Below are 56,533 nucleotides of genomic sequence, written 5' to 3'. Positions count from 1 at the left end.
ACTATATGCGCGGTCCAGGGCCGGCTTGGCGCGCCAAATATGGCAGCGACGCCGCGTTCCGTCTCAAGACCGACCTCGACTGAGCTGTCGCGCCCCCGCACGAAGCGGGGCGGCGCCTTGCGCCCTCGGCGCTTTGCGCGCAAGCATGTCCATTCTGACGGCGTTCACCGATCACGCCGTTGTCCCGATGAATGGACCTGACGATGACTCGGCTGCGCTGTGCAATTCTCGACGACTATTACGACTCGGCTCTCACGCTGGCGGATTGGCCCCGGCTCGCCGACAAAGTGGACGTGACGGCCTTCACACATCCCTTCGGCAGCGAGGACGCCGCCGCCGGCGCGCTCGGGGACATCGATATCGTCTGCGCGATGCGTGAACGGACGCCGTTCCCCCGCACGCTGATCGAACGCCTGCCGAAGCTGAAGCTCCTGATCACCTCGGGCATGCGCAATGCCGCCATCGACATGGACGCCGCCAAGGGCCGCGGCATCGTGGTCTGCGGCACCCAATACGGCCGCGACCCCACGGCGCCGCTGACGATGGGCCTGATCCTGGAACTGACCCGCAAGATCGGCCAGGAAAACGCGCGCATGCATGCTGGCGCCGCGTGGCAGGCGCTCGGCGGTGTCGAGATCGAGGGCAAGACGCTGGGGATCGTCGGACTTGGCAAGCTCGGCAGCAAGGTCGCGGGGCTCGCCAAGGCGTTCGGCATGAACGTGATGGCGTGGAGCCCGAACCTGACGCCCGAACACTGCCAGGAGGCCGGCGTCGGCTACGCCACGAAGGAGGCGTTGTTCGCAACCGCCGACATCATCACCATCCACATCGTGCTCGGCGACCGCTCACGCGGACTGGTCGGCGCGGCGGACATCGCCCGGATGAAGCCGAGTGCCTATCTCGTCAACACGTCGCGCGCGCCGATCGTGGACGAGGCGGCCCTGCTCCAAGCCTTGCGCGACAAGCGCATCGCGGGTGCAGCGCTCGACGTATTCACGATGGAGCCGCTTCCGGTGCCGCACCCGCTGCGCGGGCTCGACAACGTCGTGCTCACGCCGCATCTCGGCTATGTCACGGAAGAGAGCTTTCGGGCTCATTACAGCCAGATGGTTGAATGCATCGCCGCCTGGCTCGGCGGAGGCGAGCCGCCGCGCCGGCTCGCCTGATCTCAGCCGCGCACAGCGCTCCAAAGCAAAACACCCTCCGAGCGGAGGGTGTTTTCGTCAGTTCTGGAAGCGGTCTCAGCGGATCGTCACCGGCGGCGGCAACGGCTGAACGGTAGTCGGCTGGTTGCCCGGCACGGCGGCCTGGGCCTGGACCGGAGCCTGCGCCGGACCTGCGGCCGCGGCGGCCATGTTCTTGGCCGAGCCCGGCGGCGGTCCACCGGGCATGACGACCACGCGGGTGCCAACCTTGACGCGATCGAACAGGTCGGAGACGTCATCGTTGAGCATGCCGATGCAGCCCGACGACACGAACTTGCCGATCGTCGACGGCTGGTTGGTGCCATGGATCCGGTACACGGTCGAACCGAGATACATCGCGCGGGCGCCGAGCGGATTGCCCGGGCCACCGGCCATGAAGCGCGGCAGATAAGGCTGGCGCTCGATCATCTCGCTCGGCGGATACCAGTCCGGCCACTCGGTCTTCTTGGTGATCTTCTGCACGCCGGTCCAAGTGAAGCCTTCGCGACCGACACGGACGCCGTAGCGCATCGCACGGCCGTTCCCGAGCACCAGATAGAGGTAGGTGTTGGGGGTATCGACGACGATGGTTCCCGGCGGCTCCTTGGTGACGAAGTCGACCTCCTGGCGGCGCAGATTGGCCGGCAGCGGCGCCGGCGCGGCATCCGGCTGCTCCTCGGGCGGCAGAGCCGCCACGGTGAGCGGCCGATCGCCCGTCGAAGCCTGCACGCTCCCCGTGACGGCCCCGCCCACGGCTCCTGGCGGACGCAGCGCACCGGCATCGCCCCCGGGCGCGCCATTGCCATAGGTCCCGCCATAAGCCTGCTGAGCGGACGCGGGACGATCGCTATAGATCACCGGCGGCGGGCCGGCCGGGCGGCCGTAACGCGGATCATCCGGAGACATCACCGGGCCGGTCGGAGCTGCGCTATAAACCGGCGCGCTGCCCGTCCGTCCATAGCGGGGATCGTCGGGCGACAAGATCGGACCGCTCGGGGCCGCACCATAGACCGGCGCATTGGCGGGACGACCATAGCGCGGATCATCTGGTGACAAGACCGGGCCGGGCGGCGGCAGCGCGGCCGAATTGCCGGGCATGTCCTCGTCGTCAAGTGCGTCGAAATCCGGACCACGGCCGCGGGTGTCAGCCGGGTAAGGGGTCGGCGCGGGCGAATAAGCACCAGGTGCAGTCTGATAGACCTGCTGCGCCCCAGCAAACGTCGTTGCCGTCGCGCCCGCTGCCGCGACCGCGCAAACCGTCAGGATTTGTCTGATCATCATTGCCCTTGCAGTATCCCCAAGCCGCCGATTGGGTCATCTGCCTTGCCAAATGGCCGAAGATAGCGGCGCATTCAAGACATTTTGGGCCAAGTCGGTCCCAGTTCGGCGATTTGTGATCATGTCTCCGTCGTTGCACGGAAGTCTCACGCCGCTGAAAAAGTGCAACGAAGCCGCCGCGAACCCCACAGACGCCTCGATTTGACGAGCGAGCCGGAACGCTTGCGGTATTGTGAACCTAGCCTGATTCGCGATGCACGGCAGAAGCCGGCCCCGTCGCGAACGCGGCATTCCCTGTGATCACCGCGTTCCCCACTGGCTCGAAGGTCTCGGCGGCTCCCCGCTGCCGCGGCGAGAGTTTTCGTCAATGCTTCCCGGCTTCCGTTTCCTTGTCGCCGCGATCGTCTGCTCCATCTCTCTTACCATCTTCGGCATGGGCGCGGCGGCCCTGTTGCGCGCCGCCCACGAGCAGTTTGCCAGCAACTCGTCATGGCATGCGACTCAGGCGTCGGGCTTCACGACGTTCCTGCCGCCGGCGGAACCCGCTCCCGTTCTGGCCGTGCTGCGGGTCGACTCCCTCCCACCGCAACCGCAGACGCCGCCTGCCACGGTCACCGATACGCCCGCAACGGCAGTGCTGCCGGCTGAGCCGCCGAGCGTGCCGCCGGCCGCGGAGACAGTCGAGGTGACCACGACCGCCGAATCGCCTGCATTGCCGACGCCCTCCTTGCCCGCGGAGACGGTCGATACGACCGCTGTGACGGTCCTGCCGAAGACGTTGACCGCACCAGTTGATCGCATCGAGAGCGCGGCGCCGGATCGCGGCATGGCTGACGACGCTGCGAGGACGATCGCGACCGTCGAAAAGCTCGCGGACAAGCCGCGATTGGACACGACTCCGCAAGCAGCCCCGACCGTTCAGACCGACGCCGTGGCCGCACCGACACCATCCCCCCAGGTCCTCGCCAGCGCTGACCCGGCGATGACAACGCCGGCCGTTCCCGCACCCGCGCCAGCAACGCCCCCAGATGATCCGATCGCGGCCAAGCTCGCAGCGCTCGGCGAACAGCCCACCCGCCAGGAGAGGCCAGCAGCCGGCGAGCATCGGGCCTCGGTCAAGGTCGCGAGCGTCCAGTTGCGCCGAAGCATCATGAAGAAGCGTCAGGCCCGGGAGAAGCAGATGGCCGCGCGCCGGGCCAAGCAGCGGCGCATCGCGGAGCGCGCCCGGGCGGCCCGGCAGGCCGCCGCCCAGCAGGCGCAATTCCCGGATCCGTTCCAGCAACAGCCGGGCTTCGGTCAACCGCCATTCGGTCAGCCGCAGACTTTCGGACAGCAGGCGGCAGGACAGCAGGCCGCGGGGCCGCGGACGCGATAATGGACCTCAGGCCGGGCCGGTGACAACCGGCGGGCCGTTCTCGGCGCCCCATTCAGACCAGGATCCGTCGTAGAGCGCGGTGTCGCGGATGCCCAGACGGTACAGCGCCAAGGTCAGCACGGCGGCCGACACGCCGGAGCCGCACGATGTGACGATCGGCTTCGCCAGGTCCACCCCGGCCACACCGAAAGCGCTCCGCAACTGGTCGAGCGGCTTCATCACGCCGGTGGCCGCGTCGAACAGCTCGGCAATAGGGCAGATTGCGGCTGCCCGGAATGTGGCCGGACCGCAGGCCCGGCCGCGGCTCGGCCACCGCGCCGGCAAAGCGCGGCGCCGGTCGCGCATCGATCACCTGCTCAGCGCGCTCCGCCAGATTGGCGACCATCTGCTCGATCTTCCGCACCCGCGCCGCATCGAAGTGCGCGCCGTAGGTGCCGAGCGTGGGCGTGACCTGGCCGCTGTCGATCGGCCGCCCCTCGGCGGTCCACTTCTTCAGGCCGCCATCCAGGACGCGCACATCCGCGTGGCCGAACGACAGGAACATCCACCAGGCGCGCGGCGCGGCGACCCAGCCGCCGGCGTCATAGACCACCACGATGTCGCCATTGCTGACGCCCAGCCGGGCGGCATCACGGCCGAACTGCTCGGCGCTCGGATACATATGCGGCAGCGGGTTGGCATGGTCCGAGACCTCGTCGACATCGAAGAACACGGCGCCGGGGATATGGCCCTTGAGATAGTCGTCCTTCGGCAGCGGCAGCACGCCGGGCAATTTGAAGGTCGCATCGAGCACCTTGACCCTGGGATCGCCGAGATGGGCCGCGAGCCAATCGGTCGAAACGAGAGGGTCATTGGGGATGGTCATGGCCTGGGCTCCAACGTCACTTCAATGCGGCGAAGCCGGGCTTGATCCGGCGACGCATCTTGTTCAAGCGCTTTGTTCAGGCGATGGACACACGGGTCAAGACCTCGCGCGCGTCCCTGGCGTTCAATCCTTCTTCTTCGGCGCCCACGCCTCCACCGGTCCGCCCGCCTCACGCCAGGAGGCGAAGCCGCCGCCGATGTGGGCGACCGGCTTCAGGCCCATATCCTGCGCGGTCTTGGCCGCCAGCGCCGAGCGCAGGCCGCCCGCGCAATGGAAAATGAAGGTCTTGTCCTGTTGGAAGATCGGCTTGGCGTAGGGGCTTTGCGGATCAATCCAGAATTCCAGCATGCCGCGGGTGCAGGAAAATGCGCCGGGGATCCGGCCGTCACGCTCGATCTCGCGCGGATCGCGGATGTCGACGATCACGACGTCGTCGCGCTTGGCGGCTTCGATCGCCTCGGTCGCCGAGAGCGTGGCAATCTCCGCATTGGCTTCATCGAGCAGCGCCTTGATGCCGCGGGTGATGGTCTGGGGCATGAGCTCTTCCTGAACAATCTCAAGCTTTGCGGGTTGGGCCGCTGTCGCCCGCCGGAATGCTGGCATCCTTGGGCACAGCAGAACCTGGATCTTACCGCACCAGCTCCTTCATCGCCGCTTCCAATCCCTCGATCGTGATCGGATACATCCGCTCCGAAAAGATGCGGCGAATGATGGTGGTGGATTCCGAATAGTCCCAGTGCTTCTGGGCGACCGGATTGAGCCACACCGTATGCGGATAGGTGCGGATCACGCGATCGAGCCACACCGAGCCCGGTTCCTCGTTGACGTGCTCGACCGAGCCGCCGGGGACCATGATCTCGTAAGGCGACATCGAGGCATCGCCGACGAACACCACCTTGTAGTCGTGCGGATATTTGTGCAGTACGTCCCAGGTCGGCGTGCGGTCGGTGAAACGCCGCTTGTTCTGCTTCCAAACGCCTTCATAAAGGCAATTGTGGAAGTAGAAATATTCCATGTGCTTGAATTCGCTTTTCGCCGCCGAGAACAGCTCTTCGACCTGGGCGATGTGCGAGTCCATGGAGCCGCCGATGTCGAAGAACACCAGCACCTTCACCGCATTGCGCCGCTCAGGCCGCAGATGCACGTCGAGATAGCCGTGATTGGCGGTTTCGCGGATCGTGGTGTCGAGATCGAGTTCATCTGGCGCGCCGGTTCGGGCGAATTTGCGCAGCCGGCGCAGCGCCACCTTGATGTTGCGGATGCCAAGCTCGACATTGCCGTCGAGATCCTTGAACTCGCGCCGGTCCCAGACCTTGACGGCCCGGTTGTTGCGGTTCTTCTCCTGGCCGATCCGGACACCTTCGGGATTGTAGCCGTAGGCGCCGAATGGCGAGGTCCCGGCCGTGCCGATCCACTTGTTGCCGCCCTGATGCCGCCCCTTCTGCTCTTCCAGGCGCTTCCTCAGCGTCTCCATGAGCTTGTCCCAGCCCATGGCCTCGATCTCTTTCTTCTCTTCCTCGGTCAGGTACTTCTCGGCCAGCTTCTTCAGCCACTCCTCGGGGATTTCCGCCTTCTCCATCGCGTCCAGCAGGTTCTCCAACCCCTTGAAGACGGAGCCGAACACGCGATCGAACTTGTCGAGATTGCGCTCGTCCTTCACCAGGGCGGTGCGCGACAGATAGTAGAAATTCTCGACCGAATGCTCGGCGAGATCGGCGTCGACGGCCTCCATCAGCGTGAGATACTCACGCAAGGAGACCGGGACCTGCGCGTCGCGCAGCGCTGTGAAGAATTGCAGGAACATGCCCATTAGATCGCCCGGCCGGGAGGGCGCGTCAAGGGCCGCCCCGACGCTTGCGGCCTGGACCCGCCGGGTTTTTGCTCTACAATCCGTGGAGCAACAGGTGGAATGGGGGCTTTCATGAGTATCATTGCGGCGCTGATCATCGGCGCGATCGCGGGTTGGCTGGCCGGCCTGATCGTCCGCGGTGCCGGTTTCGGCCTGATCGGCAATATCGTCATCGGCATCATCGGCGCACTGGTGGCAGGCTACGTGCTGCCAGCGCTGCATATCACGCTCGCCAGCGGCACGCTGGGGGCGATCCTGGACGCCACGATCGGTGCCGTGATCGTGCTCGTGATCCTCTCTCTGATCAGGCGCGCTTGATTATTTCCGCTTGCAATGGCAGCCATCATATCAAAGCTGCGCGGCGACAAGGCCGCGTAGCCACTCAACGCAAGTTCAACAATAAGCTTTGGATGACAAGCGAGGCGCGATGAAATTTACCGGCACTCAGGATTACGTCGCCACCGACGACCTCAAAGTAGCCGTCAACGCGGCGATCGTGCTCGAGCGCCCGCTCCTGGTGAAGGGGGAGCCGGGGACCGGCAAGACGGTGCTGGCCGAGGAAGTCGCCAAGGCGGTCAACGCGCCGCTGCTCACCTGGCATATCAAGTCGACGACGAAAGCCCAGCAGGGCCTGTATGAATACGACGCGGTGTCGCGCCTGCGCGACAGCCAGCTCGGCGACAGCCGCGTGTCGGACATCAAGAACTACATCAAGCGCGGCAAGCTGTGGGAGGCGTTCACCGCCGAGCAGCGCCCGGTGCTCTTGATCGACGAGATCGACAAGGCCGATATCGAGTTTCCGAACGACCTCTTGCTCGAGCTCGACCGGATGGAATTCCACGTCTACGAGACCGGCGAGACCATCAAGGCCAAGCTGCGTCCGATCGTGATCATCACCTCGAACAACGAGAAGGAACTGCCGGACGCGTTTCTGCGCCGCTGCTTCTTCCACTACATCAAGTTCCCGGATGCCGACACGATGGGGCGCATCGTCGATGTGCACTTCCCGAACATCAAGAAGCGGCTGGTCGAGGAAGCCTTGCGCATCTTCTTCGAGGTTCGCGACGTGCCCGGCCTGAAGAAGAAGCCGTCAACCTCCGAACTGCTCGACTGGCTCAAGCTGCTGCTGAACGAGGACATCGGGCCCGAGCAGCTGCGCGAGCGCGATCCGCGCAAGCTGATCCCGCCGCTGCACGGCGCGCTCCTGAAGAACGAGCAAGACGTGCATCTGTTCGAGCGATTGGCATTTCTGAGCCGGCGCGAGGTTTGACCTCGCGTCCGCGCAGGCGGAAGTGACACGGGCGGAGCAGATCGTCCCTCCCCGCCCGCCGTCAGGCCAAGCGTCCGAGCGCGCGAATGATGCCGTCGACCGCGATCGGCTTCTCGCAGCGGAGGATGTTTGCGAAGCGGTCGGGAATGACGGACTCGTCATATCCCGTCGTGAATATGAAGGGGACGCCGCGCTCGATCAACAGATCAGCAACCGGGAACGCCATCTCGCCGCGCAGATTCACGTCGAGCACGGCACCATCGATCCGCGCCTCGTGCTTGGCAAGCGCGAGCGCGTCCGCGACGGTTCCGACCGGCCCGAGCACCGTTGCGCCGGCATCGCCGATTTCGCAGCGCAATTCGTCAGCCAGCATATATTCATCCTCGACGACGAGGATGACGCGATCACGCAGCGGGCGTTCAAGCATGCTCATCGAGCTCCAGCGTGCTGAGCGAAACGGGGATCGAAATCGTGCAGCAGACCCCGTCGGGCGCGAATGTGTATGAGGTTTTCGCGCTGAGCTGGTAGGGCAAAGCCTGCTCGATCAGCTCGCGCCCCTGCCCCGTGCCGACGGGTCCCGCGCCAAGTGGCGGCATGTCGACGCCGCTTTCCTGCCACGCGATATTGAGCCACGGTTTTCCGTCGGCGCCGCTCCGCTCCAGCGACCATTGCACCGAGAGCCGGCCCGCAGGTTGCGCGAGCGCACCATATTTGACGGCATTGGTCGCGAGCTCATGCAGCGCCATTGCGAGCATCTGCACGGTGGATGATCGCAGCCGAACGCCAGCGGGTCCGTCGAGCACGATCCGCTCGGATCCGCCGGCAACAGCCGAGAGCTCAGTGCGGATCAGATCATCGAAGGCGACCCGGTCGTGCTCTCCGAGCCGGGACAGCAAGCCCTGGACGCGCGACAAAGCCTCGAGTCGATCGCGGAAGCGGACGCGAAAATCGGACAAATCGGTGCTGGCACGCGCCGTCTTGTCCGCCGTCGAGCGCACGACGCCCAGAAGATTGCGTGTGCGATGCTGCAGCTCGGCGACCAGCACCTTCTGCCGTTCCTCCCATTCGCGCCGCTCCGTCATGTCGACCATCGCGCCGGTCATGCGGATCGGCTGCCCGGCCTCGTCGTAGAAGAAGCGCCCGCGTCCATACAGGTAGCGAATGACTCCGTCCGGATGCACGACGCGAAACTCGCTGACAAACTCCTGGCGCGTCTGCATCGCCTGACGCAGCGCGGCCTCGGCCGCGGGGCGGTCCGCGGGATGGATCCGCGCCGTCCAGGCGTCATAGCTCGGCGTGACCTCGCCGACGCCGTAGCCTTCCATGCGGAAGTGCTCATCCGACCAGTAGACCTCGCCGGTGGTGACGTTCCAATCCCACAAGCCGAGCCGCCCGACTTCCACTGCGCTGCGCAGGCGCTCCTCGCTCTTGCGCAGCTCATGCTCGGCCTGCTTCTGCTCGGTGATCTCACGCGCGGTGCCGAACCACTCGACGATATCGCCGCTGCCGTCGAGCATCGGGATGGCGCGCGAATGCGCCCACCCCAGCGTGCCATCAGCCCGTATGATGCGATGCTCCAGCTCGAAGATGCTCTTCGCCTCGATCGCTCGTGCGATCGCCGCCATCATCTGCGCCTGATCATCGGGATGAATGTATTTCGCGAGCCAGCGTTGGCTCGGAGCCAGGGTGTGAGGAACGAAATCCTTGCCCTGCAGATAGCGCATCTCCGTCCCGTCCGGACTCATCCGATAGACGATGTCCGAGCTGGCGGTCACGAAGACACGAAAGAGCTCCGCGCTGGCACGCAGGCTCTCGGTCGCCTCGGCGCGAAGCTGCGCCATCTTGAGATGCGCCTCGACGCGGGCGAGGAGCTCGCGGGCGCTGAACGGCTTGATCAGATAATCGTCCGCGCCGGCCTGCATGCCCTCGACGCGGCTCTCCTCGCCCGCGCGCGCGGACAACAGGATGATCGGAACGGTGCTGACCTTGGGATCGGCGCGCACCCGAGCGAGCAGCTGCATGCCATCGATCCGCGGCATCATCACATCCGACAGAACGAGATCAGGCTTGGCTCGGGCCATGGCGGCGAGCGCCGCCTCGCCGTCCCCGACCGTCTCGACCTCGTAACGCGCTTCGAGCAGCCGGCGAACGTAGTCCCGCATATCGGCATTGTCGTCGGCGAGAAGAATGCGCGCGCGAGCCCCGGTGCGGTCCTGCAAGGGCACACTCTGGACGACATCGGCAACGACATGAGCCTCGAGGGGCGACGCATCCGGCAGCCAGCGCAAGGCCTCCTCGATGAATGGCTGCGCGCCGAGTCGCCCGGTGTTCGGCGCCGCCTTGATCCGTTCGGCCGGCAGATGACTCTTGCCGCAGGGGATGCGGACCGTGAACGTGCTGCCCTGCCCGAGCGAACTCGTCACATCGACCGACCCCGCATGCAGTCTTGCGAGCTGGTGCACCAGCGCGAGGCCGATCCCCGATCCTTCATGCGTGCGGCCGCGGGCATCCGCGACACGATGGAACCGCTCGAACAGCTTCGGCAGCTCATCTTGCGGAATCCCGGTCCCGGTGTCCCGGATGCTGAGCTCGAAATTGCCTTGGGAAACGATCAGCCTGACCCCGATCTCGCCTGAAAAGGTGAACTTGAACGCGTTGAAGAGCAGATTGAGGACGATCTTTTCCCACATCTCGCGATCGACATAGGCCGGCTCCGGCAATGGCGGACAATCGACGATCAGCTTCAGGCCAGCGCTCTCGACCGCCGAGCGGAACACGCCGGCCAGATCGGCAGTCAAGCGTGCGAGATCGGTCGGCGCATAGGTGCCCTGCGCCCGGCCGGCCCCGATGCGGGAGAAATCCAACAGCGTGTTGACCAGCTTGAGCAGGCGCAGCGCATTGCGCTGGGCGATCTCCAGCCGCTCTCGATCCTCCGGCGAGAGTGCCGGGGATCGCGTCAGGACATCCTCGAGCGGCCCCAGCATCAGGGTCAGCGGGGTACGAAACTCGTGGCTGACATTGGCAAAGAACTCGGTCTTCGCCGGATCGATCTCGGCGAGCGCCTTCGCGCGCCGCCGCTCCTCTTCGTAGGCGAGCGTCTCGGCAAACGAGCTGGCGAGCTGCGTGGCCATCAGCTCAAAGAAGCCCTGATGCTCGGCGTCGAGCGCACGGCGCGGATTGACGCCGCAGATCAGGACCGCGGTGGCGCGCTCGCGCCCGGTCGCGACCGGCAAGGCGAGCGCCAGTTGCGGCGGCTCTGGCCAGACGCCGGCGGGGAGAGACATGGTCGCATGGTCGAGCGCGACGCGGATCGGCGCCGCGGCTCCCAATGCGGCGCGGATCGGCCATGGCGAACCGTCTGCGACCGCGAGATCAATCTGCAGCGGAGCCATGCTGCTGCCGGGCTGCACGCCGGCGGCGCCGAGCAGCCGCGCGGAGTCTCCGTCCTCGCTCGGCTGATAGATCAGCGCAAAGGGGACATCATGCCGGTTCTCCGCAAGAACCTCGGCGACCCCTTGACCGGCCTCCTGCAGGCTGTCGGCTCGCCCGCGAGCTGCCAGGTCGCGCAAGGTCCGCATGCGGCGCTCGCCCACCACCTTCGCGGTGGTCTCGATGACTGGCGTGAAGATGCCACCGACGCCGCCGCTCTCGTCGCGAATCGGCGAATAGGAGAACGAGAAGTAGGTCTCCTCAACGTAGCCGTGGCGGTCCATGAACAGCGGCAAATCGCGCGCGCGGGTCGCCTCGCCACGTGCGATCACCTGCTGCAGCATCGGACCGATGACCTCCCAGATCTCGGGCCAGACCGCGCGGCCCGGAGCGCCGAGCGCGGCGGGATGCTTCCGCGAGCCGAGGATCGGACGGTACTCGTCATTGTAGAGCATGACGAGCTCGGGTCCCCACCAGATCAGGATCGGGAACGCACAGTCGAGGCAGGTGCTGACGGTGGTCCGGAGCGATTGGGGCCAGAACTCGGGCAGGCCGAGCGGCGTTCGGGACCAGTCATGGACGCGCATCAGCGCGCCCATCTCGCCGCCTCCCTGGAGGAAATCGGCTCCGGGCACGCTCGGCCGAAACGCGGCGCGCGCGGCGCCCGGATGCTCGTTCACGCTATGCCCCTTTCAGCTTCAGAGTAGCGCGATCCGCGGCAGCACGCCAAGCGGGCGGCTTCCGCCGCCAACAATCCGTTCATGATCGAACTCGCTCGACGTCGAGAAGTTCCCAGCTTCGGGAACCATCCACAGGCACCATCGAACACGGGACAACCCCGCTGCGGCGGCTCGACGGGCTGGCTTCGGCTTGTTATGCGGCCGGTCCGCGAGATGCGCGTTTGAGTCGGGGCACATGACCATTGCGATCGAGATGGGGCAGACGGCGGCGGGATCGCCTGCCGCCCTGGACCTCGAGGAACTCCTGGCGACCCGCCTCCTCGTGCAAGGCAATTCCGGCTCCGGCAAGTCGCACCTGCTGCGCCGGTTGCTGGAACAGAGCGCGCCCTGGGTGCAGCAGACCATCATCGATCCCGAAGGCGATTTCGTCACCTTGGCCGAGCGCTTCGGCCATCTCGTGATCGCGGCCGAGGACCACACCGAGCGCGCGCTGCAGGTGGCCGGCGAGCGGGCGCGCATTCATCGCGTCTCGACCGTGCTCAACCTCGAAGGGCTTGACGCCGAAAACCAGATGCGGCGCGCGGCGGCCTTCCTCAACGGCCTGTTCGAGATCGGCCGGGACCATTGGTACCCGATGCTGGTCGTCGTCGACGAAGCCCAGCTGTTCGCCCCCGCGGTTGCCGGCGAGGTCTCCGACGAGGCGCGCAAGGCCTCGCTCGGCGCGATGACCAACCTGATGTGCCGCGGCCGCAAGCGCGGGCTGGCCGGGGTGATCGCGACGCAGCGGCTGGCCAAGCTCGCCAAGAACGTCGCGGCCGAGGCCTCGAACTTCCTGATGGGCCGCACCTTCCTCGACATCGACATGGCCCGCGCCGCCGACCTGCTCGGCATGGAGCGGCGCCAGGCCGAGGCGTTCCGCGACCTCGAGCGCGGCCAGTTCATGGCGCTCGGCCCGGCGCTGTCGCGCCGGCCGCTCGGCCTGCGGATCGGCCCGACCGACACCAAGCCGCGCAACGCGACGCCGCGGCTGACGCCGCTGCCCGAGGCCTCGCTCGAGGACGCCCGCGCCGTCATCCTCGCCGCACCGCCGCCCGAGACCACCGCGCGTCCGCAGCGCAAGCCGCAGCCCGAGCTGCTCGACCAGCTGATCGCGGCGAAGTCCGCCGCGCTCGAGTTCCGGCCCGAGCCGCCGGCCCCCGAGGTCAGCGAGGAGGAGCTCGCCGAGCGCCGCGCCCGCGTCGAGCGCGTGCTGCGCGCGGTGCTGGCCGAGCCCGACGCCGGCTTCCGCGCCGTCGGCGTGCTCTACCAGGAGTTCGTCGTCCGCTGCCGCATCGAGGGGCTCGGCACCGCCGTGCCCGATCTCAACGACTTCCGCCGCATGCTGACCCGCGCCCGCGCCGGCCTCGGCGGCGACGCGGCGTCCGACGACGCCGGCTGGCAGGACGTCACCTTGCGCGCCTCGCTGCTGCCGGAGGACATGCAGGGCGTGTTCATGATGATCGCCCGCGCCGCCAAGGACGGCCGCCCCTGCCCGAGCGACGCGGCGATTGCCCGCGCCTACGGCTCGCATTCGCTGCGCCGGGCGCAGCGGCTGCTGACCTATATCGAGGACCAGGGCCTGATCGTCTGCCAGCTCGATGGCGCCGGCCGCCGCATCGTCACTCTGGTCGAGCTCGCCTGGGCAACGGCGCCCGGCGATCCAAATGCCGCCGACGATACGGCCGCCGAAGGCCTCGTCGCTTCATCGTGAGGATGCGCCCGGATCGCTCCGGGCGCATCCCGATGTCATCGCCGATCAGGTCGCAGCGATCCGGCCCATCGCCGGATCGCTGATGCTCGGGCGGCCATTCTCGACGTGACCCGCGAGCTGCCAGCTGAAGCTGGCATCGCTGTCGGTGGTCACCGCCAGATCGTACCAGCCATGGGTCTGATGCAGACCGATCTGCGTCTCCAGCCGCTGGCCACGCGAGAGCCGATGCCGCTCGCGGCGTCCGGTGTAGTTGTCCGTCAGCGTCACCACGCAGCTCGCGCCCTTGTTGGTCAGCGCGATCGCCAGGCTGCGGGCGCCGTCACCATACTCCCAATCGCAGAGATGAACGGTGTCGACATCGACCAGCGCGGCCGTGCTGGCAACACCGCCCTTGAAGTGGCGGAAGAAGCCGTTCGGCCCGTACACCGACAGGTCATATTGTCCGGCGCTCGCCGCGAGGTCCCAGACGCCATACAGCGACTTGCCGGCCTCGACCGTGTAGCTCCACGGACCGGTCGCGGTGTTGCCGGAGCGGACTTGGAAGCAGACGCCCGCCTGCCCCGGATTGACGAAACGGATTCCGAACTTCTTCTGCGCCGCGTCAGCATCGCCGTCGACACGGAGATCGTAAGGCAGCGGGCGCGCCGGACGAATGCCAGGCTCCTGCTGCGGCAGCGCCTGCTTGACCGGCGGCACCGGGTGATAGTCGTCGAAGCGGGTGCCCGAGGTGATGTCGGCGACCGGCGGCTTGTAGCCGGACGTGCTCGGCAGCGGCGCGAGGCCCTCATTCGGCGAGGTGAAATTGAATGCCGAGGTGAGATCGCCGCAGACGGCACGGCGCCACGCCGGGATGTTGGTCTCGAACAGATCGCGCGCCTTGTGATGGAAGCGGCGCTCGATGAAGCGGATCACCGAGGTGTGGTCGAACACCTGCGAGCACACATAGCCACCGCGCGACCACGGCGACACCACCATCATAGGCACGCGCACGCCGAGGCCGTAGGGACCCGCGACGTGACTGCCGTCACCGGCGAACAGATCGGTGCTGACATCGACGGTCGACTGTCCCCAGGCCTGCGACATCGCCGGATACGGACCGACGACGTGATCGAAGAAGCCGCCGCCCTCATCGTAGTTGATGAGCAGCACGGTCTTGCTCCACAGCTCCGGATTCGAGGTCAGGATGTCCAGCACCTTGGAAATGTACCAGGCGCCCGGACCCGGCAGCCAGTTCGGATGCTCGCTGAACGCCTCGGGGGCTGCGATCCACGACACCTGCGGCAGCGTGCCGTTGCGCACATCGTTGCGCAGCCCGTCGAACAGATTCTCGAACGTGCCGCCCTTGGCGATGTTGCTGCCGCGCAGCGCCTTCTCATACAGCGGGCTGCCCGGCTGCGAGTTCTGGTACTGGTGGAAATACAGCAGCGAATTGTCGCCGTAATTGCCGATCCACGGATTCGCCGTCCAACCCCAGGAGCCGGCGGCATCCAGCCCGGTGCCGATGTCCTGATAGACCTTCCAGGAGATGCCGGCCTTCTCGAGCCGCTCCGGGAACGTGGTCCAGTCGTAACCTGCCTCGGCATTGGTAATGACCGGGCCGCCGTTCTTGCCGTCATTGCCGTCCCAGCCGGTCCACAGGTAATAACGGTTCGGATCGGTCGGTCCCATCACCGAGCAGAAATACTGATCACAGATCGTGAATGCGTCGGCGAGTGCGTAGTGCCAGGGCAGATCCTGCCGGTTCATGCAGGTCATCGTCGTGGTGCCCTTATTGGCGATCCACTTGTCGTAATTGCCGTTGTTCCAGGACTTCTGACCGTCGTTCCAACCATGGGCGACGTCCTCGACATAGACCGAGCCGGCATTGTCGACGCGGAACGGCATCACCGATCCGGTGCCGTTCGGCTGCTGCCAGACCGGATTGCCATTCGGCAGCTTGACGGCGCGCGGATCGTTGAAGCCGCGCACGCCACGCATCGCGCCGAAATAATGGTCGAACGCGCGGTTCTCCTGCATCAGCACCACGATGTGCTTGACGTCCTCGATGCTGCCATGGCGATTGAAGGCCGGAATGGCATGGGCCCGCTCGATGCTCTGGCTGAGCGCCGCAGTGGCGGCCGACGCACCCAGCAGCCGCAAGAACTCGCGCCGGTTGTGCGCGATCGTGTTCGACATCTCGTTCACTCCCCTGGTGATGACGATGTCGAGCGACTTAGGTCGGCGCGTTAACAGCGGCGTGACCGCTTGGTTAAGGATGTATTGCAGGGTTTTGACAGTTGGTCCGGGAGCGGCGCTCGCCCTTGCCTGCCGCCGCCCGGCCGGCCGTCGTCGGCCGCCCGCCATTGCCCTTGCGCCAGAGCCGAAAAGCTGAATGATCCGTTTGGTTTGGGGCCATGACGAGCGCGGTTGGCGAGCGGCTCGGCGCCCTGCTTTGTTGAGGATGGTCTGCACATGCCGACGTTCACGCCGCTGACGGCGCGCGTACTGGGCGAACCGGGATCGATCTGGCTGCAAGCCCTCTCCCATGCGGTCATCGCCTGCACATTCTTCACCATCGCCTTCGTGATCGGCCTGTTCGTGTGGCGGCGCTGGCGCGACGTGATGTTCCGGATCGTCGTCGCCGGGCTCGCCGGCTATGCGGCGATCTGCGGTGTCGGCCGGCTGGTCGCCCTTGTCGGCCTGTGGGTCCCGGTGTCGCCCGCGGAGACTGCCGTCGATGTGCTGCAGGCGCTGATGTCGTTCGGCGTCATCGCCACGATGCTCAAGATGTTGCCGCAATTGCTGGTGCTGCCCACCCGCATCACGTTGCAGAAGGCCTATGACCAGCTCGAAGAGGAGATCCGGCAGCGCCGCGCCGCCGAGGCGATGGTGCGTCGTTTCCAGGAAATCGAGGCCAACGAGGCCCAGGTCCGCCAAGCCCAGAAGATGGAGGCGATCGGCCAGCTTACCGGGGGCGTGGCGCACGATTTCAACAACATCCTGACCGTCATCACCGGGACCATCGAGATCCTCGCCGATGCGGTCAAGGACCGGCCGCAGCTCGCCGGCATCGCCAACATGATCAGCGCCGCCGCCGAGCGCGGCGCCGACCTCACCCGGCATCTCCTGGCATTCTCGCGCCGGCAGCCGCTGCAGCCGCGGGCGACCGACATCAATGCGCTGGTGGTCGACGCGGCCCGCCTGCTGCGCCCGACCCTCGGCGAGCAGATCGAAATCGAATCCATGCTGGCGCATGACAGCGCCCCGGCGCTGATCGACCCTAGCCAGCTCTCCACCGCGATTCTCAACCTCGCGCTGAACGCGCGCGATGCCATGCCCGATGGCGGCAAGCTGACCTTGGAAACCAAGAACGTCGTCCTGGACGAGGACTATGCCCGTCTCAACAACGACGTGAAGCCCGGCAACTACGTGATGATCGCGGTCAGCGACACCGGCCAGGGCATTCCGCCGGCGCTGATGGACAAGGTGTTCGAGCCGTTCTTCACCACCAAGGACGCGGGCAAGGGATCGGGCCTCGGGCTCAGCATGGTCTACGGCTTCGTCAAACAGTCCAACGGCCACGTCAAGATCTACAGCGAGCCGGACCACGGCACGACCGTCAAGCTCTATCTGACGCGGGCGGCCGAGGCGCCCGTGCTGCCCGTGGCCGACAACGGACGGCCCGCGGTCGCGCGGGGCGACGAGACCATCCTGGTCGTCGAGGACGACGCATTGGTGCGCGACTATGTCGTCGCGCAGGTACGGCGGCTGGGCTATCGTACCCTTTCGGCCAGCAATGCCGTGGAAGGCCTTGCGCTGATCGACAATCCGGAACGCATCGATCTCTTGTTCACCGACGTGATCATCCCCGGCGGCATGAACGGCCGCCAGCTGGCGCTCGAGGCCGAAAAGCGGCGTCCCGGGCTGAAAGTGCTGTACACGTCGGGCTACACGGAGAATGCGATCGTGCATCACGGCCGCCTCGATGCCGACGTGCTGCTGCTCGCCAAGCCTTATCTCAGCGCCGATCTCGCGCGCATGATCCGCACGGCGCTGGAAGCGTAAGCCTCGATGAAGCGGACTTCGGTCTTGCACGGCAAGCGCTACAACGCTGTCGTCCCGGGCAAGTCCGGCAACGCGACAGCGTTGGCGGACGCTGACCCGGGACCCATACGCCGCGGTGGTCGTGGCTGGGCGGGATGGGGCGGACATCGTGCCTCGCACATCTCCCTGGGGTTATGGATCCCGGATCGGCGCGCGCGTTGCGCGCTTGTCCGGGACGACAGCGGAGCAAATGATCGACATCTTCCGCCTCATCATCGCGTGTGAGAGGCAAGCGTCTTCGTCCCGCGGCACTTCGTGCCCGAGTGATGCGACAATCATGTCCCTCCTGAACAATGAGAGGGCGCGGGGAAGGCCGGACCTCGGCTGAGGCCCGTGGCCCGCCTGCAACAAAGAAAGCAGGCGGCAGTCACCACAGGTACAGCCGGACAGACCCGGCCTTCCCCGCGCGACGGTTTTAACGGTGTCCTTCGTGCTCTCCCTGGGGATCGGCGTTCTTGCCCCCATTAGCGACAACGCGCCTGTGGCGCGCTCCGCAGACCTCAGCGTCGAGAGGCCAGGACCACACGACTTCGCCGTCCGTCACGCCTGCGCTCGTCCGGCGCAACCGTCACGTCCATCGCAGCCCACCTCCACGTTCGTGACGACGCGTCCGTCCCTCTGCTCGAGGAGGGTTGGGCAAGACCATCAGCCCGATTTGCCCGACGGCACAAGCGGACTCGGCTGCGGCAAACTAACTCGACGGGCATTTCGCGCATGACCCGCATGCGGAGATTGCCCGTCGGGCGCTTCACGTCCGCACACCGCGAACGTCGGGAGCAGCGACGATGGCCTGGCGCCTAGCGGCTGGGCGAAGCAGATGCGGCTTCCCCCCGCGCCGCCAGCGGCAATGACGCCCGCCGCAGACTTTCCGATGGCGTCTCACCATAGATCTTTCGATACTCCCTGGCGAAATGCCCGGGATTGCTGAAGCCACATCGCAGGGCGATCGACGTCACCGTGTCACCCGCTTTCGCGTCGTACAACATGCGGCGCGCGTGTTGGAGTCGCGTCAGCTTGATCTTCTCGGCCAACGAAATGCCGCTCTTCGCAAAGTACTGGTAGACCGTGCGAGGGCTGACGCCGTAACGAGTCGCGAGCTGCTCGATCGATATCTTCTGACTCCAGTTCGCCTCGATGTGCTCCAGGATCCTGCGAATGGGCATGGGAATGTCGCTGTCGCGCGCGAGGTGATCCGCGGTGACGTCGATGGTCGAGCCGACCAGGTGCGTTCGTCCGTCGGACGGGCTGTACACACAGGTCCCCATGCCACGGACCCAGCGCATCGTTCCGTCTTGACCAAGTACCCGGTAGTCGCGCGTGTAGCCGGTTCGCTTCAAGATGGCACGATGGATGGCCTGCTCGAGCCCGTTCCGATCCTCGGGATGCACGTGGCACAACATGTCGCGCAGCGACGATAACGACGTCGACGGAAACTCTTCCTTGTAGTCGTCTGCCTCGACGATCAGGTTGAACGTCGACAGCCCTGCCAGCTTCTCCGCGGTGGCAAGCTGCTCCTCCAGTATCCTGGTCGTCGTGATATCTTCGACCACGGCGCAGAACCATCTCACATTGTCCGCAGCGTCCCGGATGGGATTGACGATCACGCGCGCCCACACGACGCTTCCGTCCTGTCGGAGGTAGCGCTTGTCGAGCTGATAAGTCGCGGCCTCGCCTGCGAGCAGTTTTTCATGCTGCAGCCGGTTGCCCTCCCGGTCCTCCGGATGCGTCAGATCGAAGAAGGTCAGCCCGCCGGTCCTGAGCTGCTCCAGCGTGTATCCGACGATCCGGCAGCATTCGGCATTGGCAAACCGGATACGTCCCGTCGCACTGTCGACGACCGAGATGCCGATACCGAGGCTATCCAGAAACAGCCTCGGAACCGCGATGATTTCGGCAATGTCCTTCCCTGGCATATCGAAGCCGATAGCATCCAATTTTCATTGAGCCTAGCGGCGAGGACCCTCTCGATATTGATCCAAGGCAATTCGGCCCTGCGACACGTGATCACTGAGGACGGACGTGACGAGGTCATTCCTGCACAATCAGAACAGCCGCTGCAGATTGCCGCCTAACCGAATCTTACTTCCAAGCTGTTAGATTGAATCAAGCCCCGGGGTTTTACGGGGATATCGCGTTCACAAACGATCGCTGTCAGCGCACCGCCGGATCACAGCACCACCGCGTGATCCCTGGGCACCTGCACACCGCCGGACCTGATCGTTGTTACAGGAGACCACCCATGTTTGGCCGCAAGAACAACGCTGCAGCCCTGGCCGCCCTCGCCGCAAACGCGATCACCGCAAAGGTGATGGTCGCTGACGACAAGCTCAACATCGTCTACATGAACGAGGCGGTGACGGAACTGTTGCGCGAGGCCGAGGCCGATCTCAAGACGCAGCTGCCGAACTTCCGCGTCGACGGTCTCATCGGCACCAATATCGACGTGTTCCACAAGGACCCGTCGCACCAGCGGCACATGTTGCAGGCGCTTGCCTCCGAGCACCGGGCGACCATCAAGATAGGTAAGTGGACATTCGATCTGGTTGCCCAGCCCTTGAAACATCCGGATGGAACCCGCGCCGGAACCGTCGTCGAATGGTCCGACGCCAGCGTGCGGCTGCAGAACCTCGACTACAGCGCGCAGGTCGCGGCCATCGGCCGATCGCAGGCCGTGATCGAATTCAACATGGACGGGACCATCGTGACCGCCAACGACAATTTCTTGAATGCGCTGGGCTATAGCCTGCCCGAGATCCAGGGCAAGCATCACAGCATGTTCGTTGCGCCGGAGGAGCGCGACAGTGCCGCCTATCGCGAGTTCTGGACCAAGCTGAACCGCGGCGAATACCAGGCCGCGGAGTACAAGCGGATCGGCAAGGGCGGCAGGGAAGTCTGGATCCAGGCGTCCTATAATCCGGTGTTCGACCAGAGCGGAAAGCCCTTCAAGGTCGTCAAGTTCGCCACCGATGTGACCGCCCAGAAGCTACGGAATGCCGATCTCGCCGGACAGATCGCCGCCATCAGCAAATCGCAGGCCGTGATCGAATTCGAGCTGGACGGCACCATCGTCAATGCCAACGACAATTTCCTGCAGGCGCTCGGCTACACGCTGTCCGAGATCAAGGGCCGCCATCATTCGATGTTCGTCGATCCGTCGGAGCGGGACAGCCAAGCCTATCGCAATTTCTGGGCCGCCCTGAACCGCGGAGAATATCAAGCGGCGGAATACAAGCGGATCGGCAAAGGCGGTCGCGAGGTCTGGATTCAGGCCTCCTACAATCCCATCCTCGACCTCAATGGCAGGCCGTTCAAGGTCGTTAAATACGCCACCGATGTCACCCGGCAAGTGCTGGTGCGGATGGGCAATGAGCGTGTCCGCGGTATGATGGAGTCGGTCGCCGCCGGTGCCGAGGAGCTGAATGCCTCTGTGCGCGAAATCTCGGAAGCCATGACGAAATCGCGCGAGACCGCGATTGGAGCGGCTGACCGGGTCGCCTCCGCCGACTCGCAGGCCAAACGCCTGAGCGAGGCGACACAGGCGATGAGCGGAATCGTCGAACTGATCGGCAACATCACCGGGCAAATCAATCTGCTGGCGCTCAATGCCACGATCGAATCGGCGCGCGCCGGCGATGCCGGCCGCGGCTTCGCCGTGGTCGCGTCGGAGGTCAAGAATCTCGCCACGCAGGCCAAGGCCGCCACCGACAAGATCGGCGCGGAGATCGCCGGGCTGAACGGCATCTCGAGCGAGGTCGTGAATGCGCTGAACGCGATCAAGGCCGAGATCCAGAACGTCAGCGAATACGTCACCTCGACCGCCGCCGCCGTCGAAGAGCAGAGCACGGTGACCGGCGAGATGTCCTCCAGCATGCAGCGCGCCGCCGCCGAGGCGCAGGCGATCGCCGCAGGCCGGGCGTAAGGAAGCCAGACCATTGCGCTCCCCGGCCGGGACGGCGACGAGGATCAATCCTGCGTCGCCTCCCACGTCACCGGCAGATTGAGCAGGCCGCGGAAGGCCCAGCCGCCGATGCGCACGGGCTCGTCGTCGCGGAGCCGCAGGTTGTTCAGCCGCCTGAACAGGGTCGGCAAGGCCACATCGGCGATCATCGCCCGCGACGCCCAGGCGCCGGCGCAGAAATGCGGGCCGGCACCGAAGGCGATGCTCTTGGAGACGTCGCGGCGGATGTCGAAGCGATCGGGGTCGGTGAAATGCGCCTCGTCGCGGTTGGCCGAGCCGAACATCAGGAACACCCGCTCCTCCGGCGCGAACGCGACATCGCGGATGGTCCACGGTTTGGCGATGCGCCGCGGCGACATGCCGATCGGCGAGATCCAGCGCGCATATTCCTCGAACACCTGCAGCCAGCGCACCTCGCCACGGACTGCGAGCGCCAGTTGCTCGAGATGCGTCAGCAGCGCCCAGACCGTGCCGGCGATCGCGTCGCGCGGCTCATTCTGGCCGCCTGAAATGGCGAGCTTGATGTTGGCGCGAATGCTGTCCATCGGCATGCCCGCAGCGAGCATCACGCCGAGCAAGCTCTGGTTGGGGGTCTTCTCCAGCACCGGCAGCATGTCGTCGATCGCGGCATCGATGCCGGCCGTGGCGGCATTGCAGCGCGCCTCGACCGCGGGATCGCCGGTGTAGTTGGCGATGCCGTCGATCATGGCCTGCGACCAGGCGTTCATGTCCTCGAAGCGCATGTTGGTGAGGCCGGTGATCAGCTTCAGGCACTCGGCCGAGAACGGCAGCGCAAAGTCGCGGACGAGGTCGATGTCGGCAGCGGGGTCGAGCGCATCGATCAGCCGGTCGGCATGCGCCTGGAACTGTGTCATCCAGTGCACGCGCACGGCGCGTGGCGACACCGCGGGCGCGATCGCCTGACGCTCGGCCAAATGCGCGGCGCCATCCTTGCGCATCATGTTGTGGCCCATCAGCCGGTTCATCAGCCCCTGCGGCTGATGTGAGCTGAAAACCTCGATCTGCTTTTCCGAGACGAAGATGTCGTCGCGCCGGCACAGCAATGTGCTGCCGAGCTGCGGCACGAAGGCGATCGGCGCCTCCTGGCGCATCCGCGCCAGGGCCGGATAGGGGTCGGCCCAGAACGCTACGGGATCGATGTCGAAATGCGGTGCGGTGCTCACGCTCGGCCTCCGGTCAGACGACGCAAGCTAGCGGCACGCGCAGGCGGCGTCTGTCCTGGCGATGGGTGACAGCCTGCAGCCGCGTTCAGTTCAGCGGCCGTGACGCGGTCATCAGCCGCAGCGCAATCGCGAACAGCTCGTTCTGCGAGGCGATGCCGAGCTTCTCGTAGGCGCGCTTGCGGTAGGTGAAGACCGAGTTCAGGGCGATGCCCAGGTCTCCTGCGATCGCCTCCGAGCTGAAGCCGTCCAGGATGCGGCGGCAGACGTCCTTCTCGCGCGCCGTCAGCACCGATAGCGGCCCGCCGGCAGCAAAGAGCGAGGCAAGCTTGTCGGCCGGGTCCGCGACGGTGGCGTGCTCCTGGCAATGGCGCGCGACGATGGCGGCGACGACCGGGGCGACCGCCGTGATGCGCTGCCGCTCGTCGGCGGCAAATCCGCCCTGCTCCGCCGTACGGTAGAAGTTCACATAGGTGCAGTGATCGCCGATCCAGATCGCGGTGGCCGCCTTGTCGACGATCTCGGAATCCTCGAAGAACAGCTTGCGATAGCCGCGCGGATACATCCGGCGCGCAAAGTTCGGCAGCAGGATGTGTTGAGCTTTCGCGCGCTGGAAGATCGCCTCGCGGTTCGGATCGGCGGTGTGGAAATGCTCCGAATAGGCGGCGCCGAGGTCGGGTCCGATCGCGATGTTGCCGGTGCTGAGCAGGCAGCGGGCCGAGCGCTGGTCGGCGAAGGTGAACACCATGCAATGGCCGACGCCGGCGATGGCGCGCAGGCTGTCGATCAGGACGTCTGGAAACGATGGCTGGCCGATGGCGAGCACCATGGCGCTGACGGCGCCCGTCGTATCGACACCGGGCCTGATGGCCTCCATGGTGGTCCTCCCGGATGTTCTGTTTGTTCGAGCCTAGCAGCAACCCGCCGCGCCGGGAAGCGCCGGCGGCCGTCACCAACCATGGGGACAGACGCGGGACGGCCCCGCGGCTAGGCTGCGCCGCTCGAAGTCCCGGCCAAGCAACGTGCCGGACACGCCGAACGGGGAGGACACAGGATGAGAGCCGCGGTTGCTGTGCTGGGCATGGCCTTGACGATGATGCTCGCCGCGACGGCGCGGGCCGACATCAAGGTCGGTATCGTGGTGTCCGCGACCGGGCCAGGCTCGGCGCTGGGACAGCCGCAGATCAAGGCGGTCGCCGCGCTGCCGAAGGAGATCGGCGGCGAGAAGATCGTCTACATCGCGCTCGACGACGAATCCGACAGCGTCAAGGGCCTGCAGAATGCGCGACGCCTGGTCATCCAGGACGGCGTCGACGTCATCATCGGCTCGTCGCTGACGCCGGTCACCATGCCGATGCTCGACGTCGCGCTGGAGAGCAGGACGCCGCTGCTGTCGCTGGCGGCCTCGACCGCAATCGTGCAGCCGATGGACGACAAGCGCAAATGGGCCTTCAAGGTCGTGCCCAATGACGACATCATGGCCGCGGCGATGCTCAAATACATCGCCAAGAGCGGCGTCAAGACGCTCGGCTTCATCGGCGTCTCCGATGGCTATGGCGAGGGCTACTATCAGGAGGTGAGCAAGCTGGCGCCGCAGCTCGGCATCACCGTGACCACCCACGAGGTCTATGCGCGCGGCGACACCAGCGCGATGGGCCAGGCGCTCAAGGTGATCGCCACCAATCCGCACGCGGTGTTCATTGCCTCCGCCGGCACGCCGGCCGTGCTGCCGCAGCAGGCGCTGCGCGAACGCGGCTATGCCGGCAGGATCTTCCAGACCCATGGCGTGGCGACGCAGGAGTTCATCAAGCTCGGCAAGGAGAATGTCGAGGGCGCGATCTTCGCCGGCGAGGCGTTCTCGATCGCCGACGATCTCGCCGCCGAAGACCCGTTCCGCCGCGCCAACGATGCGTTCGTCGCCGCCTACCAGGCCGCCAATGGCGACAGGCCGAACATCTTTGCCGCGCATCTGTGGGACACGGTGACGCTGCTCAAGGGTGCCATCCCCGGCGCGCTGAAGGTGGCCAGGCCCGGCACAGCCGAATTCCGCGCCGCCCTGCGCGACGAATTGGAGCGCGGCAAGGACGTCTATCTCAACAACGGCCTCTCCAACATGAGCCCGACCGACCACAACGGCTATGACGAGCGCTCGGCGTTCCTGATCAAGGTCGAGGGCGGGAGATTCAGGCTGCTGAAGTAGGGAGAGTCTTGTCGGCCTCACACACAGCGCGTGGCAGGCTATTCGCCACGACGACAGTGCCCCCTTCGCGGAAAGGGGGGCGGCTCCAAGACCGAGGATGTCGGGCGTGCTGTTACGCCGACAGGCTTTCCGCCATCGCCGCCTTGCCCAGGATCAGATCCGCCGCCTTGTCGCCGATCATCAGCGTCGCCGCATTCAGGTTGGCGGAGATCATGCGCGGCATGATCGAGGCGTCGGCGACGCGCAGGCCCTGCAGGCCGTGGACGCGGAGCTGGTCGTCGACGGTGGCCCAGGTTGAATCAGCAGGCCCCATGCGGCAGGAGCAGCCGGGGTGGAAGGTGGTGGTGGCGCGCTGGATCGCAGCGGCAAGCAATTCGTCGTCGCTCTGCACCTTCGGCCCTGGGAAGTCCTCATAGGCGTAGTACGGCGCGAGCGGCGCTGACGCCAGCAGCCGGCGCGCCAGCTTCATGCCGGCGACGATGACGCGGCGGTCGAGCTCGGCGGTCAGATAGTTGGTCTGGATCAACGGCGGCGCGAACGGATCGGCGGAACGGATCCGCACATAGCCGCGGCTCTCCGGGCGCTGCTGCCACGAAGCGACCGTCATGCCCGGCTCGTCCTCGAGCTGGCCCTGCACTCCCTCTTTGTAGCTCGCCGGCGTGAAGGTGAGCTGCAGATCGGAGCTCTCGGCCGTCTCGCCGGAGTGCCAGAAGCAATACACCATGGTCGGCGACAGCGACAGGATGCCCCGCCGCGTCACCGCCCATTTCAGCGCCTCGCCCCACAGATTGAGGCCGCGCGCGAGCTCGTTGATGGTCTTGATGCTCTTGACCCGCGCCACGGTGCGCGGCGCATAATGATCCTGCAGGCCTTCACCGACGCTGCGCAGCGCATGGCGCACCTCGATGCCGTGCTCCTGCAACAGCTCCGGCGCGCCGATGCCGGACAACTGCAACAGCTGCGGCGAGTTGTAGGCGCCGCCGCGCACAGGATCACCTCTTTCCGCGCGCGCACCTCGACCGGCACGCCGCCGCGCCCGCCGCGGCTATAACGCACGCCGACCGCGCGCTTGCCTTCGAGCATCACACCGGTGGCATGGGCGTGGGTGCGGATCTCGACATTCGGCCGCTTGCTGGCAGGACGCAGGAACGCGGTCGCGGAGGAGACGCGGCGGCCGTTCTGGATGGTGCGCTGGACGTAGGACACGCCCTCCTGGATCGCGCCGTTATAATCGGGGTTGCGCGGGATGCCGAGGGAGACCGCGCCATCCATGAAGGCCTCGCACAGCGTGTCCTTCCACTCCATCGTGGTCACGTGCAGGCTGCCGTCGCGGCCGCGATATTGCTCGTCGCCGGCGCCGATCCGCTTCTCCATCCGCTTGAAGTGCGGCAGCACGTCGGAATAGCTCCAGCCGCGATTGCCCATCTGCGCCCAGGTGTCGAAATCCTGGCGCTGGCCGCGATTATAGACATGGCCGTTGATCGAGGACGAGCCGCCGAGCGTCTTGCCGCGCGGCGCATAGATGCTGCGGCCGTTGGTGTAGGGCCCCGGCTCCTGCTGGTAGCCCCAATTGATGCTCTTCATGTAGAAGGTCTTGATGAAGCCGGCCGGGAGATGAATGTAGGGGTGCCAGTCGCGCGGCCCCGCCTCCAGCACGCATACGGTGACCGACGGATCCTCGCTGAGGCGGCTGGCGAGCACGCAGCCGGCCGAGCCGGCGCCCACGATCACATAGTCGAAAGTATCCATCTCGTCCGTCGTCCCGGTCTCGTCATCATCAGCCGCTCAGCGCGGCAAGCGGCCATAGCGCGATCAGCGCGGCTTGTCATGCAATTGGTAGTCGAGATGTGCCCGCACCGTCGGCCATTCGGCGGCGATGATGCTGTAGACGACGGTATCCCGCAGCGTGCCGTTCGGCGCGATCTGGTGGCTGCGCAGGATGCCGTCCTGCTTGGCCCCGAGCCGCTCGATGGCGCGGCGGCTCTGATGGTTGAAGAAATGCGTCCGGAACTCGACGGCGATGCAGTCCATCGCCTCGAAGGCATGCGCCAGCAAGAGCCGCTTGCACTGGGTATTGAGCGCGCTGCGCTGCACCCGCTTCGCATACCAGGTCGAGCCGATCTCCACCCGGCGATTGGCAGCGTCGACATTCATGTAGGTGGTCATGCCGGCGACGCGGCCATCGGCATCGAGCACCGTGAACGGCAGCATGCTGCCGGCGGCAAACAGCCCGAGCCGGCGTGCGATCTCCTTGGCCATGGTCTCGGGTTTCGGAACTGCGGTGTACCACAGGTTCCACAATTCGCCGTCGCTGACGGCCTCGACCAGCTCGTCATGGTGCTCTGATGACAGCGGCACGAGGCTGGCGTGCGGGCCGCGGAGGGTGACTGGTTCGAGAAAGGGCATCAGCGGTGTCCGTCATTGCGAGGAGCGCAAGCGACGACTTGTCCGCCATAGCCCGAAGGGCGACGGCGGAAGCAACCCAGGGCCGCGCATGCCGCCCTGGATTGCTTCGCTGACGCTCGCAATGACGGAACTATCACGTGAAGCGTTACTTGTTCAGAAAATTCAGCGGCAGGCCCGGCCGTGGCCAGTCCATCGCCACCAGCTCGCCCTTTCCGGACAGCGTGATGTAGGCGGTCTTCAGCTCCGGGCCGCCGAAGGCGATGTTGGTGGTGACGCGGTCGCCGGTCGGCACCTGCTCGACCAGGGTTCCGTCCGGCGCGATCACGCTGATGCAGCCGGAGACCAGCGTCGCGACGCAGACATTGCCATTGGCTTCCACGGCGAGCGAATCGAACATCTGATAGCCGCCGAGGCCGGCGATCGGGCGGCCGCGCTCGCCGCGATAGATCACCTCGCGCGGCTTCACCGTGCCGGGCTCACCGAGATCATACGCCCAGAGCCGCGCCGTCGGGGTCTCCGCAATGTAGACGGTCTTCTCGTCCGGCGACAGGCCGATGCCGTTGGCCGGCAGGATGCCGTGCACGGCCTCGACGATCTCGCTCATGCCGGGCTTGAGATAATAGAACGCGCCGACATCCATGTCGCGCGCGCGGCGCTTGCCGAGATCGGAGAACCACAGGCCGCCGTGGCGGTCGAACACGAGGTCGTTGGGCCCGCGCAGCTCATGCTCGCCGCAGCGGCTCACCACGGTCTCGATTTTGCCGCTCTGCAGATCGACGCGCTGGATCGAACCGCCGAGATAATCCTCGGGCTGCGGGCCGGGCATGATCATCTTGCCGGTCGGGATCCAGGAGAAGCCGCCATTGTTGCAGATGTAGATCTTGCCGTCCGGCCCGAGCGCTGCGCCATTCGGCCCGCCCGGAATCTGCGCCACGACCTCCTTGCGGCCATCGGGAAACACCCGCGTCAGGCGCCGGCCGCGAATCTCGACCAGCACCACCGAGCCGTCGGGCATCACCACGGGACCTTCCGGGAATTCGAGATCGGTGGCGAGCACACGCATGTTGGACATCGGACGGCCTCCCGCTTGTCACGCCGCGCCGCGGCGCATTGTTGTTATGCAAGAAGTTATCGCAAAGCCGCCGCATCTTGCCAAGCAAGCGGCACGCTTCGTCGCCGCAGGGCAGACTTGCTCCAACGCAGGCTCGCAGCGTGTCGACGCAAGTCGGCCAGCGCGTGCGGCGCTCAGCGGATCACCGGCAGCCAGATCTCGAGGCCGCCCTCGCCGCTGCGCGGATCGAAGCGCTGATCGTAGTGCTCGAAATTCGGGGCGTCCGCGACCTGACAGCCCGACTGTGGCAGCCACCGATTCCAGATCGTGTGCACGGTGCGGCGGATGGAGGAGATATGACCGGCGTGCGTGAAGACGGCGAACGTCGCCGCCGGCACCCGCACGCGGCCGAAGCTGCGCGGCAGGTCGGAAAAATCAGCCACCTCGACACCGGCGATGTAGTCGAAATTGCCGGCATCGTCGCCATTGCAGCAGACGCCATAAGCGACTGTCCCGCGGCGCGCCGGGATATCGGCGACGAGCTGGTGAAAGCGGCGCCACAAGGCCGGAATGCCGGCGCCGTTGTCGACGCTGAAGCGATCGCCCACGCCCGCGACGAGCAGCGGCCCTGCGGTGACGAAGCGCGGCGCGGCGAGATCACTCAGCGGGGTCTGGTCCATCAAGACCGGCTCCTGCAGTGCAAGACCATCAAGGCTGGCATTGGCGCGGACTTTTTCGGGCGTCACGCCGAACTGGTCGCGGAACGCACGTGTGAAGGCTTCGTGGGAACCGTAATCGGCTTCGAGAGCGAGACCGAGAATATCAGGCGCGCCGCTGGCCAGCGCCCGCGCCGCCTCGCTGAGACGGCGGAGCCTGACGTAGCGCATCACCGACACGCCGGTCGCGGCGGCGAAGGCGCGCACGATGTGGAAGCGCGAGACACCGGCCATGGCCGCGATGTCGTCCAACGACAACGGCGCCGACAGATGGCTCTCGATGTACCACAGCGCCTTCTGGGCCGGGCTGGTGAGCACGTCCGTCCTCCTGACGAAGCGGCCGATCATGCGTGAGGACGCTTCGGCCGGCTTGATCGTACTTGCGCTGCGTGCCCAACTATTTTCCGCTCGGCTTGGCCGGCGTTGCATCCTTCGCGGCCGGCGCATCGGCCTTCTTCTTCAATTCGTCGGCAAGTTTGGCCTGCGCCGACTTCAACTCTTCAATCGCGCCCTGCTGGGAAATCAGCGCCGCCTTGAGTGCCTGGATCTGGCGATCCGCGGCGTCGAGCTTCTGTTGATGCGCGAGCGACTGCTTCGTCATCGTCTTCTGCAGGAAATCGATATTGCTCTGCAGACAGGATGTGCGGCGATCCATCGCCTTCTCCGCCGTGCAGATCTCGATGCCCGGAATATCTTGCGCATGTGCGATGCAGCCGGTGGCCCACAATGTCAGCGCAGATACGACAACGAAAACCCTCATCACAATTTCCTCATTGGCTCGCCAAACACATGATTTTGCGTGGAACTGGCGCTGATTTATCGACGATACCATACTCAGACCTCAATCGCGCATTGAGGTTCGGCGCTGGGACCCGTTTTTAGGGAGATGCACAGAATGGCTACGCGCGAAAAACGGCTGGCGCAATTTGACGGCAGCGGAGAACCGCCGCCGGGACAAAGCGTCGAGGTGCTGTGCGAAGATCACAGCGGCACCTATCAACTGCCGTTTCCCTGTTTCTACATCAATGGCAAATGGCACAATAAGGAATCGGGCGGCGCCCTCGAGGCGACCGTGATCGGCTGGCGCTTTCCACGCACGCGTTTCGACGACCGCAGCGGGCGACGCTCGCAGCCGGCCTTCGCCACCATGCGCACGTCTTCTGCTTCGTCTTATTGATCGTATCGCGCCGAATGGATCGCCCTGGGCTCGCTCAGGGCCGATCCCCCGCAAGCTTGACGGATTGAGCCTCGCAACGGGTCCGGACCCAGAGCCATCCGCAGCAGAAATGCAGCGACACATTCCTTGCACCACCGCCGCTCCGAACGGCCCTGATTCGCGATCGCGGCTGCGCTCACGCACGCCGGCCGTGTTTAAGCAAACAACAGCTGTTTCAAAATGTGACGCGGTATGCGCGAACCTTAACCTCGGGAACGTGACCGGAACAAATCGCGCCCGAATCAGCCGAATCGCCAAGTACGACTCCTGTTCACGGCAAGATGTGGACGGTATCCGATGCCACCTACCACATCCTGGACGGAGGCCCGAGCAGCGAGGCGACGCGGCGACTCAAATCTTAACAGGCGCGGCGGATGCAGGACGATGCTTCGTGCCGCCGATCACGCCCCTTGCTGATCGGCAGCTTGCTATGGGCTCAGACAGGCGCCGATCGCCCGCCTAATATTCGACCTCGAGCTCCTCGATCTCCTCGGGCTCCGCTTTCGCGGCCGCGATCCATTCGCGCATCTCGGGCATCGCCATGATGAGATCAGCATAGGCCTTCAGCTGCGGTTCGAGCTTCACGTCATATGTGACGAAGCGCGTCACCACGGGAGCATACATCGCATCGGCCATACCGCGCGCGCCGAACAGAAACGGTCCGCCCGATTTCTCCAGGCAGTCGCGCCAGATCGTCCAGATGCGGTCGATATCGGCTTGCGCCCTGGTCCAGACCTTGAAGCCTGGAAAGTGCCCCTTGAGATTGACGGGCAGCGAGGCCCGCAACGTGGTGAAGCCGGAATGGACTTCGCCTGAGATCGAGCGGCAATGCGCGCGTTGGATGCGGTCGGCCGGCAGCAGACCCGCGCCTGGGAAGGTCTCGTTGAGATATTCCCCGATCGCCAGTGTATCCCAGATGGTGGCGCCCTCGTGCCTGAGGCACGGCACCAGGATCGAGGAGGACAGCAGCAAGATCTCCGCCCGCGCCGACGCATCGTCCGGACCGACGATCACCTCATCAAAGTCGAGGCCGGCAAACTTGGCCAGCAGCCAGCCGCGCAGCGACCATGATGAATAATTCTTGCTGCTGATGGTCAATGTCGCCGTGGCCATGTCGCCCTGCCCTCTCTGTCGCGTGTCGTTCAGTCGCGCTGTGACACCGGCCCGCCCGCCGCCTTGGGCGATCAGGGCCGGAGCCCGATACTCCAGTGATTTCACACAGCAAGCGACATGCCAATTTTTGAGGCAAGACTCTCCGGCTCTGGCTCCGATATTGCATCCGATACTGCATATGTCAGCCAGAGTGACGGGTCGGAGCCGATGGCGCTGCTTTACCAAGCCTACCAGAACCACATGGACCTGACCGAACCCTGGCGCCAGGGCGCCGCGGCCGCGTTGCGCTATCTCAACCTGATCCCGTCGGGCCTATCCAGTCGCGCCATGCGGCGGCTGTCGGCTGCGCTGGAACTGATCTCCCGTTCAGCCCTGACCTACGCCCGCCCCGCCTATGGCATCGACAGCGTCATGGTCGGCAATCACGAAGTGGCCGTCACGGAGGAAGTGACGTTCAAAACCCCGTTCGGCTCGCTCTTGCACTTCAAGAAGGACGCCGCGCCGGAGCAGCCACGCGTCCTGCTGGTGGCGCCGATGTCGGGCCATTTCGCCACATTGCTGCGGGGCACCGTCAAGACCCTGCTGCAGGACCACGACGTCTACATCACCGACTGGCACAATCCGCGTGACATCCCCCGCCAACATGGCAGGTTCGGACTGGAAGACTATACCGATCATCTGATCAGCTTCCTCGGCCAACTCGGGCCCCGTCCCCACATGATCGCGATCTGCCAGCCGTCCGTCTCGGCTCTCGCGGCCACCGCCGTGATGTGCGAGGACAACCATCCTTCGCGCCCTGCGACCCTCACCTTGATGGCCGGACCGATCGACACCCGAATCCAGCCGACCAAGGTCAACGAGTTCGCCAAGAGCAAGCCGATCGGCTGGTTCGAGGACAATCTGATACACTACGTGCCCTTCCAGTGCGGGGGTGCGTTCAGGAAAGTCTATCCTGGCTTCGTGCAGCTCACCGCCTTCGTGTCGATGAATCTCGAACGCCACGTGAAGCAGCACATGGACCTCGCCAACCACCTTGCCAAGGGCGAGGTGGAAAAGGCCGAGATCATCAAGACGTTCTACGACGAATATTTTGCCGTGATGGACCTGCCGGCGGAGTTCTATATCGAGACGGTGCGTGACGTGTTCCAGGAGCATCTGTTGCCGCAGGGCAAGCTGATGCACCGCGGCCGCCCTGTCGACCCGAAGGCCGTCCGGCGCATCGGCCTGATGACGGTCGAAGGCGAGCGCGACGACATCTGTGCGATTGGCCAGACGCTGGCCGCGCAGGACATCTGCACCAATGTGCGCGCCTATCGCCGCATACATCACATGCAGGCCGGCGTCGGGCATTATGGCGTGTTCAGCGGCAAGAAATGGAATAACGAGATCTATCCGCTGCTGCGCGACTTCGTTCACGTCAATTCGTAAGCCGCCCGCGGCTGCGTTGCAGCGTCGCTGAGGGCGCTTCACCGAACTTGCTGCGATAGGCGCCGGCCATGCGGCCGAGATGGGTGAAGCCGAGCTCGAAAGCCATGTCGATGATGCGTGCGTCCGGTGCGGCTGACAGCAGCTGCGCGTTGAGCCGGGCCAGCCGGATGTCGAGCAACATGTCGGAGATCGACATGCCGAAATGGCGACGGAAGCCGCCTTGCAGCGCGCGAATGCCGAGCCCGGCAGATGCCGCCAGTTGCGCCAAATCGAGCGGCTCGGCCGCGTGCGCATCGAGCAGATCGCGGGCGGTGCGGACGGCCCGCGGCAGCGTGTCGACCTGACCCGAATGGAGCCTGATCGCCTCCGATAACCCTCCGCTCGGCTGCGCGAACAAGATGTTCAAGAGCGTTTCGCGCCAATTGGCGGCAGCGATCGCCGGCAGCTTGCGCTCAGCGCCCAGGCGTTCGGCAAGGTCGGCAAGCTCGACCATATGCGCCCGCAGCCGCGCACCGTGAGCGGCCGACAGTTCGACCGAGGGGTCGAACTCGACCGGCCGCACCGCGCGCCCGGACAGCGCCGCCGCACGCTGCTCGACCAATTGCCGGTCGAGCAGCAGGATCAGCTGGGCACAGTCGTTCCAGACCATCCGGGTCGGCAAGGTCGGCGACAACAAGGTGGCTCTGTGCGCCGGGGCGGTCGCGACCTCGCGCGCGGCGGTGAAAACCCGCGCCGCCCCCGCCAGCGGCAGTTGGACCAGGAAGAAGCGGTCGAGGCAGCCGGGATCGATGGTCACCACTCCGCCATAGGCGACGTAGTTGATGGAAAAGCCGTCGAATGCCGCGCAATTATGCAGCGCGACGAAATCGCACGCAGCATCTGCCTGCGGCTGGAGCCCGTGCGGACAAAAAATGCGACCTATTTGTTCAGCCGCTTCATCGACATCGTGCGTTGCAACACGGCCATAGGCCGCAAGCCGCGGCGGCTGCGCGGCCAAGCCCAAACTGCGATCGGAGGCGGCATCTGCAGTCATGACCTACATCGCCCGTCGAATTCATTTGAAACCTATAATAATTAGCAGGTGGCGTCGAGGGATTCGTTTTCTGGATAGACACATGGCAGCGGCCGCCGGATCCTTCATGCGTGTGCAGGAAGGAGACACAGCATGATCACACTCGAAAAGGGCATCACGCGCGCCGGCACCGGCTATGCCGGCAAAACCTGGAACATCCTCGGTCAGCTCTACTTCCCCAAAGCCGTTACCGACTCCACCTTCGCGTTCGAGACCAACAGCGAGCCCGGTCAGTTCGTGCCGGTTCACGTCCATCCGACCCAGGACGAATTCATCCTGGTGCAGGAGGGCGTGCTCGACCTCAAGCTCGACGGCGTCTGGGTCAAGGCGCAGGCTGGGGATCTGGTGCGGATGCCCCGCGGCATTCCGCATGGCTACTTCAACAAATCCGATAAGCCGGCGCGCGCGTTGTTCTGGGTGTCGCCGATGCAGAAGCTCGAGGCGCTCTTCAACATGCTGGACAATCTCGCCGATCCGGCCGAGGTGGTGCGGATTTCGGCCGAGCATGAGGTCAACTTCCTGCCGCCGGAGGCCAACGACTAATCAGCCGTGGCGGCTGCGAACGTCGCGCATGTGACACGCTCGAGCGGTTGCAACAGGCTTCATCGATCAGGCATGGCCGTTGTGGCCTGCCCGAGCTGATGATCGCAGCGGCAGTCCGCACGGCGTGTCATCGGCGAGCTCAGTCTCGCTCTCGTTTCGGCGCCGACCTCCCTGGGTGAGGCAGGCATCGGCGTCGCATGCTTGGTCGCGCCGGGCGACCAACGTCAGCTCATTCCTTTCAACGGGCGAGTCTCGCGCGGCAGACGAACGCTGCCCGCACGCGGCTGCGCTCATGCCAGCAGGAGATCTCATGATTGCTCGAAAGAATGTCTGCGTGATCGGCGCCGGCGTGTCCGGCCTCGCAGCCGCAAAGGCGTTCAAGGCGCGCGGCCACGACGTCACCATCATCGAACGAAGCGCCGATCTCGGCGGCGTCTGGGAGCCGGCCCGCTCCTATCCCGACGTCCAGACCCAGAGCCCCAAGGAGCTCTATCGCTACACCGACAAGGCGATGCCCGATGCCTATCCGGAATGGCCGAAGGGGCCGCAGGTCTACGCCTACCTGGCCGACTATGCGAGGAGCCACGACCTCACGCGCCTGACGCGGCTGAACACCATCGTCCGGTCGATGCGACGCCGCGCCGACGGCAGACCGGGCTGGACGCTCGATCTTGAGAGCGGAGATGGCGCGCGGCGCGAAGATTTCGATTTCGTGGCCGTCTGCACCGGGCAGTTCAACGAGCCGCAAACGCTGTCGCTACCGGGCGAGGATCAGTTCAAGGCCGCCGGCGGCGTGATCATGCACTCCTCGAAATACAATGACGCCACCCTTGCCAAGGGCCGCAACATCGTCGTGCTCGGCGGCTCGAAATCCGCCACTGACATCGCGGTCAACGCGGTACGCTCGGGCGCGCGCTCTGTGACGATCGTGTTTCGCGAGCCGGTCTGGCGCATTCCCTATTTCATCGGCGGTCTCATCAACTTCAAGCGCATCCTGTATATTCGCGCACAGGAGCAGATGTTCGCGAGCTGGGGCATCGGCCCGCTCTCGCGGTTCGCCCATCAGCTGGCGAAGCCATTCGTCTGGGCCAATTGGCGTGGCCTCGAGAGCCTGCTCAAGGCACAGCTGAAGCTCGGCAAATGCAACATGGTGCCGAAGGAGAGGATCGAGGACGGCGTCAACTGCTCGGTGCCGATCGCGACCCCCGACTTCTATCCGATGGTCGCCGATGGCCGCATCAAGGCGGTGCTCGGAACATTCGATCACTACGAGCCGAATGCGATCGTGGCGAGCAGCGGCGAGCGGATCGCGGCGGACGTCGCCATCCTTGCCATCGGCTACAAGCTCGGCGTTCCCTTCTTGTCGGACACTGATCGCGCCAAGCTTGTCGATCCGGACGGGCAGTATCGCCTCTATCGGCTGATCGCCAATCCCGACCTGCCCGACATGGGCTTTGTCGGCTTCAATTCGAGTTTCTGTACCGTGCTCTGCGCCGACATGGCGGCCCATTGGCTGGTGCGTTACGCCGACAAGCAATTGGCCCGGCAGCCGAGCGATCGCGAGATGCGCGACAACATCGAGATGATGCTGCGCTTCAAGCGGGTCGAACGGCCGGCGGCCGGCGTGTATGGCGGGCTATGCGTCGCGCCGTATCACTTCAAGCATTTCGACGAGCTGCTCGCCGATATCGGCGCGACGCGCAGGAAGAGAGGCGCCCTGGCCGAGATGTTCACGCCCCCCGACGCGGACGCCTATGGTGACTTCCTGGCCTCAGCCCCCGCCTACCAGGCCGGCTGAACCGCGGGATGGCGGATGACGCCCGCCACACGGCAACCACGGCGATGACACGCGCAGGACTGATTGCTGAACGACGGCCCGTCCTGCCGCCGCCTCGCGTCCGGCACGCGCCGGACGCCTGTCAGCCCGGCATCTAGCCTTCTCGCCGCAGCCGAGCTATCCAGGTCGCCCTCGGCCCCCAGCCGTCTGCCCCGGAGCCTGCCATGACCTTCTCGACCCGCCTGCGCCTGTTCGGTCTCACCCTCTCGGCCGCGCTGCTGCTGTCTACCGCGACCCAGGCTGCGGAGATCCACGTCATGATCTCCGGCGGCATGACCGCCGCCTTCAAATCGCTGGTGCCGGAGTTCGAGCGGCGCTCTGGCCACAAGGTCGAGATCGCCTATGGGCCGTCGATGGGGACGACGGCGAATGCGATACCGGTCCGCCTCGAGCGCGGCGAGCCGGCCGATGTCTTGATCATGGTCGGCTATGCGCTCAGCGACCTCACCACCAAGGGCAAGGTGATGCCCGACAGTCTTGTCGAGCTCGCCAACTCGCCGATCGGTGTCGCTGTGAAGTCGGGCACCCCGCATCCCGACATTTCGAACGCCGATGCCGTCAAGCGCATGCTGATCGCCGCCAAGACCATCGCCTATTCGGACAGCGCGAGCGGCGTCTACGTCTCCACCGAGATGTTCGACAGACTCGGCATCCGGGAGGAGATGAAGGGCAAAGCGCGGATGATACCGGCGACCCCGGTCGGCGAGATCGTGGCCCAGGGCGAAGCCGAGATCGGCTTTCAGCAGATCAGCGAGCTGAAGCCGGTGAAGGGCATCGACATCGTCGGACCGCTGCCGGCGGGCCTGCAGAAGATCACCGTGTTTTCGGCCGGCATCGCCACCAACGCCAGGGAGCCCGAGGCGGGCAAGGCGCTGATCAAGTTCCTGGGCTCACCGGATGCGCGCAAGACCATCGCGGAGAGCGGGCTCGATCCAATCGTCAGGAAGGCGCCGAACTGAGCTATCACTTGCGGTCTCTCCCTGCTGGGGTCGGCGGGGAGAGCGCAATCTGGACGATGAGCTCGATCCGGCCCGGGATGCTCACTGCGTGAACAGCGTCGATTCGCTCAGATTGTTGGCGCCGTAGGCCTTCTTGAGCAGACCATTTGCTTTTGCGTCCGTCATGAACTTGGTCACGAAGGCCTGCGATTGCGGGTGTTTGAGCGGGACCGCGACGGCCGTGTCCGTCTTCTTGAAGGTGTCGCTGAGCACCTTGGTGCCCGGGATTTGCTTGGCAAGGATCGTGAGCTGGTCGCGGGCCAGCGCCAGCGCATCGATCTCGCCGGCCGACAGCAGCGCGTGGACCTCGTCGTAGGATTTGAACCCGGTCACCGTCGCCTTTTTCATCAACCCCTTCGTCGCCCGCAGCACGGTCGTGTCGTTGATCGCGGCAACCTCATGGCCGGCCTGGTCGAGTGCAGCGATGTTCGGAATGTCGAGCCCGGCGCGGATGATGAACGTCGTATCGACTGAGTCGTAGACGGGGCCGAATGAGAGCTTGCTCTCACGCTCGGCGTCCTTGGGGATGAAGGTGACATCCCAGGCGCCCTGTGCGGCATCCTCGACGATCGCATTCGCGTTCGGATGTTCGACGAACTCGACCGGCACGCCGGCCTGGGCAGCCATCGCCTTGCCTAGTTCGACAGGCACGCCCGTATAACCACTGTCGGATTTGACGCACCAGAACGCCCCGCCCGCCGGGCCCACCGCCACGGCCACTCTCAGCTTGCCGGTCGGCGCGATCTCCTCCTTCAAACTGGCCGCATCAGCGCCGTTGCTGAACAACGCAAATACCGCAGCGATCAGCGCTGCATTGCGCAGCCAGTGCCACTTCAACATGGCCCTCTCCCATCGAATTGCATAGGTGGATCCGGGCGGCACCTTGCGGGGAGCAATGTTAAATACAGCTTACTTTGCTTGTGCAAAGCATCACGCGACGCGCAAAACTTGCGCGTCGTCATGTCCATTTCGAATTAGCCCATATCGAAAACCGATTAAACCCGGCTTAAACGCAGCGCCGAACCCTGACGCCGTTCACCACCACGGTCCGGCATGCAACGGCGGCAACCGGCGGCTTCCGCACGACAACGGCGCCGGCCGCACCGGCGCAGCCGGCACGGACGACGCCGCGCGCGCACACGACGGCATGGGCATCCGACATTGATACGAACGGCATCAATGTCAGGACGAACAGACCGCACAGACTGGAAAAAGCGATACGTGAGAAAATGGTGCGCATGTCAAACTCCCGATCGTCGTCATTGATAGGTCAAATATCCGCCGGAGATTTGCCGGGGCGGCGGAGCTTGGCAACTGTAACAAATTGGGTGGATCGAAACGGCTTCATGGTGTTGCGCATGGGTCGGCCGCGCTGCCGGCGACCTCCTCCGCTACCGGTTGGCGGCGAATTCGGCCAGCATCCCCCGGCACCCGGCTGATAGCGCGCCAGCATTGGCAGCCAGGCACCGGGCAACGCGGCCGCCGCCGGCTGCAATACCACTGCAAAGTGTGCGCGCATCCGCGCCACACGCCGCCCTCATGATCCGCAATTCCTCCAGCGGCCGCAGCGGTCGAAGCACCATGGCTGGCACGGCTGCCGCGGCGGCGGGAGCGGTCGCCGGCGGCACTGCAGCGGTCGACGCCGCCGGGCTTGCGCTCCCGGCGGTGGTGGGCTTCGCCGCCCCCGGTCCGCCCGGCTTGGTCGGCTCAGGTTTCGCGGCGGCGGGCTTCGACGGCGGCTCGGATCTGGCTGCGGTGACGGGCTGCGCGGGCACGGCCGGCGTCACCGGTTGCGTGACGGGTCTGGCCGTTTCGACAGCGGGCCTGCGTGCTTCGGTTTCCTGCGGCTTGCTCACGACCGGCGCGGACGCCGGCTTTGCCTCGGCAGCAGGCTTGACGTCGGCAGGAGGCTTTGCCTCCGCGGCGGGTTCGAGCGCCTTGACGGCGGTCTGACAAGGGCCCGACAGACCCGCGATGTTCTTCTGCAGGCATTGGAAGGCCGCGGCACCACCGGGCGGCACGCTCGCGCATTTCGCCATGTAGTCCGAGCGGCAAGCCGATTTGATCGCGTTGCGCTGCGCGTCGGTCTGCGCAAGCGCCTGCGTCGCGACGACGCCCGCTGCGGCCGCCAGGCCGAGCACGCGCATCCATCCATGGCGATTGATCATCCGTCGATCCTCAATGACATTGGGTTCAATCCTTAGGTCACGACTAAACGGGCAGGCCTGCGACTAATAATGATGTTAGTATGCGCGTCTGTTCTGACAGGTGTGCCCGCCCCACCGGCGGCGCAAGCTGCGGCGGCGACGGGCGCATGGCAATTGTGACATTTTGGGTGGATCGGCACCAGCCCTGCTTTCTCGGGCCGCGCGCGACGATGGCGGCGTGTTGCGCTGCCGTTGCTGCTTACGACCGACGCGAGGTCAAGGCGATCACCGTGCAGCCTGCGGAGTGAGCCCAGCGCCGCACCGCATCCTCATTCTGCCGGCGACACGCGCAAGGCCGGTCGCGCCGCCGGAAGCTCCGGCGGCAGGATCAGCGCGGCGACGATCGCGACCAGGGCCAGCGCGGCGAAAGCCTGCAGCATGGTGACGAAGCCGCCGCGCTCATACAGCCAGGCGACCAGACCGACCGAGGCGCCGGCCGCGGTGAAGCCGACGAAATAGCGCACAGCATAAGCGCGCGAACGCCACTCTTCCGCAGTGTATTTGCCGACCATCGCGTCGTTGACGGTGACCTGGCCGAACGCGCCCATCACGATGCCGATCGAGGCCAGGATGAGCGTCCAGTCGCGGGCATCGGCAGCGAGATAGAGCAGCGGCGCCAGCACCAGCGAGAGCGGCAGCGCGACGGCCTTCAGCGTGTGACGATCGAGCAGCCGGCCGATCGTATATTGCGTCAGCGCGCCGAACACGTAGACACCCGCCGCAATGATGCCGAGAAGCGCCGGGCTCTGCGTCAGCCCCGCCAGCCGCTCCGCAAACAGCTTTGGCAGCGCCACTGTGATCGCGTTGAAGGTCGTGGAGATCGCGATCACGACCAGCAGCAGCGCCAGCACCACGCGCCACATCTGGTCGCGCGCGACGCGGGCCTGCGCCGCCGCCTGCTTCGATCCCCTGCGGTCCTCATGCGCGACCAGCATCGCAAAGGCCACGCCGAGGGCGACCGTGACGATCCCGGGCACGATGAACGCGAAGCGCCAGCCGAGATATTGCCCGACGATGCCGGTGACCAGCGCCGACGACGCCACGCCGAGATTGCCGAACACGCCGTTCAGCCCCATGTCACGGCCGAGCCGGTCGGCATAGGACACCAGCATCGCGGTTCCCACCGGATGATAGATCGAGGCGAACAGGCCGATGGCGAACAGCGCCGCGCCGAGCTGCCAGGGCGTCTGCACCAGGCCGACCGAGATCATCGACAGGCCGATGCCGAGATAGAAGATCAGCATCATGTGCCGCCGGCTCCAGCGGTCGCCGAGCCAGCCGGTCAGAAGCGCGCCGGCGCCGAAGGCGACAAAGCCGGGCGTCGCATAGGGCAGCAGCTCCGCATAGGCCATGCCGAGCGCCGGGCCCATGATGATGACCGCGGCCGCGAAGATCAGCATCGCGTAATGGTCGACGAAATGGGCGGCGTTGACGAAGCCGATGACGCGGCGGGGGCTGTTCATGCGCAGATCCTCGATTCCCGGACAAATCGGTTATACTGGCCTGCCCCAACGAGAAGGCGCCAATGACCATCGTGGACACGCCATTGAAGGCGCTCGGCGCCGACCGGATGACGACCGAGCCCGGCGTCCATCTGATCGCACGCAGCTATCAGAAGGGCGCGCGGCTCGATCCGCACATGCACCGCGAGTCGCAGCTGATCTACGCATCGCGCGGCACGATGCAGGTGACGACGCCGCAGGGCCGCTGGCTGGTACCGCCGGATCGCGCGGTCTGGGTTCCCGCACGCCATGTCCACGCCATCGACATGCTGGCCGACAGCCAGATGCGCACGCTCTATTTCGAGCTCGACTGGCTCAAGCAGGCGGCACGCGGTTTGCAGCTCGACCGCGAATTCGTGGTGCAGGTGTCGCCGCTGCTGCATCAGACGATCCTGGCGCTGTTCGCTCCAGACGGCGGCGCCGAGCGCGCCGCTCTGCTGGTGCGGCTGGCGCTGCTCGAACTGCGCCGCGCCGAGGATTCCTCGACCTTCATCCCCCTGCCGCAGGATCCGCGCGCACGGCGCGCCGCCCTGCTCGTCCTCGCCTCGCCCGCGACTGAGGAGGATCTCGCGACCCTGGCGAGCAAGGTCGGGAGCTCCGCCCGCACGCTGTCGCGGCTGTTCGCGGCGGAGACGCGGCTGAGCTTCAAGGCGTGGTGCCAGCGCGCCCGGATCGCCGCCGCGATCGAGCGTTTGTCGACCGACCGTCATCTGTCCGTCAAGCAGCTCGCCGCCGATCTCGGCTATGCCAGCGTGCCGGCGTTTTCGCATGCGTTCCGGCAGGTGACCGGTCGGACGCCGACCGACTTCGCCGAGCAGTCCGGCGCATGACCTCCGCGTATCATGGGCGCATGCACGCGGTGACGGCGGCGTTGACGATTTGTTATGGTTGAATGTCGCCACCTTTGCCATAAATCCATGTAACATTGCCGCCATCGCTTTGCGGGGATTCGACTGAGACCAGATGGCCAACGCGTTTTTCACTGACCTGATCACCACGATTTCCGAGCGCGGCCGGACGCTGCTGCGCGGCGGCAGCGCCCCGGTCGACAAGCACGATGCGACGAGTCTCGCGGAGCTGTGCGAGGCGCTGGTGTCCGGCGCCGGCGAGGCCTCGGGCACGGCCATGGCCCGCGATGTGCTCGACGGCTATCACGATCTCGATGCCGAGGGCCGCAAGGCGTTCTTCACCGCTTTGGTGCACGATTTCGGTCCCGACAAGACCAGGCTCGCCAAGGCGATCGAGGACTGGCGCGCGGCGCCCTCGGACGAAGGCGCGAGCGCGCTGCATTTCGCCTCGGAGCCGCGGCGGCAGGAGCTGATCCGCCGCCTCAACCGCGCGCCGGGCGGCACGCCCGAGCTGGTCGCGATGCGCACCGATCTCTTGGATCTCCTGAAGGCGAATCCGGAACTCGCCGCGCTCGATCGCGACATCGTGCATCTCTTGAGTTCGTGGTTCAACAGGGGGTTTCTCGTGCTGCGCAAGATCGATTGGTCGACGCCGGCGAATATCCTGGAGCAGATCATCCGCTACGAGGCCGTGCATGAAATCCATGACTGGGATGATCTGCGCCGCCGCATCGATCCAGTCGACCGCCGCTGCTACGCGTTCTTCCATCCGGCGATGCCCGACGCGCCGCTGATCTTCGTCGAGATCGCGCTGACCGAGACCATCCCCGGCGCGATCGCGCCGCTGCTCGCGGTCGACCGCACGCCGGTGCCGGCCGATCGCGCCCGCACCGCCGTGTTCTATTCGATCTCCAACACCCAGCGCGGCCTCGGCGGCATCTCGTTCGGCAACTTCCTGATCAAGCAGGTCGTCGAGGAACTGCGGCGCGAGCTGCCCAAGCTCGACACCTTCGTCACGCTGTCGCCGGTGCCGGGCTTCATGAACTGGCTGAAATCGACGACCGATGCGACCGAAGAGGATCGCAACGTGCTGAAGCTCCTGAACGAGCCACGCTGGTTCGAGGACGCCGAGATGTCCGCCGAGCTGCGCCCCGTGATCGAGCCGCTCGCCGCGCACTACTTCCTGAAGGCGCGCACGCCGAAGGGCAAGGTGATCGATCCCGTCGCCCGCTTCCACCTCGGCAACGGCGCCCGCCTCGAGCGCATCAACTGGCTCGGCGACCTCTCCGCCAAGGGCCAGCGCGAGTCGGCGACCGTGATGGTGAACTATCTGTACCGGCTCGAGGACATCGAGAAGAACCACGAGGCCTATGCCAATGACGGCGAGGTGGTGGCCTCCAGCGCCGTGAAGAAGCTGCTGCGCGGCGAAGGCCGACGGTTGTTGGACATGAGGTTGTCGTCGTAAGAATTGCGCGGACGCGTTCGATCGCATCAGCAGCCGGCGTGCCGTCTTGAGGCGCGTTGACCTTGAGGCAAGTTGGCCTTGAGGCACGAGGCCCACCCCAAACTCCGTCATTGCGAGGCGCACTTGCGCCGAAGCAATCCAGGGCCTCGCGCGCAGCCCTAGATTGCTTCCGCCTTCGCCTATAAGGCTTCGGCGGACACGTCGCTTCGCTCGCAATGACGCCCGGTGAGATGGTGCGCCGGAGCACCAAACACCGCTGTCGTCCCGGCGAACGCCGGGACCCATACTCCCAGGGAGCAGTTTGAGGCAGCCTCGTCGTTAGACTTCCCCACGCCACATCCGCCGCGGAGTATGGGTCCCGGGTCGGTGCCGCGACGCGCTCCGCGCATCACGGCTTGCCCGGGACGACATCGTGGGAAAACCGCTTTCACATCTCAAACAGCCAGGGACGCGCGATCGCACTCTCGCGGCGCTTCACGCCCGAGTGTTCCATCATCATGTCCCTCCGATCAGTGCAGAGGGCGCAGGGAAGACCGGGTGCTGGCCACACCCATGGCCCCCGTGCGTAAGAAAGTGCACGGGGCAGGAACCACAGGTCCGACCGGTGCATTCCGGCCTTCCCTGCGCGATGGTTTGAACGGTGTCCTTCGTGCTCTCCCTGGGGATCGGGCGCTTTTGCCCCCATCGCCCGCGCGTGCCGTCAAGCAACAGCGCGAACTTGACCTCAGCGTCGAGAGGCCAGGACCACACGACTTCTCCGTCCGCAAGGACGCCGGTCGTCTGCCGACATCCTCACGGCCACCGCATCCCTGCCCCGACGTTCGTGACGACGCGTACGCCCCTCCGCGATGGGGCAGGACGCGCGCATCATTGCTGATTTTCGGAAATTGTCAAGGGGAGAGATTCGGACTCCGCTCAGGACGCCTTCTGCGTCGCCGCCACATGCCGCGCGAAGCTGTCGAGAATCGCCTGCCAGCCTTCCCGCTGCTGCTCGACCGGATGAACCGTTTCCGGATCGAAGACAACGCGGACGAGGACGCCCTTCGGGCCGGGCTCGAAGTGAACGTCGGCCTTCCGGTCACCGAACGCGTAGGCGATCAGCTCGTGCTCGACCACCTTGGTGTACGTACCCGCAAAGTCGAAGCCGAAGCTGCCGTCCTTGGCCTCCATCCGCGACGAGAACGCCCCGCCTTCCCGCAGGTCAACGCTGGCCTTGGTCGTATGCCAGTCGTCCGAGGCGGCATTCCATTTCACGATGTCGGCCGGCGTCGTATAGGCGCGCCAGACCTGATCGATCGGGGCTGCGACGGTGGTTTCGACGGTGATCCGCATGATTGCTGCTCCTGGTTCGATTTGACGGCTCGCTGCTTGGTGCAGGCGTTGTGCTCGAAGGACGACGGAGACTGGCTGGTCCCGACATCTGGCGGGAGGAATCTTGCACTTGTGGACGGCCCGCTGCAGAAATGTCCGATGGGAACAGCGGCACGCGCATCATTCATCGCCGCCGCAGCCCTGGTGGGCGGTGCGCTTGGAGCCGCGGCTCTAGGCTACGCGGCGCTGACAGTCGGACAGATTCGAGATTCGGTGACAGTGTCACCGAATCGCGCTCCCTCGGACCAGATCACGAACAAACTAAGTCGCTGATGTCACCCACAGCCGTTCGAATGCTTCGAATGAGGAATGTGGAAATGCGTCACGCTTCTCTTGAAAACTGGGGTCATTATATAGCCACCGCACTTTCTCGAATTGGCGGTACATCAAACCGACGAATTGCCTAATCTTGACGTCTACACTTAGAATGAGCATGCCCTGCTGTGGAAGATCATCCCAGCTGCGGCAATCCCAGTACTCCACGCGCGCCAGATGCCGTTGCTCAATGTGACAGACGCTGTGACGAGGGGCAAACCCGGCTCATCACGCAACCTTGCCATGCTACGGATTTCACCTCGCAAGAGTGAGCAACAAAGGCTTGATAATTCTACGATAGGATCGCCAAACACATGCGTCATTCGGACTGAGATCTTGCCATGTGGAGAGATCACGTACAGATCGCTCCATCCGCCGATGCCGCAAACATAGAGCAAGTCGACTTGGTCGGTAAGATTGATCGTGCCGTGTGAACTCATAGTGGCCCCTTAGAATCCAGCATAGCGCCTATAGTTCGCCGACGAACGCGTGGTCTCCGTGGGAACAATCTCGCGCTTCATACGTCCTTCAAGCGCTGCGATCGGCAATCTAACGAGCTGCATTTCCATATCCTCTCTACTCCAACAACGGTCTGCAGCTCGAACTTGGGCCAGTATAGGAGAGTGCTATTGACCTACCTTCGGGAGATGAGAACTGCTCCCTTGCAGTTGGCAGACGATGCTCACCGGAAGTGACTGATGCCCTGAAACAGCAGGATATACTCTGACGCGACTTCTGCAATTTAAACATCGATCTCTGATTTCTCGGCCTTATTCCCCAAGAGGGCCGTGCGGCCGCAATCGCAGCGCCGCCGCCGGCAGATTCGCGCCCAGCCACTCCGCAATCACTCCCTGCTTGCGGTGATACACCAGCCCCGCCGCGACCACCGCAACGCCGATCAGCGACAGCGCGAACGGGAACAGCAGCGAGTCCTTGAACACGACATCCGCGAGGTGGCCGAGATACATCGTGATGCCGATGGCGCCGAACACGGCGTAGGCGCGGCGGACGATGATGACGGCTGTTAGCAGCAGGCCGACGTTGAGCAGGCAATAGACGGCCTTGCCGAGCTCGGTGGCGCCTTCGGTGGCGCTGATGCCGCCCCAGAAGGCCATCAGGCCGAACAGATGCAGCCAGAAGCCGAAGTCGCGGCTTTGGCTGTTGTAGTCGACGATCCAGGCCGTCACGAGGATGAAGAGGCCGAACCAGATCGAGACGACGCGGCGCATCTCCCAGTCGATGTGGCTGACGTTGAAGATCCAGGGCGTCAGGTCCATCGACATGAACCACAGCGCCACCGAGATGATCGCGACGATGAAGGGCACGCGGTAGAAGCGCAGCGCGATGGCGCCCGCCGCGACGGTGGCGAGCTCCATGAACAGCCAGCTGCCCTTGATCCAGACGTAGAAGTCCTGGACCGTGCCGGGCTTGCCGTAGCGGCCCCACCAGCCGAACTCCTCCTGCACGCCGTAGACGGCGAGCGGCGCCATCGACACGGCGATGGCGATCAGCAGGCCGCCGGGGACGCGCAGATCGCGGCGCCACACGTGGTTGCCGGCGAAGCCGAAGGCTGCGGCATAGGCGAGCGCGCAGGCGGTCAGCGCGCGGCCGCCCATCTGCGAGAACGCCACCGTCGAGAACAGGCCCATGGCGCCGATGACGATCAGCGCGCCGGCGTACCAGAGCAAATGCGCGGCATCGAATTTGGCGCGGGGCGCGGGAACCGCCTTCGTCTGTTGCTCGAGGTAGGTCAGCAACCGCTGCAACTCGTCGGGCCCGATCACGCCGGCCCCGGCGGCGACGCGCAGATCTCGTTCCGAATAGGACATCGTCATCACCCTTTGCCACTCTGCCTGACGCACGCGCGGGCCGTCGCGGCAACGCCTGGGGCGCTGCGCGTCGCAAACCGGTGCCGACGTGGCGGACAAGGGTGAGTGTAGCGAAATTTGAGCAACGTTCAATATATTTTTGAACAACGCTCAAAGTTGTTAGCGGCGGCTGGACGTGGGGTAACCTGCCAAGACCAGGGCACAGCGGCCTGCCCCATGCTCCGCCGTCATTCCCCGCGAAAGCGGGGAATCCAGTACGCCGCGGCCTCGCGATTCGTCACTGCCGTCTCCGGAATACTGGATCGTCCGCTTTCGCTTTCGCGGACGATGACAGTTGGGGGTGGAACCGGCTCCTTCCGCGTCATGACGAACGGAGCGGCGGAGCGAAACAATCCAGAGTCCTTGTACGGCCCTGGATCGCGTCGCTTCGCTCGCGATGACGGTGCGGAGAAGCAGGCTTCCGAAACGATCCGGCAGGCGGCGGACGCGCCCGCCCTCAATCCTTGAAATACGGCTCCACCGGGCCGTGGACCTTGATGGTCAGCGGGTTGCCGTGGCGGTCCTTGGCGGTGCCGGCGGCGACGCGGATCCAGCCTTCGCTGATGCAATATTCCTCGACATTGGTCTTCTCGGCGCCCTTGAAGCGGATGCCGACGTCGCGCGACAGGATCTCCGCATTGTAATAGGGGCTCTTCGGATCGACCGAGAGGCGGTCGGGGAAGGTGAAGGTCTCGTTGTCGCTCACAGCAGTGCCTCGATCTCTTTGTTCAACGCCTCGGGCGTGGTGGTCGGCGCATGGCGCGACACCACATTGCCTTGGCGATCAACCAGGAATTTGGTGAAATTCCATTTGATCGCCGAGCCCAAGAGGCCGGTCTTCTCGCCCTTCAGGAACTTGTAGAGCGGATGCGCCTCCGCACCGTTGACGTCGATCTTCGCGAACAGCGGGAAGGTGACATCGTACTTGGTGGAGCAGAACGCGCCGATCTCCTCGGCCGTGCCGGGCTCCTGGGCGCCGAACTGGTTACAGGGAAATCCGAGCACGGCAAAGCCCCTGCCCGCATAGGCACGGTGCAGCGCCTCCAGGCCGCGATATTGCGGCGTGAAGCCGCAAGCGCTCGCGGTGTTGACGATCAGGAGCACCTGGCCCTCGAAGCGCTTCAGCGGCACCTCCTCGCCCGTGAGCGAGGCGGCGGTGAAATCGTAGATGCTGGCCATCTGGCTCGCCATGGCTCAGGCCACCACCGGATCGATCGGCGACGGCGGCGTGCCGCCGGCCTCGATGGCTTCGCCCGCGGCAAGGCACATGTCCTCGCGAAAGCGCTGGCCGACGAGCTGCACACCGACGGGCACGCGGCCGACCATGCCGGTCGACACCGTCAGGCCCGGCAGGCCGAAGAACGGAATCGCGATCTGCGTCAGCTGCGCGTGCCAGACCTGCTTGAACGACTCCTCGTCCTTGCGGTCGAGCTGATCGGCGAAGGGCAGCATGCCGGAGACCGGCATCAGCAGCAGCGGATGCTGCTCCATGAACAGGAGCCACTGCCGGGTCAGCGCGGCGCGGCGCGCCAGCGTCTGCGACAGGTCGAACGGATGCACCTTGTCGCGGTTGCCGCGCAGGCAGGCGAGCGCGCCGGGATCGCCCTCCTTCTCGGCCGCGGCGAGCTGGGCCTCGTAGCCGTCGCCGAGCCACAGCCGGGTCTGCAGCAGCGCGGCCTCCTGCATCGGCGGCGTGTCCTTGATTTCTTCCACGGTCCAGCCGGCGGCCTCCAGGCGCTTGGCGGCGTCGCGCAGCGCGGCGACCACCTCCGGCACCGGGTTCAGCCCGTCCGGGTTGACGCAGAGGGTGACGCGCTTCGGCAAGGGGGGGCCCTCGAGCGGCACCGGCATCCACCAGACATCGCGGACGTCGCGCGCTGACATCGCCGAAAGCGCAATCCTGACGTCGTTGATGGTGCGGGCGAGCGGCCCGGAGACGGCGCTGATCTGCGGGCCGATCGGACGTTCGGGCAGGCAGGTGTTGAAGGCGGGGATGCGGCCGACGGTCGGGCGCAGGCCGTGGATGCCGCAGGCATAGGCCGGATAGCGCACGGAGCCGGCGATATCCGTACCGTGGCCGATATGGCCGATGCCGGCGGCGGTGGCCGAGCCGGCGCCGCCCGATGAGCCGCCGGGCGTGATGCCGGGGTCGCGCGGGTTCTTGGTATGGCCGTGGATGAGGTTGCTGGTGAACCAGCGATAGGACACCGCCGGCGTGTTGGTGCGGCCAAGCAGCACGGCGCCGGCCTTGACGAAGTTGTTGACGACCGGATTGTGCGCGGAGGCGATCGCGTCCTTCTGCAGATTGAGGCCGTTGGTGGTGGCGTAGCCGATCTGGTCGACATTGACCTTGATCGTCACGGGCACGCCGGCGAGCGGCCCCGGATCCTCACCGCGCGCGAGCCGGGCGTCGATCGCGTCGGCCTGCTGCAGCACGTCCTCGGGACGATGGTCGATCACGGCGTTGATCTGATGGTTGACCTGATCGAGCCGCGCCAGCGCCGCGGTCGCGGCATCCCTGGCGGAAACCTGTTTCGACTTGATGAGGGCGGCGAGATCGGCAGCCGGAAGGCGCCAGAGATCGGTCATGGGGAGCTCCGTGGTGACGAGTCGCTTGTAGCGTGCAGACCGGGCGGGAGAAAGCCGTCGCGGCGCCGCACTCCGGCATAGCCGCTGCAACAAACCGCATGGGTTCTTGTAGCTCTCGCTCCCTCCTCCTCGTCATGGCCGGGCTTGTCCCGGCCATCCACGGCGTGCGGCCCCGTGGACCGACGTGGATGCCCGGGATAAGCCCGGGCACGACGGAGAAACACATTGTCGGCCTGTTCAACAGCCGGTTTGCATGTCGCCTCAGCGACGATCGCGGCGACACGATCAATACCGATCCTGCATCGATCGATCCGGAAACAAGCTTGGCCAAGCTTCGCAATCGACTTTAAGAGCTCAAGCAAGAACATCACAAAGGGGGAAACCACATGATCAGATCGGGCACCATCATGGCCGCAACATTCGTTCTCGCCGCTGCAGCAACGCTGTCGCCGCGCGCGGCCTCCGCCGCGACCTACGCCTATGTCGGCAATGCCGACAGCAACGATATCAGCGTGTTCAAGTTCGACACGATGACCGGCGAGATGGTGCCGGTGCAGACGGCCGCGTTCGTCGGCGTCGAGAAGCCGGGCTCGTCGACCCCGCTCGCGGTCAGCCCGGACAAGACGGTGCTGATCGCCTGCGTGCGCGCGCAGCCTTACCTCGCGGAGAGCTTTGCGATCGACGCCAGGACCGGCCAGCTCAGCCATATCGGCAACGGGCCACTCGCCGACAGCATGGCCAACGTCGCCTTCGACCGCACCGGCAAGGTGCTGTTCAGCGCCTCCTATGGCGGCAACAAGGTGGCGGTGAACCCGGTGCAGGCCAACGGCGTCGTGGCGGCGCCGAGCCAGGTGATCCCGACCGGGCTCAATGCTCACGCCTTCCTGCCCTCGCCCGACAACCGCTTCGTGTTCGCGACCAATCTCGGCTCCGACCAGGTGCTCGGCTTCGCCTTCGATGCAGCCACCGGCACGCTGACGGGCAAGGAGGCGCTGACGGTCAAGACGCCGGAGAAGTCGGGACCGCGCCACTTCGTCTTCCACCCGAATGGCAAGTTCATCTATCTGCTGCACGAGCTCAACGCCGATCTCACCGTCTATGGCTATGACGCTGACAAGGGCCTTTGGAGCGAGCAGCAGCGGCTCTCTACCCTGCCCGCCGGCTTCACCGGCAAGCCCTGGGCGGCCGATCTTCACGTGACGCCTGACGGCCAGTTCCTGTACGCCTCCGAGCGCGGCTCGAACACGCTCGCCGCCTTCAAGGTCGATGCGGCCAGCGGCCGGCTGACCTCGATCGGCAGCGTGCCGACCGAGACGCAGCCGCGCGGCTTCGCCATCGATCCCAGCGGACGCTATCTCGCCGCCGTCGGCGAGGTGTCGAACGGCATGACCGTCTACCGCATCGATGCCGCCAGCGGCGCGCTGGAGAAGATCAAATCATATGCCGTCGGCAAGAAGCCGAACTGGGTGGAGTTCGTCACCCTACCGTAATCGGCGACCGCTATTGAAGCGACACCTTCACCGCGGCCATCCTTCGCGACGCCCGCCTACGGCGGGCTCCTCAGGATGAGGGCGGAATTCGCAGCCATGTTTGTTGGCCGCATCGCTGATGTTCACCCTCATGGTGAGGAGCGCCGTCCCCGGCGCGTCTCCGGATGATGCTTCGCATCGCCGGGAGAACCATGAGGCCGGGCAAGCCCTCGGACATTCCCATCGGCGCGGTTAGCGCCTATATCCAGCGGCATGAATAGCCCTGCTGCCCAGACCGACCGCCATCCTCTCGCGGTTCAACATCCGGAACTCGACGATGCCTCGATCCGCCTGCTGGTCGAGACCTTCTACGGCCGCGCGCGCGAGGACGCGCTGATCGGGCCGATCTTCAATCGCGCGGTGGCGGACTGGGACGAGCATATCGGCCGGATCAGCGATTTCTGGTCGTCGATGTTCCTGAAGACCGGCCGCTACAATGGCGCGCCGATGCGGCCGCATCTGGCCTTGTCACTGCAAGGCGCGCATTTCGATCGCTGGCTGCAGCTGTTCGAGGCGACGGCGCGCGACCTGTTCGCGCCGGATCTCGCCGACCTCTTCATCATCCGCGCGCGACGGATCGCCGACAGTTTCGAGATGGGGATCGCCAGCACGCGCGGCGAGCTGATGCGGCCCCGTCATTCGGCCTGACGCGGCCCGGCTGCCACACGCCGTCATCCATGTGACCGATATCCATGTGAGCGACCGACGGCAGGCAATGCCACGCCTGGCGCAGGTCCACCGGCGCTCAATGCCGGGTCATCGATTGCGCGGTCATGTTGAAGATGGCCTCGGAGAACGGAAACTCCAGCACGATCTCGCCATCCTCATCGGTGACCTCGATGACCGCCGTCATCAGGGCGGCATTGCCACCTTCGGTGCGGAGCAGTTCCTTGATCATGTCGCGCGCCACTTCCCAGGCGCGGTCTGGATTGCGTAGCACTTCACCGTCGGTGTCGGAGACCAGTTCCTCGCCGATCCGTGTGTTGAAGAAATATCTAGGCATCGTCAGTTTCCAATGGGGTCGCGCGCTGGGATTTTGAAGGCTCGAACGTCTCACATCTGCTTTATCCAGGCAGCTCAGACCCTTGAAGCTAGGGACTGAACTGAACCGCATTGCGAAGCCATCGATCACGAATCCGTTGTTTTCACGACCCGTTGCGGTGAAAACGGTTGCAATTCGCATCTGCGGCTTCGCACTGCAATAAACAGGCCTGAAAGGCTCAAAACAGAAAATTCCACTGGCGAACTTTTCGTGGCACGGTAGTTTAAATCTGAGGACGATAACCGTCCCGTCTTGAAGGAGAGGACAATGGCCTGGAAAGCACCGAAGATCGTTGAAGTGCCGGTTGGCATGGAAATCAACATGTATGCCTGCGCGGCTCGCAAATAATTCGCGGGTGTGACGTCCAGGGTCCCGCCCGACCAGGACGTCGGCGCCAGAGGGTGGGCATCCGTGATCGCGTATGAGCCAGCCCCTACGCAGGTCCGATGTTCACCCTCGTCGCTCCCTGTTGCTTCGCCAGCTTGCTTTGCTGTGTCGCTTGCTACGCGATCTACCTGCTCGCGCTTTGCTTGCTGCGTCGTGCCCCGCTTCACCCTGACTTGCGTCACCTTGACTGCTGGTCGTCCTGCCGCTGGTAATCGCGTGCGTCACCAGAGCTGAATTCCAGGAGACGGCTCATGCTTCGCCTCGTCGTCCTGGGCGCCGCCGCGGGCGGCGGAGTCCCGCAATGGAATTGTGGCTGCGCGGTGTGCCGTGCCGCCCGCTCCGACCATCCCGAGATCCGCAACAGCCAGGCGTCGGTCGCCGTCAGCGCCGATGGCGCCAACTGGTTCCTGATCAACGCCTCGCCCGACCTGCGCCATCAGGTCACCTCTACGCCGCAGCTGCATCCGAAGCCGGGCGCGCTGCGCCACAGCCCGATCGCCGGCGTGATCCTGACCAATGGCGAGATCGACGCGATCACCGGGCTGCTGTCGATGCGCGAGAGTTCGCCTTTTTCGATCCATGCGCACCCTAAGGTGCTTGCGATCCTGCGTTCGAACAACATCTTCGATGTGCTGAAGGACGAGACCGTCAAGCGCGTTCCGATCGTGATCGATGTTCCGTTCCGGCCGCTGCTGCAGGATGGCGCGCCGTCCGGCCTGGAGATCACGGCCTTCGCGGTGTCCGGCACCAGCGCCTGGTATCTGCGTGACAAGCAGCACCCGGGCGGCAGCGCATCGGCCGGCGACACGCTGGGGCTGAGGATCGCCGACCTCGAAAGCGGGCAATATTGCTACGTCATTGCCGCCTGCGCCGACGTCGACCATGAGCTGAGAATGAAATTGAAGGGCGCGCCGCTGGTGCTGTTCGACGGCACGGTGTGGCGCGACGACGAGATGATCCAGGCCGGACTCGGCAGCAAGACCGGGCAGAGCATGGGACATATCGCGATGTCCGGAGAAAGCGGCGCGATCAAGCAGCTGGCGGACCTCGGGATCGGCAGGAAGATCTTCCTGCACATCAACAACTCCAATCCGGCGTGGCTGCACGCCTCACCCGAGCGGCAGACGTTGGAACGCGAGGGATGGGAAATCCCCGCTGAAGGGATGGAGATCGTATTGTGAGTGAGGTCAATCTGAGCGGAATGACGGCGCTGTCGATCGGACGCGGCGTGACGCTGAACAATGCTGCGGAACTGGAAGCGGCGCTGCGCCATATCGGCGCAACGCGCTATCACAATCACCACCCGTTCCATAAGCTGCTGCACAGCGGCAAGCTCAACAAGGGCCAGGTGCAGGCCTGGGCGCTCAACCGCTACTACTACCAGTCGACGATCCCGCTGAAGGACGCGATGGTGATGACGCGCTTCCGCGACCGCGCCACGCGGCTGGAATGGCGACACCGCATCGAAGATCATGACGGCGATGTCGGCAGCGAGGGCGGCATCGAGCGCTGGCTCAAGCTGACCGAAGGCCTCGGCCTCGACACGGCCTATGTGGAATCGACCGAAGGCATCCTGCCGGCGACGCGCTTCGCGGTGGAGGCCTATGTGCATTTCTGCCGCGACCGCTCGCCGCTGGAGGCGATCGCCTCGTCGCTGACCGAGCTGTTCGCGCCGAGCATCCACGAGGAGCGCATCTCGGGCATGCTGGAGCATTACAGCTTCGTCAATCACGACACGATGAGCTACTTCAAGCGCCGCCTCACCCAGGCGCCGCGCGATGCCAATTTCGCACTGCATTACGTCAAGGAGCATGCGACCACGCCGGAGCAGCGCGCCGCCGTATGCAACGCGCTGATCTTCAAGACCAACGTGCTGTGGGTGCAGCTCGACGCGCTGTATCATGCCTATGTCGAAGGCCACATCCCGCCCGGCGCCTTCGTGCCGAAAGAAAGCTAGCAGTGCCTGCTTTGAAGCGACCCTCCCGCCTTGCGAACGGTGCGCCCCCTCCCCCCTTGCGGGGGAGGGTCGGGGTGGGGGGTCCACACGGGCAGTCTTTGCTGAGACCCCCACCCCCGACCCCTCCCCGCAAGGGGGAGGGGGGCGCACCGAGCTCTGCGCAGCCGCTGTACTTCTTTCACCCATACACGTGTTAGAGACCCGCCATGGCCCCGCGTCACATCCAAGTTGCCGAGACCAGCCGCGTGGTGCTGCCGCGGCATACCAAGCTCAAATTCGACGAGACCCGCCAGGTCTGGGTGATCCTGGCGCCGGAGCGGGTGCTGGCGCCGGATGAGATTGCGGTCGAGGTGCTCAAACTGTGCGACGGCGTGCGCAGCGTCGCCGGCATCATCGACGAGCTGGCGGCCAAATATGCCGCGCCGCGCGACGTGATCGCGACCGACGTCGTGGCCATGCTACAGGATCTCGCCGACAAGGGCTTTCTGACCGAGGTTCGGGAGACGACCTCATGACCGAGCTGACCGACACCTCACCGCCCGTTGACAGCAATGACGGGCTCGCCGTGCTGGAGCGGCGCGGCTCCGTGGCCGAGACCTACGGCATTCCGCTCGCTGTGCTGCTCGAACTCACCCATCGCTGCCCGCTGCAATGCCCCTATTGCTCCAACCCGCTGGAGCTCGATCGCGCCGGCCAGGAGCTGACGACCGCCGAATGGAAGAAGGTGCTGTCGGAGCTCGCCGAGATCGGCGTGCTGCAGGTGCATTTCTCCGGCGGCGAGCCGACCGCGCGCAAGGACATCGTCGAGCTGGTCGCGCACGCCAATGATGTCGGGCTCTACACCAATCTGATCACCTCGGCGGTGCTGCTGACGCGCGAGCGGCTGAAGGAGCTGGCCGACGCCGGGCTGTGCCATGTCCAGATCAGCTTCCAGGGCAATGAACCCGTCGTGGCCGATCGCGTCGGCGGCTACAAGGGCGGCCACGCCAAGAAGCTCGAGGTCGCGAAGTGGACCCGCGAGCTCGACCTGCCGCTGACGGTGAACGCGGTGATGCACCGGCAGAACCTGCACCAGCTGCCGGACATCATCCAGATGGCGGTCGATCTCGATGCCGACCGGCTTGAGGTCGCCAATGTGCAATATTACGGCTGGGCCTTGAAGAACCGCGCCAGCCTGATGCCGACCTATCAGCAGCTCGAGGAGACCGATCGCCTCGTCGAAGAGGCGCGCGAGCTGCTGAAGGGTACGCTGACGATCGACTACGTCGTACCGGACTACTACGCGCTGCGGCCGAAGAAATGCATGGGCGGCTGGGGCCGGCAGTTCTTCAACATCTCGCCGTCGGGCAAGGTGCTGCCGTGCCATGCCGCCGAGAGCATCACCGGGCTCGACTTCATGTCGGTGCGTTCGAACCACTCGATCGCCTGGATCTGGCAGAACTCCGAGGCCTTCAACCGCTATCGCGGGACCGGCTGGATGAAGGAGCCGTGCAAGAGCTGCGAGTTCCGCGAGATCGATTTCGGCGGCTGCCGCTGCCAGGCCTTCGCGCTGACCGGCGACGCCGCCAACACCGACCCGGCCTGCACGCTGTCGCCGCTGCACGAGAGCATCTTCAAGCAGGCCGAGCGCGACGCGGCCTCGGGCCAGGACCGGTTCCTGTATCGCAACTTTGCCGGCGGCACGCCGGAGAACGGCAACGATGCCTGACGCCGAAGCCGGCCGCGCCGCCGCGCGCCGCACCGATCCGTTCACGCCGCTGACGTCGGAATGGCTCGACGTCTCCGGCGGCCACCAGATCTATGTCGAGAGCAGCGGCCGCCTGGGCGGCATTCCCGCCGTCTATCTGCACGGTGGCCCGGGCTCCGGCTGCCAGCCGGATCACCGCCGCCTGTTCGATCCCGAGCGCTTCCATGCCGTGCTGTTCGACCAGCGCGGCGCCGGCCGCTCGCGCCCCGCGCGCAGCCGCGACA

49 protein-coding genes and 3 pseudogenes (2 of these 52 running past the window's edge) are annotated in these 56,533 nt (G+C 65.4%); 24 read left to right on the top strand and 28 right to left on the bottom strand.

What is annotated here, in order from left to right; translation table 11 throughout:
• Positions 1-83 carry the final stretch of a hypothetical protein gene (locus ACVIJ6_RS19615; RefSeq protein WP_456774029.1) on the top strand. Its footprint begins 136 nt before the window's first position, so 83 of the gene's 219 nt are visible here — the last part of the coding sequence; its start codon lies off the left edge, out of view; its stop codon occupies positions 81-83.
• A gap of 120 nt (positions 84-203) precedes the next feature.
• The gene (locus ACVIJ6_RS19610; protein ID WP_456774028.1) at positions 204-1,166 is read left to right on the top strand and encodes a D-2-hydroxyacid dehydrogenase family protein; all 963 of its coding nucleotides are present in this window, start codon (positions 204-206) and stop codon (positions 1,164-1,166) included.
• Positions 1,167-1,241: 75 nt separating this feature from the next.
• Here the strand turns inward: ACVIJ6_RS19610 and ACVIJ6_RS19605 are convergent, their stop codons facing one another.
• Positions 1,242-2,465: a L,D-transpeptidase family protein gene (locus tag ACVIJ6_RS19605; protein ID WP_456774027.1), complete on the bottom strand. Its 1,224-nt coding sequence runs from the start codon at positions 2,463-2,465 to the stop codon at positions 1,242-1,244.
• Positions 2,466-2,829: 364 nt separating this feature from the next.
• On the opposite strand from ACVIJ6_RS19605, the gene ACVIJ6_RS19600 reads away from it, so the two are divergent.
• Positions 2,830-3,837, top strand: a complete 1,008-nt coding sequence (locus tag ACVIJ6_RS19600) for a hypothetical protein (RefSeq protein WP_456774026.1) — start codon at positions 2,830-2,832, stop codon at positions 3,835-3,837.
• A 6-nt stretch (positions 3,838-3,843) separates the two neighbouring features.
• On the opposite strand, the pseudogene sseA reads toward ACVIJ6_RS19600, so the two are convergent.
• The 3 genes and pseudogenes from sseA to ACVIJ6_RS19585 all read right to left on the bottom strand — a co-directional run bounded on the left by sseA (position 3,844) and on the right by ACVIJ6_RS19585 (position 6,506).
• Positions 3,844-4,702: pseudogene (gene sseA / locus ACVIJ6_RS19595) on the bottom strand (3-mercaptopyruvate sulfurtransferase).
• A gap of 123 nt (positions 4,703-4,825) precedes the next feature.
• Entirely contained in the window at positions 4,826-5,239 is a 414-nt protein-coding gene (locus ACVIJ6_RS19590; RefSeq protein WP_456774025.1) for a rhodanese-like domain-containing protein, read from the bottom strand.
• A 91-nt stretch (positions 5,240-5,330) separates the two neighbouring features.
• The gene (locus ACVIJ6_RS19585; protein ID WP_456774024.1) at positions 5,331-6,506 is read right to left on the bottom strand and encodes a vWA domain-containing protein; all 1,176 of its coding nucleotides are present in this window, start codon (positions 6,504-6,506) and stop codon (positions 5,331-5,333) included.
• Positions 6,507-6,623: 117 nt separating this feature from the next.
• Between ACVIJ6_RS19585 and ACVIJ6_RS19580 the strand changes: the two genes are divergently transcribed.
• Positions 6,624-6,869, top strand: coding sequence for a GlsB/YeaQ/YmgE family stress response membrane protein (locus tag ACVIJ6_RS19580; RefSeq protein WP_456774023.1), 246 nt, complete (start codon positions 6,624-6,626; stop codon positions 6,867-6,869).
• A 109-nt stretch (positions 6,870-6,978) separates the two neighbouring features.
• Entirely contained in the window at positions 6,979-7,821 is an 843-nt protein-coding gene (locus ACVIJ6_RS19575; protein WP_456774022.1) for an AAA family ATPase, read from the top strand.
• Positions 7,822-7,882: 61 nt separating this feature from the next.
• On the opposite strand, the gene ACVIJ6_RS19570 is transcribed toward ACVIJ6_RS19575, so the two are convergent.
• Both ACVIJ6_RS19570 and ACVIJ6_RS19565 read right to left on the bottom strand, forming a co-directional pair.
• Entirely contained in the window at positions 7,883-8,248 is a 366-nt protein-coding gene (locus tag ACVIJ6_RS19570) for a response regulator (RefSeq protein WP_456774021.1), read from the bottom strand.
• Positions 8,241-11,930: a PAS domain-containing protein gene (locus ACVIJ6_RS19565; protein ID WP_456774020.1), complete on the bottom strand. Its 3,690-nt coding sequence runs from the start codon at positions 11,928-11,930 to the stop codon at positions 8,241-8,243. Before ACVIJ6_RS19565 ends, ACVIJ6_RS19570 begins: the two co-directional genes overlap by 8 nt.
• A gap of 235 nt (positions 11,931-12,165) precedes the next feature.
• Between ACVIJ6_RS19565 and ACVIJ6_RS19560 the strand changes: the two genes are divergently transcribed.
• A complete protein-coding gene (locus ACVIJ6_RS19560; RefSeq protein WP_456774019.1) occupies positions 12,166-13,680 on the top strand; it encodes a helicase HerA domain-containing protein in 1,515 nt (504 codons plus the stop codon).
• Positions 13,681-13,725: 45 nt separating this feature from the next.
• Here the strand turns inward: ACVIJ6_RS19560 and ACVIJ6_RS19555 are convergent, their stop codons facing one another.
• Positions 13,726-15,855, bottom strand: coding sequence for a phosphocholine-specific phospholipase C (locus ACVIJ6_RS19555; protein WP_456774018.1), 2,130 nt, complete (start codon positions 15,853-15,855; stop codon positions 13,726-13,728).
• 276 nt (positions 15,856-16,131) lie between these two features.
• On the opposite strand from ACVIJ6_RS19555, the gene ACVIJ6_RS19550 reads away from it, so the two are divergent.
• Complete coding sequence (locus ACVIJ6_RS19550; protein WP_456774017.1) at positions 16,132-17,724, top strand: ATP-binding protein; 1,593 nt, start codon at positions 16,132-16,134, stop codon at positions 17,722-17,724.
• Positions 17,725-18,560: 836 nt separating this feature from the next.
• On the opposite strand, the gene ACVIJ6_RS19545 is transcribed toward ACVIJ6_RS19550, so the two are convergent.
• Positions 18,561-19,313: a helix-turn-helix domain-containing protein gene (locus ACVIJ6_RS19545; protein WP_456777031.1), complete on the bottom strand. Its 753-nt coding sequence runs from the start codon at positions 19,311-19,313 to the stop codon at positions 18,561-18,563.
• A gap of 15 nt (positions 19,314-19,328) precedes the next feature.
• A pseudogene (locus tag ACVIJ6_RS19540) lies at positions 19,329-19,676 on the bottom strand (PAS domain S-box protein); the annotation flags it as partial.
• A 326-nt stretch (positions 19,677-20,002) separates the two neighbouring features.
• Between ACVIJ6_RS19540 and ACVIJ6_RS19535 the strand changes: the two are divergent.
• Positions 20,003-21,682: a PAS domain-containing protein gene (locus tag ACVIJ6_RS19535; protein WP_456774016.1), complete on the top strand. Its 1,680-nt coding sequence runs from the start codon at positions 20,003-20,005 to the stop codon at positions 21,680-21,682.
• A 44-nt stretch (positions 21,683-21,726) separates the two neighbouring features.
• On the opposite strand, the gene ACVIJ6_RS19530 is transcribed toward ACVIJ6_RS19535, so the two are convergent.
• A complete protein-coding gene (locus ACVIJ6_RS19530; protein WP_456774015.1) occupies positions 21,727-22,905 on the bottom strand; it encodes a cytochrome P450 in 1,179 nt (392 codons plus the stop codon).
• A gap of 85 nt (positions 22,906-22,990) precedes the next feature.
• Positions 22,991-23,779 carry a helix-turn-helix transcriptional regulator gene (locus ACVIJ6_RS19525; RefSeq protein WP_456774014.1) on the bottom strand — a complete coding sequence of 263 codons (789 nt, stop codon included), beginning with the start codon at positions 23,777-23,779 and terminating at the stop codon, positions 22,991-22,993.
• 177 nt (positions 23,780-23,956) lie between these two features.
• On the opposite strand from ACVIJ6_RS19525, the gene ACVIJ6_RS19520 reads away from it, so the two are divergent.
• Positions 23,957-25,102, top strand: coding sequence for an ABC transporter substrate-binding protein (locus tag ACVIJ6_RS19520; protein WP_456774013.1), 1,146 nt, complete (start codon positions 23,957-23,959; stop codon positions 25,100-25,102).
• A 112-nt stretch (positions 25,103-25,214) separates the two neighbouring features.
• On the opposite strand, the pseudogene ACVIJ6_RS19515 reads toward ACVIJ6_RS19520, so the two are convergent.
• The 5 genes and pseudogenes from ACVIJ6_RS19515 to ACVIJ6_RS19495 all read right to left on the bottom strand — a co-directional run bounded on the left by ACVIJ6_RS19515 (position 25,215) and on the right by ACVIJ6_RS19495 (position 30,035).
• Positions 25,215-26,851, bottom strand: a pseudogene (locus tag ACVIJ6_RS19515) (GMC family oxidoreductase).
• Positions 26,852-26,914: 63 nt separating this feature from the next.
• Entirely contained in the window at positions 26,915-27,508 is a 594-nt protein-coding gene (locus tag ACVIJ6_RS19510; RefSeq protein WP_456774012.1) for a GNAT family N-acetyltransferase, read from the bottom strand.
• Positions 27,509-27,653: 145 nt separating this feature from the next.
• Positions 27,654-28,580, bottom strand: coding sequence for an SMP-30/gluconolactonase/LRE family protein (locus ACVIJ6_RS19505; RefSeq protein WP_456774011.1), 927 nt, complete (start codon positions 28,578-28,580; stop codon positions 27,654-27,656).
• A gap of 173 nt (positions 28,581-28,753) precedes the next feature.
• A complete protein-coding gene (locus ACVIJ6_RS19500) occupies positions 28,754-29,593 on the bottom strand; it encodes a GyrI-like domain-containing protein (protein WP_456774010.1) in 840 nt (279 codons plus the stop codon).
• Between the two features lie 79 nt (positions 29,594-29,672).
• Complete coding sequence (locus tag ACVIJ6_RS19495; RefSeq protein WP_012046143.1) at positions 29,673-30,035, bottom strand: hypothetical protein; 363 nt, start codon at positions 30,033-30,035, stop codon at positions 29,673-29,675.
• Positions 30,036-30,170: 135 nt separating this feature from the next.
• On the opposite strand from ACVIJ6_RS19495, the gene ACVIJ6_RS19490 reads away from it, so the two are divergent.
• Positions 30,171-30,452, top strand: a complete 282-nt coding sequence (locus ACVIJ6_RS19490; protein WP_456774009.1) for a hypothetical protein — start codon at positions 30,171-30,173, stop codon at positions 30,450-30,452.
• A 498-nt stretch (positions 30,453-30,950) separates the two neighbouring features.
• Here ACVIJ6_RS19490 and ACVIJ6_RS19485 read toward each other — a convergent pair whose 3' ends face one another.
• A complete protein-coding gene (locus tag ACVIJ6_RS19485; RefSeq protein WP_456774008.1) occupies positions 30,951-31,604 on the bottom strand; it encodes a glutathione S-transferase family protein in 654 nt (217 codons plus the stop codon).
• Positions 31,605-31,811: 207 nt separating this feature from the next.
• On the opposite strand from ACVIJ6_RS19485, the gene ACVIJ6_RS19480 reads away from it, so the two are divergent.
• Positions 31,812-33,032 (top strand): polyhydroxyalkanoate depolymerase, encoded by a 1,221-nt coding sequence (locus ACVIJ6_RS19480; protein WP_456774007.1) that lies wholly within the window; start codon positions 31,812-31,814, stop codon positions 33,030-33,032.
• On the opposite strand, the gene ACVIJ6_RS19475 is transcribed toward ACVIJ6_RS19480, so the two are convergent.
• On the bottom strand, positions 33,022-34,065 hold the full coding sequence (locus tag ACVIJ6_RS19475) for an AraC family transcriptional regulator (protein WP_456774006.1): 1,044 nt from the start codon (positions 34,063-34,065) through the stop codon (positions 33,022-33,024). The two genes, ACVIJ6_RS19480 and ACVIJ6_RS19475, sit on opposite strands and share 11 nt — an antisense overlap.
• A gap of 132 nt (positions 34,066-34,197) precedes the next feature.
• On the opposite strand from ACVIJ6_RS19475, the gene ACVIJ6_RS19470 reads away from it, so the two are divergent.
• The 3 genes from ACVIJ6_RS19470 (at position 34,198) to ACVIJ6_RS19460 (ending at position 37,443) form a co-directional block, all read left to right on the top strand.
• Positions 34,198-34,647 (top strand): cupin domain-containing protein, encoded by a 450-nt coding sequence (locus ACVIJ6_RS19470; protein ID WP_456774005.1) that lies wholly within the window; start codon positions 34,198-34,200, stop codon positions 34,645-34,647.
• A 310-nt stretch (positions 34,648-34,957) separates the two neighbouring features.
• Positions 34,958-36,445, top strand: a complete 1,488-nt coding sequence (locus ACVIJ6_RS19465) for a flavin-containing monooxygenase (RefSeq protein WP_456774004.1) — start codon at positions 34,958-34,960, stop codon at positions 36,443-36,445.
• A gap of 203 nt (positions 36,446-36,648) precedes the next feature.
• Positions 36,649-37,443, top strand: coding sequence for an extracellular solute-binding protein (locus ACVIJ6_RS19460; RefSeq protein WP_456774003.1), 795 nt, complete (start codon positions 36,649-36,651; stop codon positions 37,441-37,443).
• Between the two features lie 81 nt (positions 37,444-37,524).
• Here ACVIJ6_RS19460 and ACVIJ6_RS19455 read toward each other — a convergent pair whose 3' ends face one another.
• The 4 genes from ACVIJ6_RS19455 to ACVIJ6_RS19440 all read right to left on the bottom strand — a co-directional run bounded on the left by ACVIJ6_RS19455 (position 37,525) and on the right by ACVIJ6_RS19440 (position 41,152).
• Positions 37,525-38,322 (bottom strand): transporter substrate-binding domain-containing protein, encoded by a 798-nt coding sequence (locus tag ACVIJ6_RS19455; protein ID WP_012046151.1) that lies wholly within the window; start codon positions 38,320-38,322, stop codon positions 37,525-37,527.
• Positions 38,323-38,488: 166 nt separating this feature from the next.
• Entirely contained in the window at positions 38,489-38,722 is a 234-nt protein-coding gene (locus ACVIJ6_RS19450) for a hypothetical protein (protein ID WP_250171863.1), read from the bottom strand.
• Positions 38,723-38,873: 151 nt separating this feature from the next.
• On the bottom strand, positions 38,874-39,650 hold the full coding sequence (locus ACVIJ6_RS19445; protein ID WP_456774002.1) for a hypothetical protein: 777 nt from the start codon (positions 39,648-39,650) through the stop codon (positions 38,874-38,876).
• A 308-nt stretch (positions 39,651-39,958) separates the two neighbouring features.
• Positions 39,959-41,152: an MFS transporter gene (locus ACVIJ6_RS19440; RefSeq protein WP_456774001.1), complete on the bottom strand. Its 1,194-nt coding sequence runs from the start codon at positions 41,150-41,152 to the stop codon at positions 39,959-39,961.
• Positions 41,153-41,214: 62 nt separating this feature from the next.
• On the opposite strand from ACVIJ6_RS19440, the gene ACVIJ6_RS19435 reads away from it, so the two are divergent.
• Both ACVIJ6_RS19435 and ACVIJ6_RS19430 read left to right on the top strand, forming a co-directional pair.
• Entirely contained in the window at positions 41,215-42,021 is an 807-nt protein-coding gene (locus tag ACVIJ6_RS19435) for an AraC family transcriptional regulator (RefSeq protein WP_456774000.1), read from the top strand.
• Positions 42,022-42,154: 133 nt separating this feature from the next.
• Positions 42,155-43,504 (top strand): malonyl-CoA decarboxylase, encoded by a 1,350-nt coding sequence (locus tag ACVIJ6_RS19430; RefSeq protein ID WP_456773999.1) that lies wholly within the window; start codon positions 42,155-42,157, stop codon positions 43,502-43,504.
• Positions 43,505-44,419: 915 nt separating this feature from the next.
• Here ACVIJ6_RS19430 and ACVIJ6_RS19425 read toward each other — a convergent pair.
• The 5 genes from ACVIJ6_RS19425 to ACVIJ6_RS19405 all read right to left on the bottom strand — a co-directional run bounded on the left by ACVIJ6_RS19425 (position 44,420) and on the right by ACVIJ6_RS19405 (position 49,647).
• On the bottom strand, positions 44,420-44,836 hold the full coding sequence (locus ACVIJ6_RS19425) for an SRPBCC family protein (RefSeq protein ID WP_456773998.1): 417 nt from the start codon (positions 44,834-44,836) through the stop codon (positions 44,420-44,422).
• A gap of 1,124 nt (positions 44,837-45,960) precedes the next feature.
• Positions 45,961-47,019 carry a hypothetical protein gene (locus ACVIJ6_RS19420; protein ID WP_456773997.1) on the bottom strand — a complete coding sequence of 353 codons (1,059 nt, stop codon included), beginning with the start codon at positions 47,017-47,019 and terminating at the stop codon, positions 45,961-45,963.
• Between the two features lie 496 nt (positions 47,020-47,515).
• Positions 47,516-47,764 carry a DUF3297 family protein gene (locus ACVIJ6_RS19415; RefSeq protein WP_006614234.1) on the bottom strand — a complete coding sequence of 83 codons (249 nt, stop codon included), beginning with the start codon at positions 47,762-47,764 and terminating at the stop codon, positions 47,516-47,518.
• Positions 47,761-48,237, bottom strand: coding sequence for a glutathione peroxidase (locus ACVIJ6_RS19410; protein ID WP_456777030.1), 477 nt, complete (start codon positions 48,235-48,237; stop codon positions 47,761-47,763). Before ACVIJ6_RS19410 ends, ACVIJ6_RS19415 begins: the two co-directional genes overlap by 4 nt.
• Before the next feature lie 15 nt (positions 48,238-48,252).
• Positions 48,253-49,647, bottom strand: coding sequence for an amidase family protein (locus ACVIJ6_RS19405; protein WP_456773996.1), 1,395 nt, complete (start codon positions 49,645-49,647; stop codon positions 48,253-48,255).
• A 386-nt stretch (positions 49,648-50,033) separates the two neighbouring features.
• Between ACVIJ6_RS19405 and ACVIJ6_RS19400 the strand changes: the two genes are divergently transcribed.
• Complete coding sequence (locus ACVIJ6_RS19400; protein WP_456773995.1) at positions 50,034-51,137, top strand: lactonase family protein; 1,104 nt, start codon at positions 50,034-50,036, stop codon at positions 51,135-51,137.
• Between the two features lie 252 nt (positions 51,138-51,389).
• Positions 51,390-51,824 (top strand): group III truncated hemoglobin, encoded by a 435-nt coding sequence (locus tag ACVIJ6_RS19395; protein ID WP_456773994.1) that lies wholly within the window; start codon positions 51,390-51,392, stop codon positions 51,822-51,824.
• Positions 51,825-51,921: 97 nt separating this feature from the next.
• Here ACVIJ6_RS19395 and ACVIJ6_RS19390 read toward each other — a convergent pair whose 3' ends face one another.
• Positions 51,922-52,179, bottom strand: coding sequence for a DUF6894 family protein (locus ACVIJ6_RS19390; RefSeq protein WP_006614239.1), 258 nt, complete (start codon positions 52,177-52,179; stop codon positions 51,922-51,924).
• A gap of 306 nt (positions 52,180-52,485) precedes the next feature.
• On the opposite strand from ACVIJ6_RS19390, the gene pqqA reads away from it, so the two are divergent.
• The 6 genes from pqqA to pip form a co-directional block, all read left to right on the top strand.
• Entirely contained in the window at positions 52,486-52,566 is an 81-nt protein-coding gene (gene pqqA / locus ACVIJ6_RS19385; RefSeq protein WP_012029362.1) for a pyrroloquinoline quinone precursor peptide PqqA, read from the top strand.
• Between the two features lie 290 nt (positions 52,567-52,856).
• Positions 52,857-53,786: a pyrroloquinoline quinone biosynthesis protein PqqB gene (pqqB, locus tag ACVIJ6_RS19380; protein WP_456773993.1), complete on the top strand. Its 930-nt coding sequence runs from the start codon at positions 52,857-52,859 to the stop codon at positions 53,784-53,786.
• 20 nt (positions 53,787-53,806) lie between these two features.
• The gene (gene pqqC, locus ACVIJ6_RS19375; RefSeq protein WP_456777029.1) at positions 53,807-54,562 is read left to right on the top strand and encodes a pyrroloquinoline-quinone synthase PqqC; all 756 of its coding nucleotides are present in this window, start codon (positions 53,807-53,809) and stop codon (positions 54,560-54,562) included.
• 206 nt (positions 54,563-54,768) lie between these two features.
• Positions 54,769-55,077 carry a pyrroloquinoline quinone biosynthesis peptide chaperone PqqD gene (gene pqqD, locus ACVIJ6_RS19370; RefSeq protein ID WP_456773992.1) on the top strand — a complete coding sequence of 103 codons (309 nt, stop codon included), beginning with the start codon at positions 54,769-54,771 and terminating at the stop codon, positions 55,075-55,077.
• Positions 55,074-56,270 (top strand): pyrroloquinoline quinone biosynthesis protein PqqE, encoded by a 1,197-nt coding sequence (pqqE, locus tag ACVIJ6_RS19365; protein WP_456773991.1) that lies wholly within the window; start codon positions 55,074-55,076, stop codon positions 56,268-56,270. The genes pqqD and pqqE overlap by 4 nt, the downstream gene beginning before the upstream one ends.
• Positions 56,263-56,533, top strand: the 5' portion of a protein-coding gene (pip, locus tag ACVIJ6_RS19360; RefSeq protein ID WP_456773990.1) for a prolyl aminopeptidase. It continues 719 nt past the right edge of the window; only the first 271 of its 990 coding nucleotides appear in the window; it begins with the start codon at positions 56,263-56,265; its stop codon lies beyond the right edge, outside the window. The genes pqqE and pip overlap by 8 nt, the downstream gene beginning before the upstream one ends.

Source organism: Bradyrhizobium sp. USDA 4369 (assembly GCF_054056435.1).
This window is presented reverse-complemented; position numbering and strand designations above follow the sequence as displayed.

What these genes read in the sequence shown, in the direction of transcription:
- ACVIJ6_RS19420 (WP_456773997.1), bottom strand. Translation starts at nt 47,019, where the DNA reads ATGTCCTATTCGGAACGAGATCTGCGCGTCGCCGCCGGGGCCGGCGTG.
- ACVIJ6_RS19575 (WP_456774022.1), top strand. Translation starts at nt 6,979, where the DNA reads ATGAAATTTACCGGCACTCAGGATTACGTCGCCACCGACGACCTCAAA.
- ACVIJ6_RS19520 (WP_456774013.1), top strand. Translation starts at nt 23,957, where the DNA reads ATGAGAGCCGCGGTTGCTGTGCTGGGCATGGCCTTGACGATGATGCTC.
- ACVIJ6_RS19605 (WP_456774027.1), bottom strand. Translation starts at nt 2,465, where the DNA reads ATGATGATCAGACAAATCCTGACGGTTTGCGCGGTCGCGGCAGCGGGC.
- ACVIJ6_RS19570 (WP_456774021.1), bottom strand. Translation starts at nt 8,248, where the DNA reads ATGCTTGAACGCCCGCTGCGTGATCGCGTCATCCTCGTCGTCGAGGAT.
- ACVIJ6_RS19480 (WP_456774007.1), top strand. Translation starts at nt 31,812, where the DNA reads ATGGCGCTGCTTTACCAAGCCTACCAGAACCACATGGACCTGACCGAA.
- ACVIJ6_RS19430 (WP_456773999.1), top strand. Translation starts at nt 42,155, where the DNA reads ATGGCCAACGCGTTTTTCACTGACCTGATCACCACGATTTCCGAGCGC.
- ACVIJ6_RS19450 (WP_250171863.1), bottom strand. Translation starts at nt 38,722, where the DNA reads ATGCGCACCATTTTCTCACGTATCGCTTTTTCCAGTCTGTGCGGTCTG.
- ACVIJ6_RS19585 (WP_456774024.1), bottom strand. Translation starts at nt 6,506, where the DNA reads ATGTTCCTGCAATTCTTCACAGCGCTGCGCGACGCGCAGGTCCCGGTC.
- ACVIJ6_RS19475 (WP_456774006.1), bottom strand. Translation starts at nt 34,065, where the DNA reads ATGACTGCAGATGCCGCCTCCGATCGCAGTTTGGGCTTGGCCGCGCAG.
- ACVIJ6_RS19410 (WP_456777030.1), bottom strand. Translation starts at nt 48,237, where the DNA reads ATGGCCAGCATCTACGATTTCACCGCCGCCTCGCTCACGGGCGAGGAG.
- ACVIJ6_RS19550 (WP_456774017.1), top strand. Translation starts at nt 16,132, where the DNA reads ATGCCGACGTTCACGCCGCTGACGGCGCGCGTACTGGGCGAACCGGGA.
- pqqD (WP_456773992.1), top strand. Translation starts at nt 54,769, where the DNA reads ATGGCCCCGCGTCACATCCAAGTTGCCGAGACCAGCCGCGTGGTGCTG.
- ACVIJ6_RS19445 (WP_456774002.1), bottom strand. Translation starts at nt 39,650, where the DNA reads ATGATCAATCGCCATGGATGGATGCGCGTGCTCGGCCTGGCGGCCGCA.
- ACVIJ6_RS19580 (WP_456774023.1), top strand. Translation starts at nt 6,624, where the DNA reads ATGAGTATCATTGCGGCGCTGATCATCGGCGCGATCGCGGGTTGGCTG.
- ACVIJ6_RS19400 (WP_456773995.1), top strand. Translation starts at nt 50,034, where the DNA reads ATGATCAGATCGGGCACCATCATGGCCGCAACATTCGTTCTCGCCGCT.
- ACVIJ6_RS19535 (WP_456774016.1), top strand. Translation starts at nt 20,003, where the DNA reads ATGTTTGGCCGCAAGAACAACGCTGCAGCCCTGGCCGCCCTCGCCGCA.
- ACVIJ6_RS19560 (WP_456774019.1), top strand. Translation starts at nt 12,166, where the DNA reads ATGACCATTGCGATCGAGATGGGGCAGACGGCGGCGGGATCGCCTGCC.
- ACVIJ6_RS19555 (WP_456774018.1), bottom strand. Translation starts at nt 15,855, where the DNA reads ATGTCGAACACGATCGCGCACAACCGGCGCGAGTTCTTGCGGCTGCTG.
- ACVIJ6_RS19405 (WP_456773996.1), bottom strand. Translation starts at nt 49,647, where the DNA reads ATGACCGATCTCTGGCGCCTTCCGGCTGCCGATCTCGCCGCCCTCATC.
- ACVIJ6_RS19490 (WP_456774009.1), top strand. Translation starts at nt 30,171, where the DNA reads ATGGCTACGCGCGAAAAACGGCTGGCGCAATTTGACGGCAGCGGAGAA.
- pqqE (WP_456773991.1), top strand. Translation starts at nt 55,074, where the DNA reads ATGACCGAGCTGACCGACACCTCACCGCCCGTTGACAGCAATGACGGG.
- pqqC (WP_456777029.1), top strand. Translation starts at nt 53,807, where the DNA reads ATGACGGCGCTGTCGATCGGACGCGGCGTGACGCTGAACAATGCTGCG.
- ACVIJ6_RS19485 (WP_456774008.1), bottom strand. Translation starts at nt 31,604, where the DNA reads ATGGCCACGGCGACATTGACCATCAGCAGCAAGAATTATTCATCATGG.
- ACVIJ6_RS19510 (WP_456774012.1), bottom strand. Translation starts at nt 27,508, where the DNA reads ATGCCCTTTCTCGAACCAGTCACCCTCCGCGGCCCGCACGCCAGCCTC.
- ACVIJ6_RS19425 (WP_456773998.1), bottom strand. Translation starts at nt 44,836, where the DNA reads ATGCGGATCACCGTCGAAACCACCGTCGCAGCCCCGATCGATCAGGTC.
- ACVIJ6_RS19435 (WP_456774000.1), top strand. Translation starts at nt 41,215, where the DNA reads ATGACCATCGTGGACACGCCATTGAAGGCGCTCGGCGCCGACCGGATG.
- ACVIJ6_RS19600 (WP_456774026.1), top strand. Translation starts at nt 2,830, where the DNA reads ATGCTTCCCGGCTTCCGTTTCCTTGTCGCCGCGATCGTCTGCTCCATC.
- ACVIJ6_RS19440 (WP_456774001.1), bottom strand. Translation starts at nt 41,152, where the DNA reads ATGAACAGCCCCCGCCGCGTCATCGGCTTCGTCAACGCCGCCCATTTC.
- ACVIJ6_RS19395 (WP_456773994.1), top strand. Translation starts at nt 51,390, where the DNA reads ATGAATAGCCCTGCTGCCCAGACCGACCGCCATCCTCTCGCGGTTCAA.
- ACVIJ6_RS19390 (WP_006614239.1), bottom strand. Translation starts at nt 52,179, where the DNA reads ATGCCTAGATATTTCTTCAACACACGGATCGGCGAGGAACTGGTCTCC.
- ACVIJ6_RS19525 (WP_456774014.1), bottom strand. Translation starts at nt 23,779, where the DNA reads ATGGAGGCCATCAGGCCCGGTGTCGATACGACGGGCGCCGTCAGCGCC.
- ACVIJ6_RS19610 (WP_456774028.1), top strand. Translation starts at nt 204, where the DNA reads ATGACTCGGCTGCGCTGTGCAATTCTCGACGACTATTACGACTCGGCT.
- ACVIJ6_RS19465 (WP_456774004.1), top strand. Translation starts at nt 34,958, where the DNA reads ATGATTGCTCGAAAGAATGTCTGCGTGATCGGCGCCGGCGTGTCCGGC.
- pqqA (WP_012029362.1), top strand. Translation starts at nt 52,486, where the DNA reads ATGGCCTGGAAAGCACCGAAGATCGTTGAAGTGCCGGTTGGCATGGAA.
- pqqB (WP_456773993.1), top strand. Translation starts at nt 52,857, where the DNA reads ATGCTTCGCCTCGTCGTCCTGGGCGCCGCCGCGGGCGGCGGAGTCCCG.
- ACVIJ6_RS19455 (WP_012046151.1), bottom strand. Translation starts at nt 38,322, where the DNA reads ATGTTGAAGTGGCACTGGCTGCGCAATGCAGCGCTGATCGCTGCGGTA.
- ACVIJ6_RS19460 (WP_456774003.1), top strand. Translation starts at nt 36,649, where the DNA reads ATGACCTTCTCGACCCGCCTGCGCCTGTTCGGTCTCACCCTCTCGGCC.
- ACVIJ6_RS19470 (WP_456774005.1), top strand. Translation starts at nt 34,198, where the DNA reads ATGATCACACTCGAAAAGGGCATCACGCGCGCCGGCACCGGCTATGCC.
- ACVIJ6_RS19495 (WP_012046143.1), bottom strand. Translation starts at nt 30,035, where the DNA reads ATGAGGGTTTTCGTTGTCGTATCTGCGCTGACATTGTGGGCCACCGGC.
- ACVIJ6_RS19505 (WP_456774011.1), bottom strand. Translation starts at nt 28,580, where the DNA reads ATGTCCAACATGCGTGTGCTCGCCACCGATCTCGAATTCCCGGAAGGT.
- ACVIJ6_RS19590 (WP_456774025.1), bottom strand. Translation starts at nt 5,239, where the DNA reads ATGCCCCAGACCATCACCCGCGGCATCAAGGCGCTGCTCGATGAAGCC.